22 protein-coding genes are annotated in these 51,578 nt (G+C 73.7%); 12 read left to right on the plus strand and 10 right to left on the minus strand.

The genetic code is table 11. The features are described 5' to 3' along the window. The first annotated feature begins 283 nt into the window (after positions 1 to 283). Positions 284 to 1,372, plus strand: coding sequence for an alpha/beta fold hydrolase (locus tag ACIP37_RS34750; RefSeq protein WP_400812219.1), 1,089 nt, complete (start codon positions 284 to 286; stop codon positions 1,370 to 1,372). On the opposite strand, the gene ACIP37_RS34755 is transcribed toward ACIP37_RS34750, so the two are convergent. From ACIP37_RS34755 to ACIP37_RS34780, 6 genes are all read right to left on the minus strand, one after another. Beyond that, on the minus strand, positions 1,362 to 2,699 hold the full coding sequence (locus tag ACIP37_RS34755; RefSeq protein ID WP_363587276.1) for an FAD-dependent oxidoreductase: 1,338 nt from the start codon (positions 2,697 to 2,699) through the stop codon (positions 1,362 to 1,364). The genes ACIP37_RS34750 and ACIP37_RS34755 overlap by 11 nt on opposite strands. Further along, positions 2,696 to 3,487 carry an ATP-binding cassette domain-containing protein gene (locus ACIP37_RS34760; RefSeq protein WP_363587275.1) on the minus strand — a complete coding sequence of 264 codons (792 nt, stop codon included), beginning with the start codon at positions 3,485 to 3,487 and terminating at the stop codon, positions 2,696 to 2,698. Before ACIP37_RS34760 ends, ACIP37_RS34755 begins: the two co-directional genes overlap by 4 nt. After that, the gene (locus tag ACIP37_RS34765) at positions 3,484 to 5,424 is read right to left on the minus strand and encodes a dipeptide/oligopeptide/nickel ABC transporter permease/ATP-binding protein (RefSeq protein WP_400812221.1); all 1,941 of its coding nucleotides are present in this window, start codon (positions 5,422 to 5,424) and stop codon (positions 3,484 to 3,486) included. Before ACIP37_RS34765 ends, ACIP37_RS34760 begins: the two co-directional genes overlap by 4 nt. Positions 5,425 to 5,431: 7 nt before the next feature. Further along, positions 5,432 to 6,394: an ABC transporter permease gene (locus ACIP37_RS34770; RefSeq protein ID WP_363587273.1), complete on the minus strand. Its 963-nt coding sequence runs from the start codon at positions 6,392 to 6,394 to the stop codon at positions 5,432 to 5,434. A 74-nt stretch (positions 6,395 to 6,468) separates the two neighbouring features. Continuing rightward, positions 6,469 to 8,064, minus strand: coding sequence for an ABC transporter substrate-binding protein (locus tag ACIP37_RS34775; protein WP_400812223.1), 1,596 nt, complete (start codon positions 8,062 to 8,064; stop codon positions 6,469 to 6,471). Positions 8,065 to 8,151: 87 nt separating this feature from the next. Continuing rightward, positions 8,152 to 9,186: a beta-ketoacyl-ACP synthase 3 gene (locus tag ACIP37_RS34780; protein WP_363587271.1), complete on the minus strand. Its 1,035-nt coding sequence runs from the start codon at positions 9,184 to 9,186 to the stop codon at positions 8,152 to 8,154. Between the two features lie 353 nt (positions 9,187 to 9,539). Here ACIP37_RS34780 and ACIP37_RS34785 point away from each other — a divergent pair, with 353 nt between their 5' ends. The 8 genes from ACIP37_RS34785 (at position 9,540) to ACIP37_RS34820 (ending at position 40,918) form a co-directional block, all read left to right on the plus strand. Then, positions 9,540 to 11,240 (plus strand): DUF885 domain-containing protein, encoded by a 1,701-nt coding sequence (locus ACIP37_RS34785; protein WP_400812225.1) that lies wholly within the window; start codon positions 9,540 to 9,542, stop codon positions 11,238 to 11,240. 309 nt (positions 11,241 to 11,549) lie between these two features. Beyond that, positions 11,550 to 11,891: a DUF5132 domain-containing protein gene (locus tag ACIP37_RS34790; RefSeq protein ID WP_363587269.1), complete on the plus strand. Its 342-nt coding sequence runs from the start codon at positions 11,550 to 11,552 to the stop codon at positions 11,889 to 11,891. 188 nt (positions 11,892 to 12,079) lie between these two features. Continuing rightward, positions 12,080 to 14,374, plus strand: a complete 2,295-nt coding sequence (locus ACIP37_RS34795) for an ATP-binding cassette domain-containing protein (RefSeq protein WP_400812226.1) — start codon at positions 12,080 to 12,082, stop codon at positions 14,372 to 14,374. A gap of 106 nt (positions 14,375 to 14,480) precedes the next feature. Beyond that, complete coding sequence (locus ACIP37_RS34800; protein ID WP_400845158.1) at positions 14,481 to 38,435, plus strand: non-ribosomal peptide synthase/polyketide synthase; 23,955 nt, start codon at positions 14,481 to 14,483, stop codon at positions 38,433 to 38,435. Positions 38,436 to 38,438: 3 nt separating this feature from the next. After that, a complete protein-coding gene (locus tag ACIP37_RS34805) occupies positions 38,439 to 38,654 on the plus strand; it encodes an MbtH family protein (protein WP_363587266.1) in 216 nt (71 codons plus the stop codon). An 11-nt stretch (positions 38,655 to 38,665) separates the two neighbouring features. After that, complete coding sequence (locus ACIP37_RS34810; protein WP_400845161.1) at positions 38,666 to 39,925, plus strand: cytochrome P450; 1,260 nt, start codon at positions 38,666 to 38,668, stop codon at positions 39,923 to 39,925. Between the two features lie 30 nt (positions 39,926 to 39,955). After that, complete coding sequence (locus tag ACIP37_RS34815; RefSeq protein WP_400812231.1) at positions 39,956 to 40,693, plus strand: SRPBCC domain-containing protein; 738 nt, start codon at positions 39,956 to 39,958, stop codon at positions 40,691 to 40,693. A gap of 33 nt (positions 40,694 to 40,726) precedes the next feature. Beyond that, positions 40,727 to 40,918, plus strand: coding sequence for a hypothetical protein (locus tag ACIP37_RS34820; protein WP_244293816.1), 192 nt, complete (start codon positions 40,727 to 40,729; stop codon positions 40,916 to 40,918). Positions 40,919 to 40,974: 56 nt separating this feature from the next. Here the strand turns inward: ACIP37_RS34820 and ACIP37_RS34825 are convergent, their stop codons facing one another. From ACIP37_RS34825 to ACIP37_RS34835, 3 genes are all read right to left on the minus strand, one after another. Beyond that, complete coding sequence (locus ACIP37_RS34825; protein ID WP_400812233.1) at positions 40,975 to 43,047, minus strand: alkaline phosphatase family protein; 2,073 nt, start codon at positions 43,045 to 43,047, stop codon at positions 40,975 to 40,977. Beyond that, positions 43,044 to 43,544 (minus strand): hypothetical protein, encoded by a 501-nt coding sequence (locus ACIP37_RS34830; RefSeq protein WP_400845164.1) that lies wholly within the window; start codon positions 43,542 to 43,544, stop codon positions 43,044 to 43,046. Before ACIP37_RS34830 ends, ACIP37_RS34825 begins: the two co-directional genes overlap by 4 nt. A gap of 175 nt (positions 43,545 to 43,719) precedes the next feature. Then, a complete protein-coding gene (locus ACIP37_RS34835) occupies positions 43,720 to 44,067 on the minus strand; it encodes a hypothetical protein (protein ID WP_363587261.1) in 348 nt (115 codons plus the stop codon). A 612-nt stretch (positions 44,068 to 44,679) separates the two neighbouring features. On the opposite strand from ACIP37_RS34835, the gene ACIP37_RS34840 reads away from it, so the two are divergent. After that, positions 44,680 to 46,536, plus strand: a complete 1,857-nt coding sequence (locus ACIP37_RS34840) for a protein kinase domain-containing protein (RefSeq protein ID WP_363632664.1) — start codon at positions 44,680 to 44,682, stop codon at positions 46,534 to 46,536. A 43-nt stretch (positions 46,537 to 46,579) separates the two neighbouring features. Here the strand turns inward: ACIP37_RS34840 and ACIP37_RS34845 are convergent, their stop codons facing one another. Continuing rightward, positions 46,580 to 49,528: an AfsR/SARP family transcriptional regulator gene (locus ACIP37_RS34845; protein ID WP_400812237.1), complete on the minus strand. Its 2,949-nt coding sequence runs from the start codon at positions 49,526 to 49,528 to the stop codon at positions 46,580 to 46,582. Positions 49,529 to 49,800: 272 nt separating this feature from the next. Here ACIP37_RS34845 and ACIP37_RS34850 point away from each other — a divergent pair, with 272 nt between their 5' ends. Next, positions 49,801 to 50,307, plus strand: coding sequence for a SigE family RNA polymerase sigma factor (locus ACIP37_RS34850; RefSeq protein WP_363587258.1), 507 nt, complete (start codon positions 49,801 to 49,803; stop codon positions 50,305 to 50,307). A 67-nt stretch (positions 50,308 to 50,374) separates the two neighbouring features. After that, positions 50,375 to 51,175 carry a hypothetical protein gene (locus ACIP37_RS34855; RefSeq protein WP_363632660.1) on the plus strand — a complete coding sequence of 267 codons (801 nt, stop codon included), beginning with the start codon at positions 50,375 to 50,377 and terminating at the stop codon, positions 51,173 to 51,175. Positions 51,176 to 51,578 lie beyond the last annotated feature (403 nt).

Below are 51,578 nucleotides of genomic sequence, written 5' to 3' on the forward strand. Positions count from 1 at the left end.
CTGCAGGGGGGACCCTGTGGGAGAGTAGGACGCCGCCGAACAATCATTCACAGAGAACCCCCATCCGGGAAACCGGATGGGGGTTCTTTGCATTTGTGGAGATGTGGCCTGGTGGCCGGCTCCTCTCCGATGGGCAGCGACACGGCGGCGGGGCGCGCGGTGGGTGGGGCGCAGGGCGGGCAGGGCCTGCCATGTCGAATGTGTGTTCGTGTGGGCGCGTCGGAGTGGGGGGATGGGGGAAGAACAGGGGGAGAGGTCGCCTCTCGGATGCCGTGGAGGACCGATGCGCCGGAACGGACGGGTGGCGGATGCCCTGCTCGCGTCGCTGAGCCGGGACTGGGCGGGAGTGCCGGTCGCGGTGCTGGTGGTGGGTGTGGGGGTCGGGCTGGTCGGGGGCGGTGCGGGATGGCTGGTGGCACTCGGGTGCTTAGTGGTGACTGTGGGTGTGGTACTGGCGGTCGGCGCGGTGCGGCATCTGGTGCTGGTCGGCCGGGGCGCGGGGGCGGGCGGGGCGCCGGGGCGGCTGGTGGGGGTGGGCGGACGCCGGATGCACGTCCTCGCCGAGGGGGTTGCCGGGGATGGGCCGACGGTGGTCTGGATGCCGGGCGGGCACGCGCCGGGCGAGGAGTTCGGGCAGTTGCACGCGATGATGGCGGCCCGGACCCGCTCGGTGCTGGTCGACCGGTTCGGCTCGGGCTGGAGTGACGTCGGGCCCTTCCCGAGGACGACGGCGGCCGAGGCGGAGGAGCTGGTGGCCGCGCTGGAGGCGGCGGGGGAGCGGGCCCCGTACGTGTTCGTCGGCCATTCCTTCGGCGGGCTGCTGGTCGCGAATGCCGCCAGGCGGCGGCCGGACGTGGTGGCCGGACTCGTGCTGCTGGATCCGACGCCCCTGGAGGTCATCGCCTTCGCGCCGCCCAATCGGCTGGTCGCGGGCATGCGCCGGGAGTTCCTGCTGACGGCGGTGCGGCACCTGTTCGGTGTTCACCGGGGCCGGGGCCGGGACAGTCGGACCGGCCAGTACTGCGCCGCCGCGTCGATCTTCGCGGAGCTCTCGCCCGTCGGCCTGGCGGAGGTGGGCTGGGAGACCGTGGTCTACGACGGGGACCTCGGCGACCTGCCGCTGGTGCTGGTCATACCCCGCGACCTCACGGGCGGGGAGACGGTGCTGGCCGCCGCCGGGGACGCCGCCGAGGCCGAGCGGATGGCGCGCTTCTACCTCGGGGCCCGGACCCGCTACCTGGCGGCGTCGACCGCGTCCCGGGTGGTGCACACGCCGACGGGAACCGGCCATGACTTCCCGACCGAGGAGCCCGGGTTCGTGGTCGGGGTGGTCTCGGATCTGGTGAGCGAACTGCGCACCCTCAGCCCATGACCGTGCGGGCGGAGCCGGTCCGGACCGGGCGGCGGCGGGAGAACGCGCCCAGGTCCACGACGTTGCCGGTGTGCTCGCAGCGGTAGCGGACCGGGTCGCCGTCATGGTCGTGGCCGGCCTCGACCAGGTCGATCAGGGACGCGAGGTAGCGGCCCACCAGCGGTGCGTTCTTGAACTGGTTGCCGCTCGTGCCCATGGCGACGTAGTAGCCGTCGAGGGCGGTGCGGTCGTAGATCGGGGTCCAGTCGTCGGCGACGTCGTACACGCCCGCGACGCCGACGGGCCGGCTGGGGACCGTGATCCCGGGGAAGCGGCGGGCCGCGCGGGTCACCTGGGTCCGGAAGCGGTGGGCGGTGGGGCGCGGGTCGGCTTCGTCCGGGTCGTCGATCCACTCCGGTGGGTCGCAGGCCGGCTGGGTGCCGCCGATGAGCAGGCGGCCCCCGGCAACCGGGCGCAGGTAGGTGCCGAGGTCGAGGTCGGCGACGACCGGAACCGGCCCGGGGCGGGCGGTGGGGCCGCTGGTGAGGCGGGTGGTGGAGCTGTCGGGCGCGGCGATCTGGTGGACCTCCTCGCGCAGGGGGCGTACACCGATGGTGAAGTCGCTGCCGACACCCGCCAGCCGGTTGAGGCCTCCCGACCACGGGCCGGCGGCGTTGACCACGACCGGCGCGGCGATCCGGGCCCCGTCGGCCAGATGGAGGCCTGCCACGCGGTCCGCGTGCCGGTCGACGGCCACCACGGTGCGGTGGAACAGGAAACGCGCACCCAGCTCGCCCGCCGCGTCGGCGAGGTTCTGGGCCGCGAGCTGCGGGTCGTCGACGAACCCGGCGTCCGGGGTGAACAGGGCACCGAGCTCACCGGCCGGGCCGTCGAAGAAGGCGTCGTCGTCCACGGGCTTCGGCGGCCAGTACCGCCCGGCGTCGATCCCGGGCAGGCGCCCGCGCAGGGTCGCGGTGTCCCACCGTTCGTACGGGACGCCGGCCAGGTCGAACAGGGCCGCGGTGTCGGCGGGTTCGGGGAAGGGCGCGTCGAGCAGCACGGCGCCGGTGCGGCGGAAGGCCGCGAGCGGGCGGCGGTCGGTGGTGAGCCCGAGGTGCTCGGGCCAGGACGCCCACAGGTGGAGGGACTCCCAGGCCGTGGCGACGCCGTCGAAGGTGGAGTAGTTGAACCGGACGATCGCGCTGGACGCGCCGGTCGATCCGTGGCCGGCCGCGCCGGCCTTGTCCACCACGACCACCTGCCGTCCGGTGCGGGCGAGTTCGAGGGCGACGGCGGTGCCGATCACCCCGGCCCCGACCACCACCGCGTCGGGTCGGTCGACGGTCATCGGGACCTCCGGGAGGGCGGTGGGCCGGACAGGCGGGGGACGGCGGCGAGGAGCTCGCGCGTGTAGGGGTGCTGCGGGTCGCGCAGGAGGGCGTCGGTGGGGCCCGTTTCGACGATCCGGCCGCGCTGCATCACCGCCACCGTATCGGAGACGTAGCAGACCGCGGGCAGGTTGTGGCCGATGAACAGCATGGACAGGCCGAGCCGTTGCCGGAGTTCGCGGATCGTGTTGAGGACGGACGCCTGTACCGAGACGTCGAGTGCCGAGGTGATCTCGTCGGCGATCAGGAGTCCGGGTCCGACGGCCAGGGCGCGGGCGACGGCGACCCGTTGGCGCTGGCCGCCGGACAGCTGCCGGGGCAGGCGGCCGGCGAGCCGGGGGTCCAGTCCGACGAGGTCGAGCAGCGCGGCGACGCGCTCGGTACGGGCGTGCCGGTCGAGCCACTGGAAGACGGTGGCGGCCTCGACGAGGGTCTGGCGGACGGTCATCCGGGGGTCGAGCGCGGTGTCCGGGTCCTGGAGGACGATCTGGACCAGGCGGCCGAGCCGGCGCCGGGCACGGACGGTACGGACCCGGACGTCCTGGTCGTCGACGAGGACCCGGCCCCCGTGCACGGGGGCGAGCCCGACGATCGCGCGGGCCAGGGTCGACTTCCCCGAGCCGGACTCGCCGACGAGCCCGAGCGTGGTGCCGGCCGGGACCTCCAGTGAGACGCGGTCCACGGCGGTGACGGGGCCGCGCGGGCCGTGGTGGCGGACGGTGAGGTCGCAGAGCCGCAGGCTGGTCATGACGGGTCCGCCTCCACCTGATGTTCCGTATGTTCCGTCGCCCGGTCCGTCTCTGCCGGCGCCGGCGGGGGGTACCAGCAGGCGACCCGCTGGAGCGCGTCGACGTCGTCCAGCTGCGGAGCCTCCCGGGCGCAGCGGTCCTGCCGGTACGGGCAGCGGGGCTCGAACGGGCAGCCCGGGGCGGGTGCGATCGGGTCGGGCGGCGCGCCCGCCACGGTGGGCAGCGGCCGGTCGCGGTCCGCGGTGAGGTCCGGTACCGAGGCGACCAGGGCCCGGGTGTAGGGGTGCCGGGCGGCGGTGGCGAGCCGGTCGGCGGGGAGGGTTTCGACGACGGAGCCCGCGTACATCACCAGGACGCGTTCGCAGAATCCGCTCACGAGCGCGATGTCGTGGCTGATGAACAGGACGGCGGCGGAGGTGTCCCGCCGCAGGTCGGAGAGCAGTTCGGTGATCTGCCGCTGCACGGTGGTGTCGAGGGCGGTCGTCGGTTCGTCGGCGATGATCAGGCCGGGCCGCATCATCAGGCCGGCGGCGATCATCACGCGCTGGCGCTGGCCGCCGGAGAGCTGGTGGGGGCGTGACCGTAGCAGGGCGGGGGGCAGGGCCACCCGTTGCAGGGCGTCCGCGGCATCGCGCAGGGCCTGGGTGCGGCTCGTGCCGAGATGGGTGCGGGGTGCCTCGGTGAGCTGGGTGGCGATCCGGAGTGACGGGTTGAGTGCCGTGGCCGGGTTCTGGAAGACCATCGCCAGGCCGGTCGCGAGGTGCTGGTCGCGCTGCTTCGGCGTCATGGCGTCCAGGTCGGCGCCGAGCAGCCGGAGGGTGCGGTGGGAGACCCGGGCGCGCTCGGGGAGCAGGTCGGCGATCGCGAGCGCGGTGAGCGACTTGCCGGAGCCGGACTCGCCGACGAGTCCGACGATCTCGCCCGGCCGCAGGGAGAGGCTCACCCCGCGGACCGGCCGGATCACGCCGTCCGGGGTGGGGAGTTCGACGCTCAGCTCCTCGACCTGGAGGACGAGGCCGTCCTCGGCGGGCCCACCCGGCCCGCTCGGCGCACTCGGCCCGCTCGGCCCACCCGGCGCGATCCGTCGCCGGGGCGTACGGTCCGTACGGTCCGCCGGGTTGCGCCGGGCGGCGCCTCCGGCCAGGACCTCGCCGAGCAGTTGGAACGTCACCGCCGCGTAGAGGATGGCCAGGCCGGGGGCGAGGGCGGGCAGCGGCTGTGCGTAGATCCGGTCGAGCCCCTGGTTGAGCAGTTGCCCCCAGTCGTAGCCGGGCGGTTGGACGCCCAGGCCGAGGAAGCTCAGCCCGGAGAGCGCGACCAGGGAGGTGCCCGCCGCCGTGGTCGCGCTCAGCAGCAGCGGTTCGGCGATGTTGGGCAGGACGTGCCGCCACAGCAGCCGGTGCCGGCGCAGGCCGAGGACCCGGGCGGAGGCCAGGTGGTCGGTGCCCGCGACGGCGGCGGCGAGGGTCTGGGCGAGCCGGGCGAAGCCGGGTACACCGGCGACGGCGAGGGCGAGCATCGCCCCGGCCGCGCCCGCGCCGAACACGACCGCGAGGAAGAGCGCGACCAGGAGCGCGGGGAAGGCGAGCAGGAGGTTGATCAGTGCCGCGAGCAGGCGGCGGGCGCGGGGGCCGACGACGGCGGTGGACGCGCCGAGGAGGATGCCCGTGCTCGCGCCGATCGCGGTCGCGGCCAGCGCGAGCAGCAGGGAGGGCCGGGTGGCGGTCAGGACCCGGGCGAGCAGGTCCCGTCCGAGGTTGTCGGTGCCGAAGGGGTGGGCAGTGGAGGGGCCTTGGAGCACCGCCGAGGGGTCGGGCAGGTCGGCCGCCGCGCCCCAGACGAGCGGGCCCGCCAGCGCGAGCACGATCAGAGAGGCCAGCATGGCGGTGGCGGCCCAGGCCATGGGCGAGCGGAGGTACCTGGTGGGAAGGGGCATCGGCACCTCAGCTCTCCCGGATCGTCGAGCGCGGGTCGAGCAGCGCCAGCAGCACGTCGACCAGGAGCGCGGCGAGCAGGACGGTCGTGCCCAGGATCAGGACCATCGCCTGGATCACCGGGTAGTCCTGCGAGCTCACGGACTGCGCCAGGGCCGAACCGATGCCGGGCCAGGCGAAGACCTTCTCCACCAGCACGGTGCCGGCGATCAGGGCGGGCAGCAGGCCTCCGGCGACGGTGAGCGCGGCGGTGGCCATGTTCGGCGCCGCGTGCCGTAGGTAACGGCGTAGCGGTGACAGCCGCTTTCCGCGGGCGGTGCGCAGGTAGTCCTCGGACAGCACCTTCAGCGCCTCCACCCGGACGATGCGCACCAGGACGGCGGTGGGCGCCACGGAGAGCGCGAGGACCGGCAGGACGAAGGACCCGGCGCCCGCCGTGCCGGCCACCGGCAGCAGTTGGAGGCCGACGGCCAGCAGCGCGGTGAGCCCGGCGGCCAGGACGAAGTCGGGGATCCCGGCCAGGCCGGCGGTGAGCGTGGTGAACGCCAGTTCGCTGCGCGGATGCCGGCCGTCCCGGGTGCGGACGGCGGCGAGCAGGCCGCCGGGCAGGGCGACGGCGAGGGTGACGAGGAAGGCCAGGCCGGCGATCTCCAGGGTGGCCGGCAGCCGGGTGCGGACGAGCTCCGCGACCGGTGTCGAGGTGACCAGCGAGGTGCCGAGGTCGCCGTGCACGAGGCCGTCGACATAGTGCCGGTACTGGGCCAGGAAGGGTTCGTCGAGCCCGAGTTGGTGCCGGCGTGCGGCCACCAGGGCGGGGGAGGCGTCGACGCCGAGCGCCGCGCGGACCGGGTCTCCGGGCACCAGGCGGATCATCGCGAACGATGCGGTGAGCACGACCCCGAGCGAGAGGAGCAGCCGGGCGGTGCGCCGGCCGAGGAACGCCGTCCACGGGTGCCGCAGGAGGCGGGGCATGAGGTGCCGCGGCAGACGCGGCAGATGCGGCAGAGGCGGCGAACGGCGGGGTACGGTCACGCGGGTTCCCCCGGTCATCGGTGCAGGCGGATGCTGGTGGGGACGAGCTGGCCGCCGAAGGTGGTGGCGAAGGTGGTGCTGCGCCCGTACACGCTGCTCCGGTCGTCGGCGATCGGCAGGGCGTCGGCCGATCGGAAGAGGGCGGCGGCGGCCCGGTTCCAGGTGGCGCAGCCTTCGGTGTCCGGTTCCCGGAGGGCCTGGGCGACCAGGGCGTCGTATTCGGGGTTGGCCACGCCCGCGAAGTTGAGGCCCTGGGCGGGGGGCGGGCCGGAGAAGAAGGGGATGAAGCCGACGGGCAGGGCGAAGCCGGGGGAGGTGCCGACCACGACGTCGAAGTCGCCGGTCTGGTACATGGCGTTGACGAGCGCGGGCAGGCTCTCGGTGACCAGCTTGACGTCCGCGCCCAGCACCGTCCAGGTCCGGGCCATCAGCTCGGCGACGGGTGACAGCGTGGGGCCGAGGTCGGGGCTGGTGATCAGGCGCAGCCGGAGCGGCTTGCCGTCCTTGGTCAGCCGGCCGTCCGGGCCACGGGTCCAGCCGGCGGCGCGCAGTGCCTCGGTGGCGTCCTGCGCGGGCAGGTTCGCGGCCGCGAGGTCGGCGTGGCAGACGGCGCCCTCGGCGCCGAAGTCGGTGGCGGGCGTGCCGGTGCCGCCGACGGCGACGTTGGCGAGGCCCTGGCGGTCGAGCGCGGACACCAGGGCCCGGCGCAGGGCCGGTTCGGCCAGCGGCCGGCCGGGGCGCTGGTTGAAGAAGGTCATCCCGACGACGGTCGCCACGTCGGTGGTGGACAGGCCGTGGCCGGTGAGCCGGGTGCGGTCCGGCCCGTTCACGTCCGCGATGTCGACGCCCCCGGTGAGCAGCAGGTTCGCGGTGGTGGAGGCCTGGGGCACCACCGAGATGACGAGGCGGGCCGGCAGGCCGGGCTCCGCGGTGGTCGCGCCGGCCGGGCCCCAGGTGTAGCCCTCGCGGACGGTGAACTCGTACGGCCCGCCCGGGGTGTAGTGGGTCAGCACGTACGGTCCGGTGCCCCGGGTGGAGCGGTCCAGCGTCCGGGGCCGCTCGAGGCCGGCGGGGCAGACGATCGGCAGCAGGCCGATGGTGCGGGTGAGGAACGGGAAGGGGGTGGTGGTGGTCGCCGTCACGGTGCCGGTCGCGTCGTCGGCGCTCGCGGTGTACGGGACGCTGGGCAGGACGGTCTGGGCGCCGGCGAGCTGGTTGGCCGGGTCTCCGGCGTAGGTCAGCGCGCGGGCGACCGCCGTGGCGGTGAGGGGGGTGCCGTCGGAGCAGGTGATCCCCGGGCGGAGGGTGAAGACGGCCGTGGTGGTGGTGGCCTCCCAGGAGGAGGCCAGGCCGGAGACCAGGGTGGCGTCGGCGGAGACGTTGACCAGCGAGTCGTAGGCGTAGCGGGCCTGGGCCGCGCCGAAGGCCGTGTACGGGTCGAAGCTCGGCGTCTCGCTGGACGCGGCGATCCGGACGGTCCCGTGTTCGACGAGCGGGGTGCTCGTCGAGGGACGGGCCGCGCCCCCGCAGCCGGCCACCGTGACGGTCAGTGCGGCGGCCAGGACGGTGGCGGCGGCCGTCCGGACGGGCGGCGGGGTACGACGGGGCATGGCCGTCATGGTGCCACCGAGTTCTGCCACTGGCGAGTCAACTCGCTTGCCCGGTAAGAGTGTTCGAATGTGGCACGGTGGTCGGGGTCAGGCGTGCCGGAGGCAGAGGGTGCCCCACTGGAAGCCCGCGCCGATCCCGGACAGGACGTAGGTGTCGCCCGGTCGCAGGCCGCCCGCGGCGACGGTGGAGTGGAGCGCGGTGAACAGGCCGGCCGATCCGGTGTTGCCGAGCCGGTCGACGGTGACGGGGACGCGGTCCTGAGGGACGCCCATGGCCTTCACGGTTTCGGTGAGGAGGTTCAGGTTGGCCTGGTGCAGGAAGAAGTGCCGGATCTCGTCGAGCGGCACGCCGGCCTGCCGGGCGGCGCTGGTGATGCTCTCGGGCAGGCGGGTGGTGGCGGTGTTCCAGACGGAGCGGCCGTCCATGCGCAGGTAGTGGGCGCCGGCGGCCAGGGTGGATGCGCTGGTGGGCAGCCGGGAGCCGCCGGCCGGGACCTGGACGTCGTAGGAGAGCTGGGAGCCCAGGTCGTAGGAGAGCAGGCCCGCGCCCGCGGTCTCGGAGCGGGTGAGCACGACGGCGGCCGCGGCGTCGCCGAAGAAGACGCCGGTGGTGCGGTCCGTGGGGTCGGTGATCCTGGAGGCGCAGTCGGCGGCGAGGACCAGGATGGTGGTGATGGAAGGGTTCTGGAGGAGGTGGGCGGCGATCAGTACGGCCTGGACGCCGGATGCGCAGGCCGCCTGGGTGACGTCCAGGGACAGGGCTCGGTGGGCGCCCAGGGCGTCCTTGACGATCAGCGCGGTGGAGGGCAGGGGCTGGTCCCAGGTGTAGGTGGCGACGATCACCGCGTCCAACTGGGCGGGGGCGGTGCCCGCCGCGTCCAGGGCCTGGTGCGCGGCGTCGACGCACATGTCGGAGGTGGCCAGGTCCGGGGCCAGGCGGCGGCGTTCACGGATGCCGGTGCGGCTGGTGATCCATGCGTCGCTGGTGTCGAGGGAGCGGGTCAGTTGCTCGTTGGTGACGACGGTCGGGGGCAGGTGCACCCCGGTCCCCGCGACGGCGAACGGGGCGGGTAACCCCGCGCCGGTGTGGTGGTGCAGGGGCTTGTCCTGGGTGACGGTCATGCGACGGTGCTCCGCTCGGGCGCGATCAGGACCTCCGGGGCGGTGTGGCGGCGGCCGGAGGCGCAGGGGTCGCCGAGCACGCTACGGCGGGCGGTCCGGGTGATGAGGGCGCCGCGATCCCGGAAACCGGATGCGGCGCACGCACAGCCGACCCTCCCGGCGCGCCGACCGGGGACAAGTAAGCTCATCAGAACGTCCGTGCGCACGGTGACATCCCGGGGCTCCGGTTGATGCGGTCGCCTTCTGCACGGGTCGGGGGCGAAACCCGCCGCCTCATCCGTTCGGGGGATACCGAGGCCGCTGTTTCGGGCGACCGGGCAGGGCGGCAGGCCCGGCACCGCCACACTGGCCGCATGAGCGCGAGGACGAACGAGCCGGGCCGGGCGACGAGCCATCTGGCGGACCGCTACTGGGAGTTCCTGCTGGAGCGCGATCCACTGCTGAGAGTCCGCCAGGGGCTCCCGGTCGAGACGCTCCCCGGAGCGTCGCCCGCCGAGGCCGAGGAACGGGCGCGGTTCGCCGAGGAGGTGCTGGCCCGGGCGCGGACGCTCGACGGCGCGGAGCTGTCCGGTACCGATGCCGACACCGTCGGATTCCTCGCGGGGTTAGCCGAGCAGGAGGTGCGCGCCCACCGCTGCTACTGGCTGACGCCCGCGGCCACGCCGTACCGGCTGTTCCCGCTGTCGCAGTACGTCGACGCGGCCCTGCGGAGCCACCGGTTCGGCGAACCAGCGGACGCCGAAAGGTACTTGGTGCTGGTGCGCGAGCTGGCCCGGGTGGTCGGCTCGATCGGTGACAAGGCGGCGGGGCAGGCCGCGCGCGGCTTCCGGGTGCCCGCTCCGGCCCTGCCCGGGGTACGCGCCACCCTCGCGGGCCTGCGGGCGTCGGTGGCGGAGCGCGTGGAGGTGGACGAGGCCCGGCTCGGTGAGTTGGGGCCGGCCGAGCGCGGACGGGTCCGGAGCGGCGTGCGGCGGCTGGTGGAAGCCGAGTTGCTGCCGGCCTTCGACGGCCTGCTCGCCGTCCTCGACGACCCGGACTACCTGCGGGAGGCGCCGCAGGTCGTCGGCTGGGCCCGGTACGAAGGCGGTGAGGAGGCGTACCGGGAGTTCGTCCGGATCCACAGCGGGGGCGACACGCCGCCCGAGCGGCTCCACGAGCTCGGCCGGGAGCAGTGCCGGGAGCTCGCCGAGCGGATGCGGGAGGCCCGCGTCGCCCTCGGATTCCACGGCCCGGAGGGGGAGTTCCACGAGCGGCTGCGCACCGAGCCCCGGCTCTACGCGCGGACTCCCGAGGAGGTCGAGGCCCGCTATCGCGGCTACCTCGACCGGCTCGCCCCGCTGCTGCCGCGCTGGTTCGCGGTGCTGCCGGCCGCGCCGTACGGACTGGCGCGGCTGGATCCGGCGCTGGAGGCGGGGATGACCTTCGGGTACTACGAGCTGCCCACTCCGGCCGCCCCGATCGGGCGCTACCGCTACAACGGTTCCGGTCTGGAAGGGCGCTCGCTGATCGGCGCGGCCTCCCTGATCCACCACGAGCTGGCCCCCGGGCACCACTTCCACCTCGCCCGGCAGGCCGAGAACCGCGTGCTGCCGCAACTGCGTCGTGAGGTGGCCGAGTTCGGCGCCTTCAACGAGGGCTGGGCCGAGTACGCGGCGGGCCTCGGCTGGGAGATGGGCCTCTACGACGACCCCTGGGACGCCTACGGGCGCCTTGCGCAGGAGCGATTCACCGCGCAGCGCCTCGTCGTGGACACCGGGCTCAACCTCGGGACGATGAGCCTGGAGCAGGCCCGGGACTTCATGCGCGCCAACTCCACCGAGGCGGACGGCCAGATCGCCTCGGACCTGCTGCGGTACTCGACGGACCTGCCCGGGCAGGCGCTGTCCTACCGTGCGGGCTACCTGGAGTTCGTTCGGTTGCGGGCCCGGGCGGAGGCCGAGAAGGGGGCCGGTTTCGAGGTGCGGACCTTCCACGAGGCCGTGCTGGGTGGTGGCGGGCTGCCGTTCCCCGTGTTGCGCCGACGGGTGGAACGAGGGGCCCAGGACGGGACCTGATAGTTAAATAGGATAATTGGCTTATTTGGTGAGTATGCATATTCCAGCCCGTGGAGGCGGATTGGATTTAAAGCACTCGCACGGGTGAATTCCGCCAAGGACGTTTGCTCTCGGTGGACCTGGCTCGACTACGGTGGCCAGGGAGCGGGCGGTGGACCCCAGAGGAATTTTCGGCCCAGCAGGGAATCCGGCACGGGAACGAAGAATTTCGGACATGGGTGCTTCCGTCCGCCCTGTTGTGTGTGCTCCGGAGTTCGCAGTGCCCCCGGGGTCCCCTGTCATCCGTCTGCGTAGAGAGGTTGGAGCATCATGCCGCCCGTAGTACCGCCCTTCCTGATCGGCCTCATCGTCGCGCCGCTGGCCAAGCGGCTCCTCAAGCCGCTGGTCCGTGGCGTCGTCAAGACGTCCGTCGGCATCGCCATGGAGGTGAAGAAGGCGGCCCATGAGGCCGGAGAGGGAATCCACGACCTCGCGGCCGAGGTGGCCGCCGACATGGTGGCCGCGCAGATCACCTCCGACGAGCACCACCGGGCCGCCGAGGGCCCCGTCCCGCACAAGGACAAGACCGAGCCCGTCCACCGGGTCGAGCACGAGTCGAGGGCCCCGAAGATCCGCGCGACCGCGACCGTCGGCGCCGGCAAGACTCCCTGACGCTCCGCCCCGCGGACCGATCAGTCGCTCGGGCGCATGTTTCGAACGGTCTCGGAAGATGTGCCCGAGCAGCTACCGCCGCCCCGTCGGCCGTATCGCTTTCCCCTTCAGACTTTCCATTTGCCGCGGTGCTCCGTCATGCCCAATGACGGTCCATCCGCGACCTCCGCAAACAGGTGATCGTACACATGCCATCTCTGCTGGCCGCAGCAGCCGGGAACCTTCCCGTGGATTCGGACGTGCGCCCGCGCTCGGTCATCCCGGGGCGCCAGCGCTGGGACGTCAAGCCGGTCCTCGGACGGCCCCGGACGGCCGAGATCCTCGCCGCCGCCCTGCGGCGCGTCCCCGGGATCACCGAGGCGCAGGCGAGTCCGGTCACCGGTGGAGTCCTCGTCCGGCACGACGCGCGGGTGCGCGCCGTGGACGTCGGCCGGATCGTCCGCAGGGCCGTCGCCCTGGTCGTGCAGGGGCCGACCGGGACGGTGAGTCCGGCGTCGGCGCGGCCCGCCGCACCGGCCCCGCGCCCGGACCGCGGCCTCGTCGTGCGACCGGTCCTCGCCGTCGGCGGCGGGGTGGCTGCCGGCGTCGCGCTGATCCGGGGGTCGGCGCTGAGCAGGCAACTGGTGGCACTCGGCGGGGTCGCGACCGCGACCGTGGCCGTCCTTCGGAAGGCCTGGCGCGGAACGGCCGACACGGCCGGCGAGCCGGCCGGGACCGGAACCGAACGCCACCCCCTGCTGGAGGTCGTCGGACCGCACCGGCGCCGGCTCTTCCGCGCCTCCGCGCTCTCGGTCGCCTGCCAGGTCGCGGAGATGGCGCTCGCCACCTTCCTCGGCTGGACGGCTCTGGTCCTCATCAAGGGCGAGGCCGCGCCGTTGGTCCGCATCGGTCTGACCACCGCGTCCGCCCAACTCTGGGGCCTGGCAGGGCTGGTGGCCGTCGCTTGTGCCGCCGTCGCGGGCCTCTCCTACTCCTCGAACCTCCAGTGGCGCCGACTCGGCCAGGACATCGAGCACGACTGGCGGAGCCGCACGTACGATCACGTCCAGCACCTCGAACTGCGGCACCTGGAAGGCGAACGGACCACCCGGATCGCCGGCGTGCTCACCGACGACGTCCGCCAGCTGGGCGCCTTCTTCACCACCTCGGCCAACGACGTGCTCCAGCTGGGCACCAGCCTGGCCATCCTGGTGCCGGTGTTCCTGCTGCTGGCACCGCAGATCGCCTGGATCGCGTTCCTGCCCATCCCGGTCATCGCCTGGCTGTCGCTCCGTTACCAGGAGAAGGTCACGGCCGACTACGCCGTCTCCGGTGAGAACCGGGCCAGGCTGCACAGCCAGCTGGTCAACAGCCTGGAGGCCGGCGCCACCGTCAAGAGCTTCTGCACCGAGGACTACGAGGCCGAGCGCATCGACCGGCTGAGCGCGGTGGCCCAGGAGAGCAACGAGCGGACCGACCGGAGCACGATCCGCCACGCCGAGACCGTCCGGGTCTGCACGACCAGCTCGATGGCCGGCACCCTGCTGATCGGCGGCCGGTCGGTACTCAACGGCAGCCTGCCGTTCGAGGTGTTCAGCCCGCTGATCGGGCTGCCCCAGATGGTGCTGCTGCGGATGAACCGACTCGGCGGCATCGTCGACCAGTACCAGCGCACGCTCGCCGCCTACGACCGGGTCCACCACCTGCGGGCCCTGCCCGTCGAGGCAGAGGGCACCGGAGGACCGCTCGACACCGGGAAGGTGCGGGGCGAGATCGTCCTCGACGGAGTGACCTTCGCCTACCCCGGCCGCCCGCCGGTGCTGGAGGACCTCTCGCTGACCATTCCCGCAGGCCAGGTCACCGCCCTCGTCGGCGCCACCGGCTCCGGCAAGACGACCGTCGCCAAGCTGCTGATGCGCTTCCAGGACGCGGAGTCCGGTGCCGTGCTGCTCGACGGGCGCGACGTGCGCGACCTGCCGCGCCGGGACCTGCGGGACGCGGTCGGGTTCGTCGCCCAGGACCCGTTCCTCTTCGACGGCAGCATCGCCGACAACATCCGCTACGGCAGCTTCGGCGCCTCGGACGAGGCCGTGGTCAAGGCGGCCATGATGGCCGAGGCGCACGCCTTCGTGGCGACGCTGCCGGACGGCTACGACACCCTGATCGGCGAACGCGGCGCCGCGCTCTCGGGCGGCCAGCGGCAGCGGATCGCCCTGGCGCGGGCGATCCTCAAGGACGCGCCGGTCGTGATCCTCGACGAGGCCACCTCCGCCGTGGACAACGAGACCGAGGCCGCCATCCAGCGCACGCTCCGGAGGTTCGCCGCCGAGCGGACCATGGTCGTGATCGCCCACCGGCTCTCCACCGTCCGCCACGCCGACCGGATCTACGTCATGGACAAGGGCGGCGTCGTGGCCGAACAGGGCACCCACGACGAACTCCTCGCCCAGCACGGACTCTACGCATCCCTCTGGCAGCTCCAGGCCGGCGAACTCGCCGCCTGACCGCAGCAGCCGCGCCACCTGAGCACCCACCGCGTGACGTCACCGCGATCGGTGTGCTCCGGCGCGCCCTGCGACCACGCCTGCCCACACTTTCGGAGGTACCCCCATGTCCCGTCGCGATGGCGACACCCTTCCCCTGACAGCGGCCCAGCGCGAGATCTGGCTCGCCGAACAGCGGTCCCGGAACCCGATCCCGGGCTACCGCGTCGGTGAGTGCCTGGAGATCCACGGGCCGGTGGACCGGGAGCTGTTCGAGACCGCGGTGCGCCGGGTGGTCGACGAGGTCGACGCCCTGCACGTGAGCTTCCTCGACGACGGCGAGGGCCCGCGCCAGGTCCTCCGGGAGAGTTGGGACTGGGCGCCGGCGCACCTCGACCTCAGCGGGGAGCCCGACCCCCGTGCGGCGGCCCGGGAGTGGATGGAACGTGACCTGCTGCGCCCGCTGGACCTCTCCCGCGACCCGCTGTTCGGGCACGCGCTGATCCGGCTGTCACCGACCGAGTACCTCTGGTACCTGAACTACCACCACGTGGTGCTGGACGCGCTGAGCAGCTCGCTGGTCCGGCAGCGGGTCGGCGAGGTGTACTCGGCGCTGGCCGGGGGCGGCGCCGAGCCGCCGTGCCCGTTCGGTTCCCTGCGGGACCTGGTCGACAGCGACGCCGCCTACCGCTCGTCCACCGACTTCGCCGCCGACCGCGCCTACTGGACGGAGCGCTTCGCGGACCGGCCCGCCCCCACCCGGCTCACCGGCGCCTCCCCGACCGACCCCAACCTCGCCCTCCGGCTGGCCGAGGAACGGGAACTGCGGCGCCCGGACGCCCTGCGGGCGGCGGCCGGCCGGGTCGGCGTCCGGTGGTCCCGGCTGCTGATCGCGGCGACGGCGCTCTACGCTCACCGGCTGACCGGCGCCCAGGACGTGGTGCTCGCCCTGCCCGTCACCGCCCGCCGGGGCGCCGACCGCGACCTGATGGCCGTGCCCGGCACGATGTCCAACGTGGTGCCGCTGCGGATGACGGTGCGGCCGGACATGTCGTGGCGCGAGCTCGTCGCCCAGACGGCACGGGAGGTCGAGGCGGCCGTCGCGCACGAGCGCTACCGCAGTGAGGACCTGCTGCGCGACCTCGGCGCGCCCGGCGGCATCGGGACGGCGTTCCCGCTGATCGTCAACATCATGGCCTTCAACTCCAGGCCGAGCTTCGCCGGGCACCCCGCCTCCGTGCACCACTTCGTGTCGGGCTCGACCACCGACCTGGCGGTCTGGGTGTTCGACTACCGGGACGGCAACCCCCCGCTCCTCAGGCTCCACGGCGCACCGCAGGCGTACGGCGACGACGACCTCGCCGCGCACCAGCAGCGGCTGCTCCTGCTGCTCGACACCCTCGCGGACTGCGACCCGGACGACCTGGTGGGCCGGATCGAGCTGCTCACGGCCGAGGAACACGGCGAGCTGGCGGCCGTCGGCAGCGGGCCGGCGGCGGCGGTCCCGGCCGCGAGCCTGCCGGAGCTGTTCCGGGAGCACGTGCGGGCGACCCCGGACCTCGTCGCGCTGGTCTGCGGGGACGTCTCGCTGACGTACGCGGAGCTGGACGCGCGCGCGAACCGGCTGGCGCACGCCCTGATCGCCCGCGGCGCCGGACCGGAGCGGCTGGTGGCGGTGGCGCTGCCGCGCTCGGCCGAGCTGGTGGTGGCGATCCTCGCGGTGCTGAAGACCGGCGCGGCGTACGTCCCGGTCGACCCGGAGTACCCGGCCGCCCGGATCGGGTACCTGCTCGACGACGCGCGGCCGACGCTGCTGGTGACCGACGCCCGCAGCGGCGAGCGGCTGCCCGAGGCGGGCTCCGTCGACCGGCTGGTGCTTGACACCGCCGACCTGGACGCGCTGCCGGATACGGACCCGAGGGTGGCCGTCGATCCGGCACACCCGGCGTACGTCATCTACACCTCCGGCTCCACCGGGCGGCCCAAGGGCGTGCTGCCGACGTACGGCGGCCTGCTGAACCTGCTCACCGACCACCGGCAGGCCATGTTCCGGCCGGTGCTCGACGGACGGCAGCGGCTGCGGGTCGCGCTGACCACGTCGGTGTCCTTCGACGCCTCCCTGAACCAGCTGCTCGCCCTGTTCGGGGGCCACGAGCTGCACGTTCTGGACCACGCGACCTGGACCGACCCGGACGCCTTCGTCGGCTACGCCGCGCGCTGCGGGCTCGACTACATCGAGGCCACCCCGTCCTACCTCCGGGTCCTGGTCACGCACGGGCTGTTGAGCGATCCGCAGTGGCGGCCGACGCTGGTCGCGGCGGGCGGCGAGGCCGTCCCCGAGCAGCTCTGGGCGGACCTGCGGGAGGCCGGAGGGGTTCGCGGACTCAACCTCTACGGGCCGTCCGAGTGCACGGTCAACTCGGTGGTCGCGCCGGTGGGTTCGAGCCCGCGCCCGGTCATCGGCCGACCCGTCACCAACGCCCGGCTGCACGTGCTCGACGGCGCCCTGCGGCCGCTGCCGACCGGCGTGCCGGGTGAGTTGTACATCGCGGGCGCGGGACTGGCCCGGGGCTACCTGAACCGGCCGGTGCTGACGGCCGGGCGCTTCGTGGCGGACCCCTTCGGGCCGTCCGGATCGCGGATGTACCGCACCGGGGACCTGGTGTGCTGGAACCCGGACGGGAACCTGGAGTTCCTCGGCCGGACCGACGACCAGGTCAAGGTTCGCGGCTTCCGGGTCGAGCTCGGCGAGGTCGAGGCCGTGCTCGCCGAACACCCCCAGGTCGCCCGGGCCGCCGTGACGGTGCGCAACGAGGAGGAACCCCGGCTGGTCGCCTACGCCGTTCCCGCGGCGGGGCAGGTCGTCCAGCCGGACGACCTGCGGGCCCGGCTGCGCGAGCGGCTGCCGGAGTACATGGTGCCGTCGGCGTTCGTGGTCCTGGACGCACTGCCGCTGACGCCGAACGGCAAGCTCGACCGGCGGGCCCTCCCCGCGCCCGAGTCACAGCCCGCCACGCCGGGCCGCGCCCCGCGCACCGCGACCGAGCACCTGCTCGTCGGGCTGTTCGCCGAGGTCCTCGGGGTGTCCGAGCCCGGCTTGGACGACAGCTTCTTCGACCTCGGCGGGCATTCGCTGCTGGCCACCCGGCTGGTCGCTCGGGCGCGGACGATCCTCGGCGTGGAACTGCGGCTGGGCGACCTGTTCGACGCGCCGACGGTGGCGGAGCTGGCGGCGGCGGTGGACGCCGCCGGCCGGGCACGGCCGGCCCTGGGACGGCGGGAGCGGCCGGGGACGGTCCCGCTGTCCTTCGCGCAGCGCCGGCTCTGGTTCCTGCACCGCATGGAGGGCCCGAGCGCCACGTACAACATCCCGCTGACGCTGCGGCTGTCCGGAGAGCTGGACCAGCGGGCCCTGGCGGCCGCCCTCGCGGACCTGGTCGAGCGGCACGAGAGCCTGCGCACGGTGTTTCCGGCGGTCGACGGCGTGCCGTACCAGCGGGTGCTGGACCCCGACGCGGCCCGGCCGCGGCTGCGGATGACCGAGGTCGGCGAGCGTGACCTGCCGGACCGGCTGGCCGAGGCGGCCCGGCGCGCATTCGACCTCGCCGCGGAGCCGCCGCTGCACGCCGAACTGTTCCGGCTGGGACGGGAGGAGCACGTGCTCCTCCTGGTGGTGCACCACATCGCCGGTGACGGCTGGTCGACGGGGCCGCTCTCGCAGGACCTGACGACCGCCTACGCGGCCCGCGCCGAGGGCGCGAAGCCGGAGTGGGCGCCGCTGACCGTCCAGTACGCCGACTACGCCCTGTGGCAGCGGGACCTGCTCGGCGACGGCTCGGACCCGGACAGCCTGCTGAACGGCCAACTCGCCTACTGGCGCGCGCAGCTGGCGGACCTGCCCGAGCAGGTGGAGCTGCCGTTCGACCGGCCCCGGCCGACGGCGATGTCCTACCGGGGCGCCCAGTTGCCGGTGCGGATCGAAGCCGAGCTGCACCAGGGCCTGCGCGCGCTCGCCCGGGACGGCGGGGCCAGCCTGTTCATGGTGCTCCAGGCCGGGCTGGCCGCGCTGCTGGGCAAGCTCGGCGCCGGTACCGATGTCCCGATCGGAACGCCGATCGCCGGACGCACCGACGAGGCGCTGGACGACCTGGTCGGCTTCTTCGTCAACACCCTGGTGCTGCGCACCGACCTGTCGGGCGACCCGTCCTTCACCGAACTGCTCGGCCGGGTGCGCGCCGACGCGCTCGCCGCGTACGCGCACCAGGACGTGCCGTTCGAGCAGCTGGTGGAGGCACTGAACCCGTCCCGGACGCTGGCGCACCACCCGCTGTTCCAGACCATGCTCGCCCTGCAGAACGCTCCGCTCGGCGCGTTCGAGCTGCCGGGGCTGCGGGTGGCGACCGATCTGGTCCAGACCGGGACGGCCAAGTGCGACCTGACCTTCGTCCTGGCCGAACAGCCCGACGGCCTCTCGGGCGTCCTGGAGTACAGCACCGACCTGTTCGACGAGGCCACCGCCGCCAGGATCGTCGAGCGGTGGCTGCGACTGCTGCGGGCCGTGGCCGCCGACCCTGGCCGGCGGATCGGCCGGGTGGACGTGCTGTCCGCCGACGAGCTGAGCGCGCTGCTCCCGGACAGCGGAGGCCTCGGCGCGCAGGCGCCGGAGAGCAGCATCACCGCGCTGTTCGAGCGGCAGGTCCGGGCGAACCCGGCCGCCGTCGCCCTCAAGGACGGCGAAGTCGCCCTGACCTACGGCGAGTTGAACGCCCGGGCCAACCGGCTCGCACACGCCCTGATCGGCCGGGGCGTGGGGCCGGAGCGGCTGGTGGCGGTGGCGCTGCCGCGCTCGGCCGAGCTGGTGGTCGCGATCCTCGCGGTGCTCAAGGCCGGCGCCGCGTACGTGCCGGTGGACCCGGAGTACCCCGCGGCCCGGATCTCCTACCTGCTCCAGGACGCCCGGCCCGCGCTGCTCGTGACGACCGGCCGGACCGGCGACCTGCCCGGAGCGGACGGCGTGGACCGGCTGCTGCTGGACACCGCCGACCTGGACGGACAGCCGGACACCGACCCGGAGGTCGCGGTCGACCCCGCCCACCCCGCGTACGTCATCCACACCTCCGGCTCCACCGGCGACCCCAAGGGCGTCGTGGTCCCGCACCGGAACGTGGTGCGGCTGTTCGACACCACCCGGGAACTGTTCGGCTTCTCCGCCGAGGACGTCTGGACGCTCTTCCACTCCTACGCCTTCGACTTCTCGGTGTGGGAGCTGTGGGGCGCGCTGCTGCACGGCGGCCGGCTGGCGGTCGTGGACCACGAGACCAGCCGCTCGCCCGGCCGGTTCCTGGAACTGCTCGCCCGCGAGCGGGTGACCGTGCTCAACCAGACGCCGTCCGCCTTCCACCAGCTGATCCAGGCGGACGCCGAGGCGCCCGGGACCGGCCGTGAACTCGCCCTGCGCACGGTGGTGTTCGGCGGCGAGGCGCTGGAGCCCGCCCGCCTCGCGAGCTGGTACGAGCGGCACCCGGACGACGCGCCGCGGCTGGTCAACATGTACGGCATCACCGAGACCACGGTGCACGTCACCCACGCGGCACTCGACCGGTCCGGTACCCCGGCCGGCCAGATCGGCACGGCGATCCCGGACCTGCGGGCGTACGTGCTCGACGGCGGCCTGTGCCCGGTCGCCCCGGGCGTGCCCGGCGAGCTGTACGTCGCGGGCGCGGGCCTGGCGCGCGGCTACCTGAACCGGCCGGGTCTGACGTCCGGGCGGTTCGTGGCCGACCCGTTCGGGCCGGCCGGCTCCCGGATGTACCGCAGCGGCGACGTGGTGCGCCGGGCGGCGGACGGCAGCCTGCGCTACGTCGGCCGGGCCGACCAGCAGGTGAAGGTGCGCGGCTTCCGGATCGAGCTCGGCGAGATCGAGGCGGCCCTCGCCGCGCACCCCGGCGTCGCCCAGGTCGCCGTGCTGGCCCGGCAGGACCGCGCCGATGACACCCGGCTGGTCGCCTACCTGGTGCCCGCCACCGGCACCGCACCGCGCGCGGCCGACCTGCGCGCGCACCTGGCCGGGCGGCTGCCCGAGCACATGCTGCCGTCGGCCTTCGTGGTGCTGGACGCGCTGCCGCTGACCGCCAACGGCAAGCTGGACCGCCGGGCCCTGCCCGCTCCCGACCTCGCCACCGCGGGCACCGGCCGCGCGCCGCGTACCCCGCAGGAGCAGGTCCTGTGCGAGCTGTTCGCCGAGGTCCTCGGCGCGACCTCGGTCGGCGTCGAGGACGGCTTCTTCGACCTGGGCGGGCACTCGCTGCTGGCGACCCGCCTGGCCGCCCGGATCCGTGCCACGCTCGGCGTGGAGATGCCGCTGCGGACCCTGTTCGAGGCGCCGACCCCGGCCGGCCTGGCCGCCGCCCTGGCGGCGGCCGGACCGGCTCAGGCCGCCCTGGTACGGCGCGAGCGCCCCGAGCTGATCCCGCTGTCGTTCGCGCAGCGGCGGCTGTGGTTCCTGCACCAGCTGGAGGGCGCTGGCGCCAACTACCACATCTCCCTGGCCTGGCGGCTGTCCGGGGCCCTGGACCGGCGGGCCCTGGAGGCCGCCCTGGCGGACGTGGTCGGGCGACACGAGAGCCTGCGCACCGTCTTCCCGGCGGTGGACGGCGTGCCGCACCAGCAGGTGCTGGACGTCGTGGCGGGCCGCCCGCGGCTGCTCGTGAGCCGGACCACCGAGGCCGAGCTGCCCGCCCTGATGGCGGCGGCGAAGGACCGGCCGTTCGACCTGGCGGGCGATGCGCCGCTGCGGGTCGACCTGTTCGAGCTGGCGCCGGACGAGCACGTGCTCCAGGTGGTGCTCCACCACATCGCGGGTGACGGCTGGTCGCTGGGCCCGCTCACGCGGGACCTGACCGCCGCCTGTGCGGCGCGCTGCCGCGGCGAGGAACCGCAGTGGGAGGAACTGCAGGTCCAGTACGCCGACTACACCCTCTGGCAGCACGAGCTGCTCGGTGGATCCGCCGAGCCGGACAGCCTGCTCGCCCGCCAGGCGGCCTACTGGACACGGCAGTTGGCCGATCTCCCGGAGCGGATCCAGCTGCCCGCCGACCGGCCCCGCCCGGCGGTCGCCTCGCACCGGGGCGGCTTCGTGCACGTCGGACTGGACGCGGAGCTGCACCGCGGTCTGCGCGAGCTCGCCCGGGAACACGGCACCAGTCTGTTCATGGTCCTCCAGGCCGGACTGGCGACACTGCTGAGCAAGCTCGGCGCGGGCGACGACATCCCGGTCGGCAGCCCGGTCGCCGGCCGGACCGACCAGGCACTGGACGAGCTGGTCGGCTACTTCGTCAACACCCTGGTCTTCCGCACCGACACCTCGGGCGATCCGACCTTCGCCGAGCTGCTGGCGCGGGTCCGGGACACCTCGCTGGCCGGGTACGCCCACCAGGACCTGCCGTTCGAGCACCTGGTCGAAGCCCTCAACCCGGCGCGGTCGCTGGCGCACCACCCGCTGTTCCAGGTGATGCTGGCGCTGCAGAACGCGCCCCGGGCCGACTTCGCCCCGCCCGGGCTGCACGTCGACGACATGCCCCTGGCGACGACCACCGCCAAACTCGACCTGATCTTCACCATGTCCGAGCGGCAGGCGCGGGACGGTTCCCCGGAGGGAATCGACGGGATCGTCGAGTACGCCGACGACCTCTACGACCCGGCCACCGTCGAGACGATGTTCGGGCGCCTGGAGCGACTTCTCCGCGCCGCGGTCGCCGACCCGCAGCGGCGGCTGAGCCGGTACGGCCTTCTCTCCGCGGAGGAGCGCGATGAGCTGACGGCACTGGGCACCGGACCGGAGGTGGAGCTTCCGGCCGCGAGCGCGCCGGAGCTGTTCCGGGCACAGGTGCGGGCGACGCCGGACCTGGTGGCCTTGGTGTGCGGTGACGTCTCGCTGACGTACGAGCAGTTGGACGAGCGGGCGAACCGGTTGGCGCACGCCCTGATCGTGCGGGGCGCGGGGCCGGAGAGGCTGGTGGCGGTGGCCCTGCCGAGGTCGGCCGAGCTGGTGGTGGCGATCCTCGCGGTGCTCAAGACCGGGGCGGCCTACGTCCCGGTCGATCCCGAGTACCCGGCCACGCGGATCGGGCACATGATGGACGACGCAGGCCCGGTCCTGGTGGTGACCGATGCCCGGACCCGGGACCGGCTGCCGGAGGCCCGCCCGGCCGGGTGGCTGGTGCTCGACGACCCGGCGACAGCCGCGCTGGTGGCCGACTGCCCCGCGACGGACCCCCTGGTGGCCGTCGAACCGAGGCACCCGGCCTACGTGATCTACACCTCCGGCTCCACCGGCCGGCCCAAGGGCGTGGTGTCGACCCACGGCGGCCTGCTCAACCTGTTCGTCAGCCAGCGTCCGCTGCTGTTCCCCCGGGGGACGAAGGAGCGGCTGCGGATCGGGCTGACCACCTCGGTGTCCTTCGACGCCTCTTGCGACCAGCTGTCCAGCCTGTACGCGGGCCACGAGCTGCACGTCCTGGACGAGGCGACCTGGTCCGACCCGGACGCCTTCGTCGACTACGTCAAGCGCGCCGGCCTGGACTACGTCAACGCCACCCCGTCCTATCTGCAAGTGCTCGTCGGACGGGGGCTCCTGGACGACCCGGGGCGCCGTCCCGCGGTGGTCTCGATGGGCGGGGAGGCCGTTCCGGACCAGCTGTGGGAGCGGCTGCGGGCCGTCGACCGCGTGTCCTGCCTGAACTACTACGGGCCGTCCGAATGCACGGTGGACGCCGTCGTCGCACCGCTGGAATCGAGTCCGCGCCCGGTGATCGGCCGGCCGCTCGGGGGTATCCGGCTGTACGTCCTCGACAGCACGCTGCAGCCCGTGCCCGCGGGCGTGGCGGGTGAGCTGTACCTCGCCGGCGCGGGCCTGGCCCGCGGCTACCTGAACCGGCCGGCGCTCACCGCGGCACGGTTCGTGGCGGACCCGTTCGGTCCGCGCGGTGCGCAGATGTACCGCACCGGCGACCTGGTGCGCTGGGGCGCCGACCGGAACCTGGAGTTCCTCGGCCGGACCGACGACCAGGTCAAGGTGCGCGGCTTCCGGATCGAACTCGGCGAGATCGAGGCGGCATTGGCGGAACATCCGCAGGTCGCCCAGGTCGCGGTGACCGTCCGGGAGGACCGCGCAGGGGACGTGCGGCTGGTCGCCTACCCGGTGGCCGTCGCCGGGGCGGAACTCCGGCCGGACGAGCTGCGGGCCCACCTGCGCGAGCGACTGCCGGACTACATGGTCCCGGCTGCCTTCGTGCCCCTGGGGAGCCTGCCGCTGACCGCCACCGGCAAGCTGGACCGGCGCGCGCTGCCCGCACCCGTCCACACCGCGCCGAGGACCGGCAGGGCCCCGCGCACCCCGCAGGAGCAGGTCGTCGCAGAGGTGTTCGCCGAGGTGCTGGGCGTGGCCGAGGTCGGGGTCGACGACGACTTCTTCGAGCTCGGCGGACACTCGCTGCTGGCGACTCGGCTGGTGGCCCGGGCGCGTGCCACCCTGGGCGTGGAACTGGAACTGCGCAGCCTGTTCGAGACGCCGACGGTGGCCGGGCTGGCCGCCGGACTCGGCCGAGCCGGCCAGGCGCGGGTCGCGCTGCGCCACGCTGACCGGCCCGACCGGGTCCCGCTGTCCTTCGCGCAGCGCCGGCTGTGGTTCCTGGACCAGTTGGAGGGCGCCGGTTCGGTCTACAACATGCCGCTGGCGTGGCGGCTCTCCGGCCCACTGGACCGGGCGGCTCTGGAGGAGGCGCTGGCTGACGTCGTCAACCGGCACGAGAGCCTGCGCACGGTCTACCCGCAGGTCGACGGGGTGCCGTACCAGGACGTGCTGGACGCGCGGACGGTCCGGCCGCGGCTGTCGGTCACCAGGGCCGGCGGGACGGACCTGCCGGAGCTGCTGGTGGCGGCCGCGGCGCGCGGATTCGACCTCGCCATCGAACCACCCCTGCGTGCCGAGCTGTTCGAGACGGCACCGGACGAGCACGTGCTGCTGGTGGTGGTCCACCACATCGCCGGTGACGGCTGGTCGCTGGGCCCGTTGTCGGCCGACCTGGCCACCGCGTACGCGGCGCGCTGCCGGGGCGAGGAACCGCAGTGGGCGCCGCTGCCCGTCCAGTACGCCGACTACACCCTGTGGCACCACCAGCTGCTTGGCGACGCGGCCGACCAGGACAGCCTGTTCGCCCGCCAGACGGCCTACTGGACACGGACGCTGGCGGACCTGCCCGAGCAGATCCGGCTTCCCGTCGACCGCCACCGCCCCTCCGCACCCTCATATGCCGGCGGCCACCTCGCGATCGACCTGGACGCGGAACTGCACGGCGCACTGGTGCGCCTGGGCCGGGAGCACGGGGCCAGCGTCTACATGGTGCTGCAGGCCGCGCTGGCGGCGGTGCTGGACAAGCTCGGCGCGGGCGACGACATCCCGGTCGGCAGCCTGATCGCCGGCCGGACGGACCAGGCGCTGGACGACCTCGTCGGCTTCTTCGTCAACACCCTGGTGCTGCGGACCGACACCTCGGGCGACCCGTCGTTCGCCGAGCTGCTGGGCCGGGTCCGGGAGGACGCGCTCGGCGCGTACGCCCACCAGGACCTGCCGTTCGAGCACGTCGTCGAGGCCCTCAACCCGTCCCGGTCGCTCGCCCGTCAGCCGCTGTTCCAGGTGCTGCTCGCGCTGCAGAACGTGCCCCGCACGGAGTTCGAGCTGAGCGGTCTGGGCGCCGAGATCCTCCTGGTCCGCACGCCCACGGCGATGTTCGACCTCGGCTTCCACCTGCTGGAGCGCGGCGGCACCGGCGGGCTGGCCGAGGGCATCGTCGGGCGGGTCGAGTACAGCACCGACCTGTTCGAGCACACCACGGTGGAGGCGCTGGTCGCCCGGTGGCTGCGCCTGCTGGCGGCGGTGGTCGCCGAGCCGGACCGGCCGCTGAGCCGGATCGACGTCCTCACCGCCGAGGAGCGGCACGAGCTGCTGGTGGCGCGCAACGACACCGCCCGACCGGTTCCCGCAGACGGCCTGCCGGCCCTCTTCGAGGCGCAGGTCCGGGCGACCCCGCAGGCCCCGGCGGTGGTGTTCGAGGACACCGTGCTGACGTACCGCGAGCTGAACCGCCGGGCCAACCGCCTGGCGCACGCGCTGATCGCGCGCGGGGTGGGGCCGGAGCAGGTCGTCGCCCTGCGGCTGCCGCGCTCCGCCGAGCTGGTGGTCGCCGTCCTCGCCGTGCTCAAGACGGGCGCGGCGTACCTGCCGATCGACCCGGACTACCCGGCCGCCCGCATCGCGTACATGCTGGAGGACGCCCGGCCGGCCGTCGTCCTGGACGACCTCGCGGCCGTCACCCCGGCAGAGGAGCGGCCGGAGCACGACCCGGCCGTCGCCGTGGACGCGCGGCACCCGGCCTACGTCATCTACACCTCCGGCTCCACCGGCCGGCCCAAGGCCGTGGTGATGCCCGCCGCAGGGCTGCTGAACCTGCTGGCGTGGCACCACGAGGCCGTCGGCGGCGAACCCGGCACCCGCACCGCGCAGTTCACCGCGATCAGCTTCGACGTCTCGGTGCAGGAGGTGCTCTCCGCGCTGCTGTACGGCAAGACCCTGGTCGTGCCGACCGAGGAGCAGCGCCGCAGCGCCGAACTGTTCGCGCACTGGCTCGACCGGCACCGGGTCGCCGAGCTGTTCGCACCCAACCTGGTGGTCGAGGCGCTGGCCGAGGCCGCCGAGGAGGCCGGGCTGGAGCTGCCGAGTCTGCGGCTGGTCGCGCAGGCCGGCGAGGCGATGCGGCTCGGCGGCGCGGTGCGCCGCTTCCAGGCCCGTCGCCCGGGCCGGACGCTGCACAACCACTACGGGCCTGCCGAGACCCACGTGATCACCGCTTTCCCGCTGCCGGCCGACCCCGCCGACTGCCCGCTTCCGGTGCCGATCGGCCGTCCGATCGACAACTGCCGGGCGTACGTGCTGGATCCGGCCCTGCGGCCGGTCGCCCCCGGCGTGACGGGTGAGCTGTACCTGGCCGGGGCGGGGCTGGCCCGCGGCTACCTGAACCGGCCCGGGCTCACCGCCACGCGGTTCGTCGCGAACCCGTACGGCCCGGCGGGCGCGCTGATGTACCGCACCGGTGACCTGGTCAGGTGGTCGGCCGACGGCGAGCTGGAGTTCGCGGGCCGGGTGGACCACCAGGTGAAGGTGCGCGGCTTCCGGGTCGAGCCCGGCGAGATCGAGGCGGAGCTGGCCGCGCACCCGGGCGTGGCCCAGGTCGCGGTGCTCGCCCGCGAGGACCGGCCGGGCGAGACCCGGATCGTCGCGTACGCGGTGGCCTCGACGCAGGACCCGGCCACTGCGGCGGCACTGGCGGCGTACCTGCGCGAGCGGCTGCCGGACCACCTGGTGCCGTCGGCCTTCGTGCTCCTGGACGCACTGCCGCTGACGCCGAACGGGAAGCTGGACCGCGCGGCGCTGCCCGCCCCCGACCTCGGCCCGGCCGGAGCCGGGCGCGCGCCGCGCACCCCGCAGGAGCAGATCCTGTGCGAGCTGTTCGCCGAGGTCCTGGGCGTGCCGCGGGTCGGGGTCGACGACGACTTCTTCGACCTGGGCGGGCACTCCCTGCTCGCCACCCGCCTGATGTCGCGGGTCCGGGCGACCCTCGGCGTCGAGCTGGAGCTGCGCAGCCTGTTCCGGACGCCGACGCCCGCCGGGCTCGCGGCCGGGCTGAACGGCGCGGGCACCGCGCGGCAGGCCCTGGTGCCCCGGCCGCGCCGTGAGCCGATGCCGCTGTCGTTCGCCCAGCGCAGGCTCTGGTTCCTCCAGCAGTTCGGCGCACCGAGTGCCACCTACCACCTGCCGCTGGCCCTGCGGCTGTCCGGCCGCCTCGACCGGGCCGCCCTGAGCGCCGCGCTGGTGGACGTGGTGGCCCGGCACGAGACCCTGCGCACGGTCTTCCCGCACACCGGCGGAGTCCCGCACCAGCGGGTGCTGGAGGCCGCCGAGGCCGTCGTCCCGCTGACGGCGCGCGCGGCCGGCGAGGCGGAGCTGCCGGCCCTGCTGCGCGAGGCGGCGGTGCGCGGCTTCGACCTGACCTCGGACGTGCCGCTGCGGGCCGAGCTGTTCGCGGTGGCGCCGGACGAGCACGTGCTGCTGCTGGTGATGCACCACATCGCCGGCGACGGCTGGTCGATGGACCCGCTGGCCCACGACCTCGCCACCGCCTACGCCACCCGGCAGGGCGGCGGGACACCCGCGTGGCCGCCGCTGCCGGTGACCTACGGCGACTACACCCTGTGGCAGCGCGAGATCCTCGGCGACGAGCACGACGCGGGCAGCGTGTTCGCCCGCCAGATCGGCTACTGGACCGAGGCGCTGGCCGGGCTGCCCGACCAGCTGCAACTGCCCGCCGACCGGCCGCGCCCGGCCGCCATGTCGTACGGCGGCGACCTGCTGGACATCCGGATCGACGCCGAACTGCACGCCGCCCTGGTGGAGTTGGCGCGGCGATCGGGTGCGACGCTGTTCATGGTGCTGCAGGCGGCGCTCGCCGCGCTGTACACGCGGTTGGGCGCGGGGACGGACATCGCGATCGGGAGCCCGATCGCGGGGCGTACGGACGAGGCGCTGGACGACCTCGTCGGGTTCTTCGTCAACACGCTGGTGCTGCGCACGGACACCGGCGGTGATCCGTCGTTCGCCGAGCTGGTGGGGCGGGTGCGGGAGGCGGCGCTGGAGGCGTTCGGGCACCAGGACGTGCCGTTCGAGCACCTGGTGGAGGCACTGAACCCGTCCCGGTCGCTGTCGTACCACCCGCTGTTCCAGACCGGGCTGGTCGTGCAGAACGCGCCGGGCGGCGACTTCGAACTCCCCGGCCTCCGGGTCTCCGGAGTGGCGGTGCCCACCGGGACTTCGCGGCTCGACCTGACCTTCGGCCTCGCGGAGGAGTACGGGCCCGGCGGTGCGCCGGCCGGGCTCGGCGGCGCGGTCGAGTACAGCACCGACCTGTTCGACCGCGCGACGGTCGAGACGTTGGTCGCCCGCTGGACCAGGTTGCTGGCCGCGGTCGCCGCGGCTCCGGACCGGCGGATCGGCGGGATCGACCTGCTGTCCGCCGAGGAGAGCGGTGAGCTGCTCCCCGCCGTGGAGGAAGGGGAGGCCGCGGCGAGCCTGCCGGCGCTGTTCGCGGCGCGGGTGGCGGCGGCGCCGGATGCGGTCGCGCTGGTCTCCGGCGGTGTCGAGCTGACGTATCGTCAGTTGGACTCCCGGGCGAACCGGTTCGCGCATGCCCTGATCGCCCGGGGTGTGGGTGCGGAGCAGCTGGTGGCGGTGGCGCTGCCGCGGTCGGTGGAGTCGGTGGTGGCCGTCCTGGGCGTGCTGAAGGCCGGGGCGGCGTACCTGCCGGTGGATCCGACGTACCCGAAGGCGCGGATCGCGTTCATGCTGGAGGACGCCCGTCCGGCGCTGGTGGTCGACGATCCGGCCCTGGTGGCCGAGGGCGACTGGCCGGACACCGATCCGGTGGTCGTGCCCGACGTCCGGCACCCGGCGTACGTGATCTACACCTCGGGCTCGACCGGCCGCCCCAAGGGCGTGGTGGTGAGCCACAGCGGCGTGTCGGGCCTGGTGGCGGCGCAGGTCGAGCGGCTCGGCGTGGTGCCCGGCAGCCGGGTGCTCCAGTTCGCCTCGCCCAGCTTCGACGCGTCGTTCTGGGACCTGTGCAGCGCCCTGCTCAGCGGTGCCGCCCTCGTCCTGGCCCCGGCGGACGCCCCGCTGGAGGCGCTGACGGACCACCGGCTCGGCGTCACCCATGTGACGCTGCCGCCCTCGGCCCTGGCCGCGCTGGACGGCGCCGAGCTCACGGCCACCACCCTGGTGGTGGCGGGTGAGGCCTGCCCGCCGGAGCTGGTGGCACGCTGGGCGCCCGGCCGGCGGATGGTCAACGCGTACGGTCCGACGGAGACGACGGTGTGCGCGACGATGAGCGCCCCGCTGGCGGCGGGCTCGGGCGTGCCGCCGATCGGCCGGCCGGTCGCGGGCTTCCGGGTGTACGTGCTGGACGAGCGGCTCTGCCTGGTGCCGCCGGGCGTGGCGGGGGAGCTGTACGTCGCGGGGCCGGGGCTGGCGCGCGGCTATCTGGACCGGCCGGGCCTGACGGCGGGGCGGTTCGTCGCCTGCCCGTTCGGGGCGGTCGGCGAGCGGATGTACCGCACCGGGGACGTGGTGCGCCGCCGGGCCGACGGGGAGCTGGAGTACGTCGGCCGCGCCGACGACCAGGTGAAGGTCCGTGGCTTCCGGGTCGAACTCGGCGAGATCGAGGCGGCCCTGGCGGGGCACTCCGCCGTCGCGCAGTCCGCGGTCCTGGCCCAGGACGACCGGCTCGTCGGCTACGTCACGGCTCGTCCGGGCACGACCGTCCGTCCGGCGGAGTTGGCGGCGTACCTGCGTGAGCGCCTGCCGGACTACCTGGTGCCGTCGGCGTTCGTGCTGCTGGAGGCGCTGCCGCTGACGCCGAACGGGAAGTTGGACCGGGCCGCGCTGCCCGCGCCCGAGGACGCGACCACGGCTGTGGGACGGGCACCGCGCACCCCGCAGGAGCAGGTCCTGTGCGAGCTGTTCGCCGAGGTGCTGGGTCGCCCGCAGGTCGGGATCGACGACGACTTCTTCGACCTCGGCGGGCACTCGCTGCTTGCCACCCGGCTGGCCGCCAGGGTGCGCTCGGTGCTCGGCGTGGAGCTGGGGCTGCGCGCGCTGTTCCAGGAGCCCACGGTGGCGGGTCTGGCCGGGTCGTTGATGGAGGCCGGCAACGCCCGCCCGGCGCTGACCGCGCGGGAGCGGCCGGAGGCCGTACCGCTGTCCTTCGCCCAGCGCCGGCTCTGGTTCCTGCACCGCATGGACGGCAGCACCGCGACCTACCACATCCCGCTGGCGCTCCAGCTGACCGGGACGCTCGACCGGGCGGCGCTGGACGAGGCGCTGGCCGACGTGGTGGCCCGGCACGAGAGCCTGCGGACGGTGTTCCCGGAGGTGGGCGGCGTCCCGTGCCAGCGGGTCCTGGACCCGGCCGAGGCCCGGCCCCGGGCCGGGTTGACCGAGGTCTCGCAGGCCGAGCTGCACCAACGGCTCGCCGAGTTCGCCCGGCGGCCCTTCGACCTGGCGGCGGAGCCGCCGCTGCGGGCGGAGCTGTTCGCGGTGGCGCCGGACGAGCACGTGCTGCTGCTGGTGATGCACCACATCGCCGGTGACGGCTGGTCGACCGGCCCGCTGGCCCGCGACCTGGCCGAGGCGTACGCCGCCCGGAGCGAGGGCCGTGCGCCGAGTCGGTCGAACCTGCCGGTGCAGTACGCCGACTACACGCTCTGGCAGCGCGACCTGCTCGGCGACGCAGCCGACCCGCAGAGCCGGTTCGCCGAGCAGCTCGGCTACTGGAAGCGCCAGCTGTCCGACCTGCCGGAGCTGCTCCGGCTGCCCGCCGACCGGCCGCGGCCGGCCGTCGCGGGCTGGCACGGGGACCACGTCGGCCTGGAGCTGAGCCCCGAACTGCACGCCGCTCTGACCGAGCTGGCGCGGAACACCGGCACCAGTCTGTTCATGGTGCTGCAGGCGGCGCTGGCGGCGCTGTACACGCGGCTGGGTGCGGGGACGGACATCCCGATCGGGAGCCCGATCGCGGGCCGTACCGACGAGGGGTTGGACGACCTGGTCGGGTTCTTCGTGAACACGCTGGTGCTGCGCACCGACACCAGCGGTGATCCGAGCTTCGCCGAACTGCTCGGGCGGGTGCGGGAGACGGCGCTGTCGGCGTACGCCCACCAGGACGTGCCCTTCGAGCACCTGGTGGAGGCGCTGAACCCGTCCCGCTCGCTGTCCCACCACCCCCTGTTCCAGACCATCCTGGCCGTGCAGAACGCCCCGATGGGCCGGTTCTCGCTGCCGGGCCTGGAGGTGGCCACCTACGCGGTGGCCACCGGAACCGCCAAGTTCGACCTCGGGGTGAGCCTCGTCGAGCGGTTCGGCCCCGACGGCAGCCCGGACGGGATCGTCGGCGCGGCGGAGTACGCCACCGACCTGTTCGACCGCTCGACGGTCGAAGCCCTCGTGCGGCGCTGGACGCTCCTGCTGGAGGTGGTCACCGCCGACCCGGACCGGTCGATCGGGGGGATCGACCTCCTCGACTCCGACGAGCGGCACCGGCTGCTGGAACGGGGCAACGCGACCGCCCGCGAGGTGGGCGCCGTCCCGGTGCCGCAGGCCTTCGCGGCGCAGGTGGCGGCGACGCCGAACGCGGTCGCCCTCGTCCGCGGCGACGTCGAGTTGACGTACCGGGAGTTGAACGCGCGGGCGAACCGGTTCGCTCACGCGCTGATCGCCCGGGGGGTGGGCCCGGAGCAGCTGGTGGCGGTGGCCCTGCCGCGCTCGGTGGAGGCGGTGGTCGCGGTCCTGGGCGTCCTGAAGGCCGGGGCGGCGTACCTGCCGGTGGATCCGGTGTACCCGCAGGCGCGGATCGACTTCATGCTGGCGGACGCCCGCCCGGCGCTGATGGTCGACGACGCCGCCATGGTGGCCGAGGGCGACTGGCCGGACACCGACCCGGACGTCGCACTCGACGTCCGGCACCCGGCCTACGTGATCTACACCTCGGGCTCGACCGGCCGCCCCAAGGGTGTCGTGGTCCCCCACGGCGGTGTCGCGAGCCTGGTCGCCGCCCAGATCGAGCGGTTCGCGATCGAACCCGGCAGCAGGGTGCTCCAGTTCGCCTCGCCCAGCTTCGACGCCTCGGTGTCGGAGATCTACACCGCGCTGCTGCGCGGTGCGGCCCTGGTGCTGCCTCCGGCGGCGGACCTGGTGGCCGCGCTGACCGACCCGGGCCTGGCGGTCACCCACGCGACCGTGCCGCCGTCCGTCCTGGCCGCCGTGCCGGAAGGCTCGGTGGCGGTGTCGACACTGGTCGTGGCGGGGGAGGCCTGCCCGCCGGAGCTGGTGGCCCGGTGGGCGCCGGGCCGGCGGATGGTCAACGCGTACGGTCCGACCGAGACGACGGTGTGCGCGACCATGAGCGACCCGCTGTCCCCGGGGGCGGGCGTACCGCCGATCGGTCGGCCGATCGCCAACGCTCGGGTGTACGTGCTGGACGACCGGCTGCGGCCGGTGCCGCCCGGCGTTCCCGGCGAGCTCTACGTCGCGGGCGCGGGTCTGGCCCGCGGTTACCTGAACCGGCCGCGCCTGACGGCCGGACGGTTCGTCGCCTGCCCGTTCGGCCCAGCCGGTGCTCAGATGTACCGCACCGGCGACCTGGTCCGCTGGCTCGGCGACGGGCAGCTGGAGTACGTCGGCCGCGCGGACGACCAGGTGAAGGTGCGCGGCTTCCGGGTCGAGCCCGGCGAGGTCGAGACGGCCCTGGCCGAGCACCCGGCCGTCGCCCGGGCCGCGGTCCTCGCCCAGGACGACCGGCTCATCGGCTACGTCGTCCCCCGCCAGGAGGAGGCCCGCGACAGCGCCCTGGAAGCGGACCACGTGGGCGAGTGGCAGGACATCTACGACGCCCTGCCCATCGCTCCCGAGGACGCCGGCTTCGGCCAGAACTTCGTGGGCTGGAACAGCAGTTACGACGCTAGCCCGATCCCCGTCGAGCAGATGCGGGAGTGGCGGGACGCGACCGTCGCCCGCATCCTGGCCCTGCGCCCCCGCCGGGTGCTGGAGGTCGGCGTCGGCACCGGTCTGCTGCTCTCGCAGATCGCACCGCACTGCGAGACGTACTGGGCGGCCGACTTCTCCGCCACCGCGATCGAGGCGCTCACCGCCCAGGTGGCCGGGCAGGAGGACCTGGCCGGGCGCGTGGTGCTGCAGACCCGCCCGGCGCACGACACCGACGGGCTCCCGGCCGGGGAGTTCGACACCATCGTGATCAACTCGGTGGTGCAGTACTTCCCGTCCGCCGAGTACCTCGCCGACGTGATCGGGAAGCTGATGGGGCTGCTGGCCCCCGGCGGCGCGCTCTTCGTCGGCGACGTCCGCAACCTGCGGCTGCTGCGTCCGCTGGCCACCGCCGTCCAGCTCCACCGGGTCGGCGAAGGTGCGGACCTCACGGCGGTGCGCCGCACGGTGGAGCAGGCCCTGCGGGTGGAGAAGGAGCTCCTGGTCGACCCGGACTTCTTCACCGTCCTGCGGGAGCACGGTACGGACATCGGCCCGACGGCCGTCGAGGTCAAGCGCGGCCGCCACCACAACGAACTGAGCCGCTACCGCTACGACGTGACGCTGTACAAGCCACCGGTCACCCCGGCGGCCACGAGCCGGCCGGTCGAGCTGGAGTGGGGGCGGCAGGTCGCCGGCCTGGCCGAACTGCGCGAGCTGCTCGCCCAGCCGCTCGCGGGCGTGCTGCGGGTCACCGGGGTGCCCAACCGCCGGGTGGCGCGGGAAGCCGCTCTGGCCCGGGCCGTGCAGAACGGGGACGGCTCGCTCGCCGAGCTGCTGGAACGGATGCACGCCCCGGAGGACGGCGGCCTCCCCGATCCGGAGGACTTCCACGCCCTCGGGTCGGAGTTCGGCCGCTCGACGGCCATCACCTGGTCGGCCACCGCGGCGGACGCCGTGGACGTCGTCTTCACCGACCCCCGGGCGCTCCACGGCTCCCCGGTCGAGGCGTACCGGCCGGCCCGGGCCACGGGATCGTCGCTGTCCTCGCTGACCAACCGCCCGACCGGCAACCGGGGCGCCGGCGCCCTCCTGGGCGAACTCCGCGACTGGCTGCGGGACCGGCTGCCCGACTACCTGGTCCCCTCGGCGTTCGTGGCGCTGGAGGCGCTGCCGCTGACGGCCAATGGCAAGCTCGACCGCCGTGCGCTGCCCGCACCGGACCTCGGCCCGGTCGCGGCCGGACGGGCGCCGCGCACCCCGCAGGAGCAGCTCCTCGCCGAGCTGTTCGCCGAGGTGCTCGGCCTGGCCCAGGTCGGCGTCGACGACAGCTTCTTCGACCTGGGCGGGCACTCGCTGCTGGCGACCCGCCTGGCCTCCCGGGTCCGGGCGGTCCTCGGCGCGGAGCTGGAGGTCCGGACGCTGTTCGAGACCCCGACCGTGGCCGGGCTGGCCGCCGGCCTGGAGGGCTCCGGAGCTGTGCGGCCCGCACTGACCGCCCAGGCCCGCCCCGACCGGGTGCCGCTCTCCTTCGCCCAGCGTCGCCTGTGGTTCCTGCACCGGATGGACGGGCCGAGCGCCACCTACAACATGCCGCTCGCGCTCAGCCTGACCGGCGAACTGGACCGCCCGGCCCTGCACGCCGCGCTCGCGGACGTGGTCGCCCGGCACGAGAGCCTGCGGACGGTCTTCCGCGAGATCGACGGCGTGCCGTACCAGGTCGTGCTGAGCGCCGCTCAGGCGCGCCCCGCGCTGCCGGTGATGGAGATCGACGAGAGCGCACTGGCCGAACGGCTGGCGGAGACGGCCCGGCGCGGCTTCGACCTGGCCACGGAGCCGCCCGTCCGGGCGGAGCTGTACGCGCTCGCCCCCGACCGGCACGCGCTGCTGGTCGTGGTGCACCACATCGCCGCCGACGGCTGGTCGATGGGCCCGCTCTCCGGTGACCTCGCCGCGGCCTACGCGGCCCGCTGCCGGGGCGAGGCCCCGCAGTGGTCCCCGCTGCCGGTGCAGTACGCCGACTACAGCGCCTGGCAGCGCGACCTGCTCGGGGACACCGCCGACCCGGACAGCCTGTTCGCCCGGCAACTGGCCTACTGGAAGGACGAGCTGGCCGGCGTCCCGCAACAGCTGCAGCTGCCCGCCGACCGGCCGCGTCCGCCGGTGGCCTCCCAGCGGGGCGACCGGGTCGCGGTCCGGCTGGACGCCGACCTGCACCAGGCCCTGCGGGACCTGGCCGCCGCGCGCGGCGCCAGCATGTTCATGGTGCTCCAGGCCGGACTCGCGGCCCTGCTCACCCGGCTCGGCGCCGGCACGGACATCCCGGTCGGCAGTCCGATCGCCGGCCGTACCGACGAGGCGCTGGACGAGCTCGTCGGCTTCTTCGTCAACACCCTGGTGCTGCGCACCGACACCGGCGGGGACCCCGGCTTCGCCGAACTGCTCGGCCGGGTCCGGCAGAAGGCGCTCAGCGCGTACGACCACCAGGACGTGCCGTTCGAGTACCTGGTCGAGGTGGTCAACCCCGCGCGGTCGCTGGCCCACCACCCGCTGTTCCAGATCATGCTGGCCCTGCAGAACGCGCCGCTCGGCGAGTTCGCGCTGCCGGGGCTGGAGACCGGCCACCTGGAGGCGCAGACCGGGACCGCGCGGGTCGACCTGACCTTCAGCCTGGCCGAGCAGTTCCGCCCGGACGGGGCCCCCGACGGCCTGGTCGGTGCCGTGGAGTACGCCACCGACCTGTTCGACGCGCCCACCGTGGAGCTGCTGTTCGAGCGCCTGGCCCGTCTGCTGCGCGCGGCCGTCGCCGACCCCGACCGGCCGATCAGCCGGATCGACATCATGCCCGTCGAGGAACGCCGCCGACTGCTCGCCGGCTCCAACGGCGCCGCGGCCGAGCTGCCCCGGGCCGCGGTGCCGGAGCTGTTCGCCCGCCAGGTGCGGGCCACCCCGGAGGCGGTCGCGGTCGTGGCCGGCGGCACCGAGCTGACCTACGCGGAGCTCGACCAGCGGGCCGGCCGCCTGGCGCGGGCGCTGATCCGCCAGGGCGTACGGCCGGAGACGCCGGTCGCGGTCATGCTGGACCGCTCGGCGGAGCTGGTCGTGGCGATCCTGGCGATCATCAAGGCCGGCGGCGCCTACGTGCCGCTGGACTCGCGCTTCCCCTCCTCCCGGATCGACCTGATCCTGCGGGAGAGCGGGGCCGCCCTGGTGCTCACCCGGGAGGTGCTCACCGCACTGGTGCAGTCCGAGGCCGCCGATCCGTCCGACGTCGAAGTCCCCTGTGAACCCGGGCAGTTGGCGTACATCATGTACACCTCCGGCTCGACCGGCCGACCGAAGGGCGTGGCCGTCACCCACCGTGACGTGGCGGGCCTCGCGCTCACCCCCGAATGGCGGGGCGGTGGACACGAGCGGGTGCTGATGCACTCCCCGACGGCCTTCGACCTCTCCACCTACGAGCTGTGGGTCCCGCTGCTCAACGGCGGCCGGGTCGTGGTGGCGCCGCCGGAGCAGCTCGACCTCGACCTGCTCCAGCACACGATCACCTCGAACGGGGTGACCGGACTGTGGCTCACGGCCGGACTGTTCCGCCTGGTCGCCGAGGAGCGCCCGGGCCTGCTCGCCGGGGTGCGCGAGGTGTGGACCGGCGGCGACGTGGTCTCCCCGGCCGCCGTCGCCCGGGTGCTGGCGGCCTGCCCCGGCATCGCGGTGGTCAACGGCTACGGGCCCACCGAGGCCACCACCCTGGCCACCTGGCACCCGGTGGGCGACCTCCCCGAACACGCCGCGACCGTGCCGATCGGCCGGCCGATGGCGAACACGCGCGCCTACGTGCTCGACGACCGGCTGCGCCCGATGCCGACCGGCATGGTCGGCGAGCTGTACCTCGCGGGGACGGGCGTGGCCCGCGGCTACCTCGGGCGGGCCGGCCTGACGGCGGAGCGCTTCACCGCCGACCCGTACGGGCCGTCCGGCAGCCGGATGTACCGCACCGGCGACCTCGCGTCGTGGCGGACCGACGGCGCGCTGGACTTCGCCGGACGCGCCGACCACCAGGTCAAGCTGCGCGGCCTGCGGATCGAGCCCGGCGAGATCGAGGCCGTCCTGGCGGGCTGCCCGGGCGTCGTCCAGGCGGCCGTGGTCGCCCGCGAGGACCGGCCGGGCGACAAGCGCCTGGTCGCCTACCTGGTGCCCGCCCCCGAGGGCGCGCCCGAGGCGGCCGAGCTGTCCGGCCGGCTGCGCCGCGACCTGCCCGACTACATGGTGCCGGCGGCGTTCGTCACCCTGGACGCGCTGCCGCTGACCGCCAACGGCAAGCTCGACCGGGCCGCCCTGCCCGCCCCCGAGTACGGGGCCTCGGATGCCGGGCGCGGACCCCGGACGCCGCAGGAGCAGCTGCTGTGCGGTCTCGTCGCCGAGGTCCTCGGCCGGGAGCAGGTGAGCATCGATGACAACTTCTTCGACCTGGGCGGGCACTCGCTGCTGGCCGCCCGCCTGGCCTCCCGCGTCCGCGAGACGCTCGGCCTGGAGTTGGGCCTGCGCATGCTGTTCGAGGCGCCGACCGTGGCCGGTCTCACCGAGCGCCTGGTCATGGACAATCCCGACGACGCGTTGGACGTGGTGCTGCCGCTGCGTTCGACCGGGACCGGCACACCGCTGTTCTGCGTCCACCCCGGCGGCGGCATCAGCTGGTCGTACAGCGGACTGCTGAACCACCTCGGCCCGCAGCACCCGGTCTACGCCATCCAGGCACGCGGCCTCGGCCGGCCCGAACCCCTGCCGACGTCCTATGAGGAGATGGCGGCCGACTACGCCGACCAGATCCAGAAGATCCAGCCGGAGGGCCCGTACCTGCTCCTCGGTTGGTCCGCCGGCGGGCTGATCGCCCACGCGCTCGCCTGCGAGCTGCAGTCGCGCGGCGAACGGACCGCACTGCTGGCGATCCTCGACGCCTACCCGGTGAAGGACGTGCAGTTCGCGGAGGTGCCGGTGCCCACCGTGCGCGACGTGCTCGTCGGGGTGCTCGACGTCGACCCGGACGAGCTGGGCGACCAGGAGATCACCTACGCCGAGGTTGCCGAGGTCCTGAACCGGCGGGGCAGCGCGCTGGCCGGCCTGAACGAGCGACAGATCGAGGTGATCGTCGAGATCATGATCAACAACGCCAAGCTGGCGGTCGACTTCGTCCCCGGCAGGTTCGGCGGAGACCTGCTGCTGTTCAACTCCACGATCGACCGGGCCGAGGACAACGCGGGGCCCGCAATCTGGCGCCCGTACGTCGCCGGCCGGATCGAATCCCACGAGATCACCACCCGGCACGACCGGATGACCCAAGCCGGCTCGCTCGCCCAGATCGGGCCGATCCTGGCCGCCAGGATCACCGAGACGACCGGCGACACCGACGGCACCACCACCCTTTCCCACCAGGAGGACTGACCCATGACCAACCCCTTCGACGACCAGGACGGCACCTTCCTCGTGCTCGTCAACGACGAGAACCAGCACTCGCTCTGGCCCCAGTTCGCGGACGTCCCCGACGGCTGGACCGTCGCCCACGGCCCTGACACCAACGCCGCCTGCCTGGAGTACGTCGAGAAGTCCTGGACCGACATGCGGCCCAGGAGCCTCGCCGACGCCATGGACGCCCAGCGGTAACGCGGCCCGTTGTGAATGCGACCGACACCACGGACGAGGCCCGCCCTGGGGCGGGCCTCGCCCCGCCCCACGACTTCGCCGCGGACCTGCTCACCCCCGAGGCCCGGCGGGACCCGTACCCGTTCTACGCCCGCATGCGGCGCGAGAGCCCGGTCCACCGCAGCGCCGAGGGCATCTGGCACCTCACCCGGTACGCCGACGTCGAGGCGGCCCTGGGAGACCTGCGGCTGTCCAACGACCGGGACCGGATGACCCGCGCCTACGGCGCGCTCGGCGGCGACCTGAAGGCCTTCAGCCGGCTCACCGACCGGCTCGGCCGGGTGATGACCAACACCGACCCGCCGGACCATGCCCGGCTGCGCAAGCTCGCCAACCGCGCGTTCACCGCCCGGCGGGTCGAAGCCCTGCGCGACGGCATCCAGCGGATCGTCGACCGGCTCATCGACGAGGCGCTCGCGGCGGGCCCGGCCATGGACCTGATCGAGGCGGTCGCCTCCCCGCTGCCGATGTCCGTCGTCTGTGAGCTCTTCGGCATCCCGCCCGAGGACCGCCCGCAGGTCAAGACCTGGTTCCGCCGCTTCGGCCGGCTGGGCGAGGACATCGACAAGTCCGAGGAGGCGATCGGGCAGTACGAGGAGTACCTGTCCGGGCTCATCCGGCAGCGCCGGCGCGAACCGGGCGACGACCTGATCAGCGCCCTGGTCGCGACGCAGGCGCAGGACGACCGGCTCACCGACTCCGAACTGCTGTCCACCTGCTTCGTCCTGATCACCGCGGGCGACGAGACCACCACCCACCTGGTCGGCAACGGCGTGCTCGCCCTGCTGCGCCACCCCGGCCAGCTGGCCCGGCTGCGCGAGGACCCGGGGCTGATCCGCGGCGCCGTCGAGGAGCTGGCCCGTTACGACACGGTGACCCAGGCGATCGTCCGGGTCGTCGCGGAGGACCTGGAGATCGGCGGACGGACCCTGCGGGAGGGCGAGTTGGCGTACCTGTTCCTCGGTGCGACCAACCGCGATCCCGAGCGCTTCGAGGACCCCGACCGGCTCGACCTGACCCGCCCCGGCAACCGGCACCTGAGCTTCGGCCACGGACCGCACTTCTGCCTCGGCGGCCCGCTGGCCAAGCTCCAGGTGGAGGTGGCCGTCAGCACGCTGGTCCGCCGGCTCCCGCAGCTGCGGCTGGCCGACGAAGCCGCCGGCGGGGCGGCCCTCGAATGGCGGCCCAACCCGCTGCAACGGCGGCTGAGCGCCCTCCCGCTCACCTACTGACACCCGACCGACGACGAAGGAGAACCGACCATGACCCGAGAGTTCGAGGTCCGCAAGGAACAGGACCTGCCCGCGACACCCGAACAGGTCTGGGCCGCGGTCGCCACCGGCGCCGGCAACCTGGGCTGGCTGTACCCGATGGAGGTCGAGCCGCGCGTCGGCGGAAAGGCCACCCGGTCCGACAGCACCGTCGTGGTGTGGGAGCCGCCGAGCCACTTCGCCGTCCGGGCGACCCTGGGCGACGAGTTCTCCAACACGCTCAGCTACCGGATCGAGCCGGTGGACAGCGGAACGAGCCACCTGCGGATGGGAATCCACTGGGTGCACGAGGGCGTCTGGGACGCGACCTGGGACACCAAGGCGGACGCGGCCGAGAAGCACGTCCACTTCTACCAGCACGGCCTCGCCGAGTACCTGCGGCACTTCGGCGGCCGCCCCGCCGTCTACGTCAAGGCCCAGCGCCCCGAACCCACCGCCGACCCGGCCGACTTCGCCGCCCTGCGCCGACGCCTCGGCCTCGCCGAGGACGCTGCCGTCGGCGACCGGCTCGAACTCCACGTCCCCGGTACGGACGGCGGCCCGGAGGCGGTCGTCGTGGACTGGCTCAGCCCCGACTTCATCGGCCTGCGCGGCCCGGACGCGCTGTACCGGTTCTTCAACGGCGGCACCTGGAACTGGCCGATCTGGCTGGGCCACCACCTGTTCGCCGAGGGAGCGGACGAGGAGCAGGCGACCAAGGCGTGGAGCGCCTGGCTCAACGGCTCCTGACCCGCCGTACGACAGACAACCGGAGGATCACTGGTGGAAGAAACACTGCTCTACGCCGCCGAACTCGTCGAGGAGGGCGGCACCTACAAGCTCGTCGTGCAGGACGTGGTCCGGGACACCGTCCAGGTCACCCCCGTCCCCAAGACCGCGGTGGACAGGCTCCCGACCTTCCTGTCGGTGCTCAGTGCCAAGCTCAACCCCGCACCGGCCCGCGGCCGCCGGTAGGACGCCTCACACCCGAAGAGGCCGGCGCCGCGCCCCGGCGCCGGCCTCTTCGCCGTTCAGCCGCTGATGCTCGGCCGGCCGTTCTCGACGTGGCCCATGAGGCGGCGGCGGAAGGACGCGTCCTCGGCGATCGCGAGGTCCAGGTCGTACCAGCCGTCGGCGGCATCGGTGTCCCAGGCGAGGACGAGGGGTTTGCCCGTGACGACGGTCCCGGTCAGCGCCTTCGCGGTGCTGTAGTGCCGGGGCGCCACGGTGACGGTCTGCGGCGTGGCGCTCGGCGACGTGATCGTCAGGGTGAGAACGCGCTTCGGGGCGGTGGCGATGGCGGTGGCCACGGAGGTTTCGGCTGCGGCCCCGGCGGCCTTCCCGGCGAACTCGCGGCGGAATCCGTTGGGGCCGGTGAGGTAGAAGTCGTAACTTCCTCCGCGCACCGGCACTTTGGTGGCGGGCGTGGTGGTGCCGAGCACGTCGAAGTGTCGAGGGGCGTCGTAGGCGCCGGACGTGCCGACGTTGTCGTACAGGGTCAGGTGGACGGCGGCGGCGCCGGTGTTGGTCGGCTGGAGGACGAACGCGCCCTGCTTCTGGTCCAGGGCGCCGTGGGCGTCCGGCTGGTACGGCAGCGGGCGGGCCAGGCGCCGGGTGGGGTCGGCGGGTTGCGGTGGCGGGTCGCCGGTGCGGTCGAAGTCGAAGACCGAGGTGAGGTTGCCGGCCACGGTGCGCCGCCAGCGGCTGATGGCGGGCTGCCGTACGCCCAACCACTCCTCCAGGAACCGGATTTGTGAGGTGTGGTCGAAGACCTGGGAGTTGACGTAGCCGCCCACGGTCCACGGGGAGACGACGATCATCGGCACGCGCATGCCCAGGCCGATGGGCTCCTTGCCGACGTACTCGTCGTCGACGCCCTGCGGGGGCACCGGCGGCGGCACGTGGTCGAAGAAGCCGTCGTTCTCGTCGTAGCTGATGAACAGCACGGTGGAGTCCCACATGTCCTCGTCGGAGGCGATGACGTCCAGGACCTGGGCGACGACCTCCTCGCCGGTCATGGGGGCCGAACCGCCGTCGCCCGGGTGCTCCGAGTCCGCGTCCGAGGGCACCAGGTACGAGACCCGGGGGACCCTCTTCGCCGCCACGTCCTGGGCGAACGCGTAGACGAAGTCGCGGTAGTTCTTCGGGTTCTGCTTCGAGTCCGGCGGGGGCGGGCAGCGGAAGAGCCCGCGGTCGTAGAGGCTCCGGTCGGCCGGCGGCAGGTCGGCGACCGCCTTGGCGAGGGCCTCCACGTCCTCCGGGCGCACGCGCTTCGGATCCTTGTAGAAGTCGTACAGGCTCAGGTAGTCGAGCTTGGCCGTCTTCAGCACGGTCTGGAAGATCCGCTTGAACTCGGCGTGGAAGTCCAGGTTGTTGTCGTAGTAGTTGTCCCAGCCCTGGTAGACGCGCCAGCTGATCCCGTCGGAGCCGAAGGGGTCGTTGTTGCCCTCCAGGATCTCGGGATAACTGGACCAGTTGTAGCCCGGCGTCCGGTCCCCCGCGTAGGTCGCATCGGGGTTCTCGCGGTCGTGCGCGGCCGATCCGGTGACCCGCGACCCGTCGGGCTCCCAGCCGCCGAATCCGCTGAAGAGGTAGTTGCGGTTCGAGGTGGTCTCGCTCATCACCGAGCAGTGGTAGGCGTCGCACACGGTGAACCGCTCGGCCAGCGCCCGGTAGGTGCCGACGACCTCCGGCTGGTCGAAGTAGCCCATCGTGACGGTCCCCTTGGCCTTGATCCACTGGTCGTAGCGGCCGTTGTTCCACGCCTGGTGGCCGGTGGGCCAGGTGTGGGCCGCCGGCTCGGCCGTACCCTGGTCCGGTCTGAGCTGGTAGGGCCTCCGGGGCGTGGACGGGTGGTCCGGGTCGGGCTGGTCGAGGACGGTGCGGCCGTCGGTCCCGGGGAACGTGACGAGGTTGCGGTCGTCGTACCCGCGCACTCCTCGGAAGTTGCTGCCGAAGTAGTGGTCGAAGGAACGGTTCTCCTGCATCAGGAAGACCACGTGTCGGATGGCCTTCAGACCGCCGGGGCGGGGTTTGCGCTTGAGGGCCTTCAGCAGCGAGTCCGGCAGCGACGGAGCGCTCTGCGGGGAGTGGGGAGTGTTCACGCGTTCTCCTGGTCCGGCGTGGCGGGCGAACCGGAGGGTGCGTTCTCGGTGGCCCGGAGGTAGTCGAGGTAGATGAGGTCGCCCTTGGCGCCCTTGTTGAGATCGGTGTCGACGCGGGTGTAGCCCGTCTCGGGAGGGATCTCCTGCGATCCGTCCTTCCAGTGCGTGACGGTGAGGTCGACGACGGGCCGGCCTGCGCCTTCCTGGCGGGTGACGGCCAGGAACAGGGCCGTGCCGTGTACGGGCGTCCCCCTGTTGAGGTCGACCGGCAGCTTCTGGTACCCGGCGGGCGGCTTCTCGTCGTCCTTCAGGACGCGGATGCCGGTGACGGGCCGGTCGTCGGCGGACCGTTCGAAGACGAGGTACAGGTAGGCGCCGTGCGCGCCCTTGTTCAGGTCGACGTCGATCCACTCCCACCCGGTGGGTGTGTGGAACGGACTCCGCACCGGGTCGTCGTAGGCGACCAGGACGTTGACGTCTGTGACGAACTGACCCATGGGCAGGTCTCCGATCGGAGCGGGCGAACGTGGGCGGGGGAGGTGGGGTGGACGAAGGGACCGACGGCTCGGGGCACGTACGGGTACGTGAGACGCCCGGCCGGGGGCGGCCCGGCCGGGCGTCCAGCGCTGGGATGCGGCGGGTCCGGTGCGGTCCGGGCACCCGAGGCGGCCGTCAGCCCTTGGTGAGGCCTTCCCACTCGCTCAGCGGCGCCGGACCGTAGGTCTTGGTGTCCTTGTGCGGCTCCCCGTTGGCGACGTTGATCCGCACGAACCGGTCGCCGGAGAAGACCCAGTACTCGTTGCTGCCGTCCGGGACCTTCATGACGGCGTCGATCTTCGCGAAGTCCGACAGGCTGGGCCAGTCCTCGCGGATGGTGCCCTTGAGGATGAGCTTGTCCGGGTACGGGTGGCTGCTCGTCACGGTGATTTCGACGCGCCGGTAGTCGGTGTTGGAGAACACCCAGAGCTGGTTCGGCTTGTCGGGAACGGCCATCACCGCGTCGACACGGTTGAAGCCCATGCGTGAGCCTTTCTGAATTCATCTGTTCGTGTGCCGCCGAAGCTGTGCTCGGGCGGATCTGAGGCTCAGTCCCATGGCTCGCGTGCGGCGAGGAATGTCGGGGAGGAGCGCCGCGAACCACGCTAGGTCGGCCGGTCCGGGGGCGCGATGCGAAAAGGCCTGGTGACCTGCATTCCAGTGACAGGTAATTTTGCTACGAACCTTTGGCGCGAGAAGCGCGAGAAGTCGGTCCGGCGCTTCGGGAGGCCTTGACGGCCTGCTCCGCGGCCGTCCGGGACCGAGGACGAGCCGCCTCCCCGCCGACGGCTTCCGCGAGGCTCGACGACGGCGTTCCTTCGAGTGGACCGGTGACCGGTGACCGGTCGCAGCCGGGGGAGTGTGCCTGACACCCCACCCGGTCGGCTGCGTCAACGCGGCCGTCGAGACGCGGGGGCGTGGGGTGGGGCATGGGGCGGGAATGGCTTGAGTCGATCGTGATTCATATGATGGACAGCCAGTAGTTGTTTTGCCGGTGTCATGATCCTCGGAGGGCGCCCCGGACCAAGGTGCGCCCATGGAACCGGGCCGGTCTCCGGATTCGCTCCGGTCCTCGGGCTTGATTCAGGGAGTATCATGCGCGGCACCGTGCTCGCCGACCGCTACCGGCTGGTGGACCTGCTGGGCGGCGGGTCGATGGGCGACGTGTGGCTCGCCGAGGACGAGGTCCTGGGCCGCCGGGTCGCGGTCAAGGTGGTGAAGCCGGCCCTACTGGACGAATCCGGCTTCGCCGAACGCTTCCACGCCGAGGCCCGCGTCATGGCGCAGCTGCGCCACCCGGGCATCGTCGGCGTCTACGACTACGGGCACAGCGCCGTGGACGGGCGGCCCTCGGTCGGCTACCTGGTCATGGAGCTGATCGACGGGGAACCGCTGAGCGCCGTGCTGGAGCGCCGCGGCGCGCTGCCGGTGGAGGAGACCCTCCGGATGGCGCTCCAGGTGCTGGAGGCGTTGGAGGCCGCGCACGAGTCCGGGGTGGTCCACCGGGACATCAAACCGGCCAACCTGATGGTCCGCGGCGACCGGACGGTGATCGCGGACTTCGGCATCGCCCGGCCCGGCTGCGACGCCCGGCTGACCGTACCGGGCATGGTGCTCGGCACCGCCGCCTACCAGGCGCCCGAACAGGCCTCCACCGGGACGGTCACCGCCTCGGCGGACCTCTACGCGCTCGGCGTCGTCCTCTACGAATGCCTCGCCGGCAAGCTCCCCTTCGACGGGGAGACCGCCCTCGAACTGATCCTCAAGCACCTGACGGAGCCCGTGCCGCCGCTTCCGGAGGACGTGCCCGCGCCGGTGTGGGCGCTGGTCGAGCGGGCGATGGCCAAGGATCCCGGCGAGCGCTGGCCCGACGCGGCGGCGATGGCCGCGGCGGTACGGGACGCCCTCGCACCGGCCGAGGAGACGGCGCCGCCGGCTCCGGTCGGGCCCCGGCCGGTCGCCGGACGCGCACCGTGGGCCAGGTTCCGCCTGCGCGGGCTGATCGGGGTGACGGCGCTGTCGCTGCTCTGCGTGGTCGGGGCCTCCGGCGCGACGGTGATCCGGTCCGACGAGGACGGCGCGCCGGACGCCGCCGCCGTCGCGGGCCCGGTGGCCGGCCTCTCGGGCCCGGCCGTTCCCGCGGCGGTGGCAGCCGACCGCCAACCCGCCGGACAGCAGCCCGCCGAGCCGACGGCCCCGGTGCCGTCGGCCGGACCGGAAGCGGGCGGGAGCCCCACGCCCGGCGCCGAGCCCGAGCCGGTCGCCGGGCGGACCTCCGCCGGGCCCGTCCGGCCCGGTGTGCCGGTTCCGGCCTCCGGCGCGCCCACCGCCGGCCAGAACCCGGCCCCGCCCGCGCCGACCTCCGCCTCCCCGTCCCAGCCCGGTGTGCCGGCTCCGGCCTCCACGGGGCCCACCGCCGGCCAGAACCCCGCCCCGCCCGCGCCGACCTCCGCCGTCCCGTCCCCGCCCGCTTCCCACGAACCGCCCACGCCCACACCGTCCGCGACGTCGGCGCCGCCCACGCCGCCCACACCGGAGCCGAAACCGCAGCCGCAGCTGCCCTCCCAGGCACAGATCGCCAGCGTCGGCGGCGCGCTGGACAACTCCTACTCCGGGGACCAGAACGGCAACCGAGTCGGCACCTTCAGCGTCAACGGCACGTCGGCCCAGGTGTGGCGGCTGGAGAAGGTCTTCGAGGGGAAGTACTTCCTGCGCAACGCCTCCAGCAACTACACCAAGGTGCTGGACCTGGACACGGGCGACGGGCGCGTGCAGATCTGGACGAGCCCGCCGTTCACCGACAACCAGCTCTGGTCCTTCACGCAGGTTCGGGGCGGCTACCAGATCGTCAACGGCGCCACCAAGGGCTGTCTGACGTCCGACGGAGCCGGTTACTACGTCAGGGTGGCGGCCTGCTCGAACGCGGAGAACCAGGTGTGGGAGCTGCGCTGAGCCGTCGGCCCGCCAGCCGAACACCCCCGGGGCGAGGGGAGGATCACGCCGGCAGCCAGGACGGCCACTGCCGGCGGGGCCGGTCGGCGGCCCCGCCGAGGCCGATCAGGGCGCGCAGCCGGTCGGCTTCGGGGGAGCCGATGGAGGCCAGGATGTCGTAGGCCTCCGACCGGCACGCCCGGGCCGCGTCCTCGGCGGCGCCGCGGTCGGCGAGCGCGTCACCGAGCGCCGCCAAGGCCAGCCCCCGCCCGCGGCGGTCGCCGTCGAGCGTCAGCACCTCGACCGCCCGGTCGGCCGCCTCCACCGCCTCGTCGCCGCGGCCGACGGCTCGCAGCGACTCGGTGAGCCGCAGGAGCGTGCGGCCCGTCCGGCGCCGGTCGTCCGGCCGCAGCAGGGCGAGGGCGCCGCGGTGGTGGCGCAGGGCCTGCTCGAACTCGCCGCGATCGTGGGCGATCGTCCCCAACGAGTCGAGGGCGAGCGCCTGGAGCTCGTGGTCGGCGAGCTGGTGGCAGATCAGCAGGGACTGGTCGACGACGCGGACCGCCGCCTCGGGCCGGCCGAGCTCGGTGAACGCACCGGCCAGGTTGAGCAGTTCGCCCGCCACCGAGCGCCGGTCGCCGAGCCGTTCCCAGACCGCGATCGCCGCCGCGAAGCCGTCGACCGCGTCGCCCGGCCGACCGACCTGAAGGAACAGGGCGGCCAGCGAGGCGTGGGCCAGGGCGAGCAGCGGCCCCGGCAGGCCGTGGGCGATGCACAGGTCGCGGGACCTGATCAGCTCGCCGAGGGCCGCGGGTTCGGAGCCGACCTCGGTCAGCAGCCGACCGAGCACCAGCCGGGCCCTGACCTCGGCCGTTCGGTCGCCCTGCCGGACGGCGGCCTGGAGCAGGACCTTGGCCGCGTGCCCCAGCGGCCGGGCGGCCTGGCCGGTCTCGCACAACAGGCTGCCCCCGAGCAGCAGTTCGGCCACCAGATCGAGCCGGGGTGGCCGGGGGAGCCCGGCGTACTGGCCGACCAGAGCGCCGATGCCGTGGTACTCGCCGCGACCGCGGGCCACCGCGCGGCAGTCGGGAGCGTACGGTGCACCGGCGCCGGTCAGGGCCGCGCGGGTGGCGGCCGGGCCGAGGGCCGCGACGGTCTCGGCGTGCTGGCGGATCACCAGGCGGGTGAGGACGGCGGCCGGGCGGTCCGCCTCCGGGGCCGAGCCCGTGCCGGCCTCGACGTCGGCCGCTGTCTCCGGGACGAGCCGCTGGGCGAAGGCACGCAGCAGGTCGTGGTACCGGTAGCGGTCCGGCGGCGCGGTCTCCAGCATCGAGCAGTCGACCAGCGACTCGGCCAGCTCCTCGGCCTCGTGCTCGGGCAGGTCGAGCACCGCCGCGACCGCGCCCGGCGACAGGTCGGGCACGTCCGGCACCGCCAACAGACAGAAGGCCCGGGCCTGGTCGGGCGTCAGCTGGTCGTAGCCGAAGCGGAACGCCGACTCGACGGCGAGGTCCTCGGTGCGCAGCACGTCCAGCCGGCGACGATTCTCGGACAGCTTGTCGAGCAGCCGGGCCATGGTCCAGCCCGGCCGGCAGGAGAGGCGGGCGGCGAGGATGCGCACGGCCAACGGGAGGTGACCGCAGAGCCGCACGAGCTCCCGGGCCGTGTCCGCCTCGGCCCGCAACCGCTGCCCGCCGACCACCTGGCCGAGCAGGTCGAGGGCCTCCTCCGGGGCGAAGGCCGGCAGCTCGACGACGTGCGCGTTGGGAAGTGAACCGAGCCTGGCCCGGCTGGTGACGAGCACGGCGCAACCGGGCCGGCCGGGCAGCAGCGGCCTGATCTGTTCGGCGTCCCGGGCGTTGTCGAGGACCATCAGCACGCGTCGGCCGGAGAGCAGCGAGCGGAACTGGGCGGAGCGTTCGGCGAGCCCGGCGGGCAGCGCCTCCGCCGGCACGCCGAGGGCGCGGAGGAAGGCGCCCAGCACCTCCTCGGGCGGGGTCGGGCGGCCGTCGGCCCCGTGCAGGTCGACGTAGAGCTGGCCGTCGGGGAAGTCGGCGGCCAGGCCGTGCGCGACATGGACGGCCAGGGCCGTCTTGCCCATGCCGCCCAGGCCCGACACCGTCGCCACGGGCACGGTGCGGGGCGCGAGCAGGACGGCCCGCACCGCTTCCGTCTGCGCCTCGCGGCCGGTGAAGTCGGCGAGGTCGGCCGGTACCTGGGTCGGCCGGATCGGCGCGTGGTACGGCGGGCGGGCCGTGGTGGTGGTGTCGGGCCGGGGCGGCGCGGGCGCCACGAGGGCGGTGTCGGCCACCAGGATCCGGCGCTGCAACTCGCGCAGACCGGGCCCGGCGGCGACGCCGAGCTGCGCCCGCAGCCGCCGGTCCGTGTCGCGGTACACGCTCAGGGCCTCGGCCTGCCGCCCGGCCCGGTAGAGGGCGAGCATCAGCAGCTCGGAGAACCGTTCCCTGAGCGGGTGCTCGGCCGCGACCGCGGTCAGTTCGGCGACGGCCTCGCCGGACGGTCCGGCCTCGATCTCGGCCTCCAGACACGACTCCAGGACGGTCACCCGGCGTTCGGTCCACTCGCCGCGCTGCCGCTCGGCATAGGGGCCGGAGAGTCCGGACATCGGCTCGCCCTGCCAGAGGGCCAGTGCCAGGCGCAGCGTCGCGGCGGCGCGGGCGTGCTCCCCGGCGCCGCTGAGCTCCTTCGCCGCGCCGACGAGCTCCTCGCAGCGGTGGGTGTCCAGCTCCCCGGGATCCACGGTGAGCAGGTAGCCCCCGCTGAGCGAGGTCAGCGGGGCGGGCCCGAGGACGCGGCGCAGGCGGTGGACGTACGTCCGGATCACGGCTACGGGCTTGGCGGGCGGCTCCTCGCCCCACAGGTCGTCGACGAGCTGACCGGTCGACACGGGGTGGTTGGCCCTCAGCAGCAGCGAGAGCAGCAGGTTCCGCTGCTGCGGCGACCCGAGTGCGAGTTCGCCGCCGTCCCGCCACCCCCGTATCGGTCCCAGCACCGTGAACCGCAACCCACCCACCGACCGTTCCCCTCTGCCTGCAAACGAACCCCCGGGCGCATGATACCGACCGCATCACCGCTGGCCGGGGCTGCTTCTCGCGGGGTCGGCCGCGGGGAGACGAAGGGGAGACGAAGGTGTCCGTAGAGGGCGGCCGACGCGGCAGCGGTGAAAAAAAAGAAGGTGCCCCGCCCGCGCGACATGCTGACGCCTTACGTAGTCATGAGGGGTATGCACGGGGATCACAGGACAAGGGAACAGGCGGGAACCGAGTGAAATCAGCACAGGAGGATGAGTACCTGGCGTTCGTGGCGGCGAGGGCGAAGGCGCTGTACCGCTCCGCGTACGTCCTCGCGGCCGGCGACGCGCATCTTGCCGAGGACCTGGTCCAGGAGACCCTCAGCCGGGTGTACGTGCACTGGAAGCGGGTGGCCAAGGCGGACAACCCGGCCGCCTACGCCCAGACGGTCCTGGTCCGCACCTTCCTCAGCCTGCGGCGTCGACGGAGCAGCGGCGAGCGCCCCATCGGGAACATGCCCGACAGCGCGGCGGCCGGCCCCGACACCGCACTGCGACTCACCCTGTTGGACGCGCTCGGCCAACTTCCGCCCCGCGACCGGGCGGTGCTGCTGCTGCGCTACTGGGAGGACCGCAGCATCGAGGAGACCGCCCGGATGCTCAAGCTGAGCAGCAGCGCGGTCCGCTCCCAGGGCACCCGGGCGCTCGGCAGGGTGCGTGCCCTGCTCGGCGACAGCCTGTCCGACCTGGTTCCGCACTGAACATCGGTGCGCGCAGGTCGAAATCGCCACGAAGCCCCCATCAGCGACAGAAATAGGTGACGCCAGCATGCCGTTCGAAGCAGACCTCGCACACGCCCTGGACCGCACGACCGACTCCCTCGAACCAGACCTCACCACGCTCATGCGCGGAGCCGTCCAGCGCGGGCGAAGCCGCCGGCGTCGGCGCACGGCCGGCGTCATCGCCGGGGTCGGCGCCTGCACCGTGATCGCGGCGGCCGGCCTGGTGATCCCCGACGTGCTCGCCGGGATGCACTCCGAAGGATCCGACATCAGGGTGGCGGCGATGGCGATGCCGCGTTCCGCGATCACCGACACCCAGATGATCCAGGCTCTGGAGGCGACGTTCCCCGGCGGCCGGTTCAGCGCGGAGAGCGGGCAGAGCAACAACCCCTCGGATCCGTCCAACGGGCGCGTCGCCAACGGCGGACTGGTCCTCGACGACGGGCACGGCGCCGCCTTCGTCGGTGTCTCGGCCGTGCGGCTCCAGCTGCCGCTCAAGGACGGCGACGGGCTGAGCTGCGAGTGGCAGCCCAAGCGTGACGGTGACACCTGCAAGATGAGCGAGCTGCCGAGCAGCGCCGAGATTCCCGGCGGGGCCCTGGTGATGTTCCAGCAGAACGCGGCCGCGCACCCGGTCCGTCCCGACACCGCCCGCCGCTGGACGGTGACGGTGACCCTGAAGTCGACCGGCGCGCAGCTTCAGATGGTGCAGTGGAACAGCACCGGCGGCGGCACCGGCGCCGAGACGCCGAAGCCGACCCGTGCCGCTCCTCCGCTCTCCGAGCAGCAGGCGGTGGCCGCACTCACCGGTGCCGCCTGGGCGCCGATCCTCGGCGCCGTCGGCTGACCCTGCGCGTCGCGTTTCGTAGGGGGTGCGTCCGCCGAGGTCGAGCACGGTCTGTCCGTGCTCGCCTTGGCGGGCGCGCCCTGGGCTGGGCATTTGTTTCGGGCGCTGAGTAGGGGTACTGTCAGCCAGTCGCTCGGCAGGGAGCACCGGACACGCATCGGCGCGGACGGTCCCGGGGCGGCCAATCCTTTCGAAACACCACGTCCCGGGTTCGGGCCGGGTCGGCTTGCCATGTGCGAGCGAGGCCCGGTGTGTATATCGGTGTGCTCGTTTTATTGGATTGCGGTCGATTCGCTTTTCGGAGTGGAGATCGGCTAGAGTTTGAAACGTCGGACGGGGCGTCAAGCCGCAGAAGACACCAGCGAGTTGGATGAACGAAGCGCCGGAAACGGAGCGGAAAACA

This window comes from Kitasatospora sp. NPDC088861 (assembly GCF_044750105.1).
Lineage (GTDB): Bacteria > Actinomycetota > Actinomycetes > Streptomycetales > Streptomycetaceae > Kitasatospora.

Coding starts and splice junctions, on each gene's coding strand:
- ACIP37_RS34750 (WP_400812219.1), top strand. CDS start 284: ATGCGCCGGAACGGACGGGTGGCGGATGCCCTGCTCGCGTCGCTGAGC.
- ACIP37_RS34755 (WP_363587276.1), bottom strand. CDS start 2,699: ATGACCGTCGACCGACCCGACGCGGTGGTGGTCGGGGCCGGGGTGATC.
- ACIP37_RS34760 (WP_363587275.1), bottom strand. CDS start 3,487: ATGACCAGCCTGCGGCTCTGCGACCTCACCGTCCGCCACCACGGCCCG.
- ACIP37_RS34765 (WP_400812221.1), bottom strand. CDS start 5,424: ATGCCCCTTCCCACCAGGTACCTCCGCTCGCCCATGGCCTGGGCCGCC.
- ACIP37_RS34770 (WP_363587273.1), bottom strand. CDS start 6,394: ATGCCCCGCCTCCTGCGGCACCCGTGGACGGCGTTCCTCGGCCGGCGC.
- ACIP37_RS34775 (WP_400812223.1), bottom strand. CDS start 8,064: ATGCCCCGTCGTACCCCGCCGCCCGTCCGGACGGCCGCCGCCACCGTC.
- ACIP37_RS34780 (WP_363587271.1), bottom strand. CDS start 9,186: ATGACCGTCACCCAGGACAAGCCCCTGCACCACCACACCGGCGCGGGG.
- ACIP37_RS34785 (WP_400812225.1), top strand. CDS start 9,540: ATGAGCGCGAGGACGAACGAGCCGGGCCGGGCGACGAGCCATCTGGCG.
- ACIP37_RS34790 (WP_363587269.1), top strand. CDS start 11,550: ATGCCGCCCGTAGTACCGCCCTTCCTGATCGGCCTCATCGTCGCGCCG.
- ACIP37_RS34795 (WP_400812226.1), top strand. CDS start 12,080: ATGCCATCTCTGCTGGCCGCAGCAGCCGGGAACCTTCCCGTGGATTCG.
- ACIP37_RS34800 (WP_400845158.1), top strand. CDS start 14,481: ATGTCCCGTCGCGATGGCGACACCCTTCCCCTGACAGCGGCCCAGCGC.
- ACIP37_RS34805 (WP_363587266.1), top strand. CDS start 38,439: ATGACCAACCCCTTCGACGACCAGGACGGCACCTTCCTCGTGCTCGTC.
- ACIP37_RS34815 (WP_400812231.1), top strand. CDS start 39,956: ATGACCCGAGAGTTCGAGGTCCGCAAGGAACAGGACCTGCCCGCGACA.
- ACIP37_RS34830 (WP_400845164.1), bottom strand. CDS start 43,544: ATGGGTCAGTTCGTCACAGACGTCAACGTCCTGGTCGCCTACGACGAC.
- ACIP37_RS34835 (WP_363587261.1), bottom strand. CDS start 44,067: ATGGGCTTCAACCGTGTCGACGCGGTGATGGCCGTTCCCGACAAGCCG.
- ACIP37_RS34840 (WP_363632664.1), top strand. CDS start 44,680: ATGCGCGGCACCGTGCTCGCCGACCGCTACCGGCTGGTGGACCTGCTG.
- ACIP37_RS34855 (WP_363632660.1), top strand. CDS start 50,375: ATGCCGTTCGAAGCAGACCTCGCACACGCCCTGGACCGCACGACCGAC.